The sequence below is a fragment of the Cellulomonas sp. genome (assembly GCF_035634735.1).
Classification (GTDB): Bacteria; Actinomycetota; Actinomycetes; order Actinomycetales; family Cellulomonadaceae; genus Cellulomonas.
Genome location: NZ_DASQCJ010000104.1, coordinates 1 through 52,942, shown reverse-complemented (window position 1 = coordinate 52,942; position 52,942 = coordinate 1). Strand labels below are relative to the sequence as shown.

52 protein-coding genes are annotated in these 52,942 nt (G+C 76.1%); 10 read left to right on the top strand and 42 right to left on the bottom strand.

All coding sequences use genetic code 11. The features are described 5' to 3' along the window. The 17 genes from VER05_RS09430 to VER05_RS09350 all read right to left on the bottom strand — a co-directional run. On the bottom strand, nucleotides 1-1,401 hold a 1,401-nt coding region (locus VER05_RS09430), incomplete at its 3' end, for a methyl-accepting chemotaxis protein (RefSeq protein ID WP_324845103.1). 206 nt (nucleotides 1,402-1,607) lie between these two features. After that, nucleotides 1,608-2,024 (bottom strand): chemotaxis protein CheW, encoded by a 417-nt coding sequence (locus VER05_RS09425; protein WP_147795556.1) that lies wholly within the window; start codon nucleotides 2,022-2,024, stop codon nucleotides 1,608-1,610. Then, nucleotides 2,021-4,411: a chemotaxis protein CheA gene (locus VER05_RS09420; RefSeq protein ID WP_324845108.1), complete on the bottom strand. Its 2,391-nt coding sequence runs from the start codon at nucleotides 4,409-4,411 to the stop codon at nucleotides 2,021-2,023. Before VER05_RS09420 ends, VER05_RS09425 begins: the two co-directional genes overlap by 4 nt. A gap of 419 nt (nucleotides 4,412-4,830) precedes the next feature. Beyond that, a complete protein-coding gene (csrA, locus tag VER05_RS09415; protein ID WP_324845102.1) occupies nucleotides 4,831-5,127 on the bottom strand; it encodes a carbon storage regulator CsrA in 297 nt (98 codons plus the stop codon). A 181-nt stretch (nucleotides 5,128-5,308) separates the two neighbouring features. Continuing rightward, complete coding sequence (locus VER05_RS09410; protein WP_324845101.1) at nucleotides 5,309-6,598, bottom strand: hypothetical protein; 1,290 nt, start codon at nucleotides 6,596-6,598, stop codon at nucleotides 5,309-5,311. Beyond that, nucleotides 6,576-8,639, bottom strand: a complete 2,064-nt coding sequence (flhA, locus tag VER05_RS09405; protein WP_324845100.1) for a flagellar biosynthesis protein FlhA — start codon at nucleotides 8,637-8,639, stop codon at nucleotides 6,576-6,578. Before flhA ends, VER05_RS09410 begins: the two co-directional genes overlap by 23 nt. 58 nt (nucleotides 8,640-8,697) lie before the next feature. Beyond that, nucleotides 8,698-9,855, bottom strand: a complete 1,158-nt coding sequence (locus VER05_RS09400; RefSeq protein ID WP_324845099.1) for an EscU/YscU/HrcU family type III secretion system export apparatus switch protein — start codon at nucleotides 9,853-9,855, stop codon at nucleotides 8,698-8,700. Next, a complete protein-coding gene (locus VER05_RS09395) occupies nucleotides 9,855-10,610 on the bottom strand; it encodes a flagellar biosynthetic protein FliR (protein ID WP_324845098.1) in 756 nt (251 codons plus the stop codon). Before VER05_RS09395 ends, VER05_RS09400 begins: the two co-directional genes overlap by 1 nt. Nucleotides 10,611-10,618: 8 nt before the next feature. Then, nucleotides 10,619-10,891 (bottom strand): flagellar biosynthesis protein FliQ, encoded by a 273-nt coding sequence (gene fliQ / locus VER05_RS09390; protein WP_147795549.1) that lies wholly within the window; start codon nucleotides 10,889-10,891, stop codon nucleotides 10,619-10,621. Next, nucleotides 10,891-11,685 carry a flagellar type III secretion system pore protein FliP gene (gene fliP, locus VER05_RS09385; RefSeq protein WP_324845107.1) on the bottom strand — a complete coding sequence of 265 codons (795 nt, stop codon included), beginning with the start codon at nucleotides 11,683-11,685 and terminating at the stop codon, nucleotides 10,891-10,893. The genes fliQ and fliP overlap by 1 nt, the downstream gene beginning before the upstream one ends. Nucleotides 11,686-11,837: 152 nt before the next feature. Further along, nucleotides 11,838-12,461 carry a flagellar biosynthetic protein FliO gene (gene fliO / locus VER05_RS09380; RefSeq protein ID WP_324845097.1) on the bottom strand — a complete coding sequence of 208 codons (624 nt, stop codon included), beginning with the start codon at nucleotides 12,459-12,461 and terminating at the stop codon, nucleotides 11,838-11,840. Continuing rightward, nucleotides 12,461-13,174, bottom strand: coding sequence for a flagellar motor switch protein FliN (gene fliN, locus VER05_RS09375; RefSeq protein ID WP_324845096.1), 714 nt, complete (start codon nucleotides 13,172-13,174; stop codon nucleotides 12,461-12,463). The genes fliO and fliN overlap by 1 nt, the downstream gene beginning before the upstream one ends. Beyond that, the gene (locus VER05_RS09370) at nucleotides 13,174-14,055 is read right to left on the bottom strand and encodes a FliM/FliN family flagellar motor switch protein (RefSeq protein WP_324845095.1); all 882 of its coding nucleotides are present in this window, start codon (nucleotides 14,053-14,055) and stop codon (nucleotides 13,174-13,176) included. The genes fliN and VER05_RS09370 overlap by 1 nt, the downstream gene beginning before the upstream one ends. Before the next feature lie 251 nt (nucleotides 14,056-14,306). Further along, nucleotides 14,307-14,828 (bottom strand): flagellar basal body-associated FliL family protein, encoded by a 522-nt coding sequence (locus VER05_RS09365; RefSeq protein ID WP_324845094.1) that lies wholly within the window; start codon nucleotides 14,826-14,828, stop codon nucleotides 14,307-14,309. 5 nt (nucleotides 14,829-14,833) lie between these two features. Further along, nucleotides 14,834-15,751, bottom strand: coding sequence for a flagellar motor protein MotB (locus tag VER05_RS09360; RefSeq protein WP_324845093.1), 918 nt, complete (start codon nucleotides 15,749-15,751; stop codon nucleotides 14,834-14,836). Continuing rightward, on the bottom strand, nucleotides 15,748-16,515 hold the full coding sequence (locus VER05_RS09355) for a motility protein A (RefSeq protein ID WP_324845092.1): 768 nt from the start codon (nucleotides 16,513-16,515) through the stop codon (nucleotides 15,748-15,750). The genes VER05_RS09360 and VER05_RS09355 overlap by 4 nt, the downstream gene beginning before the upstream one ends. Then, on the bottom strand, nucleotides 16,515-16,838 hold the full coding sequence (locus VER05_RS09350) for a flagellar FlbD family protein (RefSeq protein ID WP_324845091.1): 324 nt from the start codon (nucleotides 16,836-16,838) through the stop codon (nucleotides 16,515-16,517). Before VER05_RS09350 ends, VER05_RS09355 begins: the two co-directional genes overlap by 1 nt. Nucleotides 16,839-17,030: 192 nt before the next feature. Here VER05_RS09350 and VER05_RS09345 point away from each other — a divergent pair, with 192 nt between their 5' ends. Both VER05_RS09345 and VER05_RS09340 read left to right on the top strand, forming a co-directional pair. Beyond that, nucleotides 17,031-17,285 carry a type II toxin-antitoxin system prevent-host-death family antitoxin gene (locus tag VER05_RS09345; protein ID WP_324845090.1) on the top strand — a complete coding sequence of 85 codons (255 nt, stop codon included), beginning with the start codon at nucleotides 17,031-17,033 and terminating at the stop codon, nucleotides 17,283-17,285. Then, nucleotides 17,282-17,695, top strand: a complete 414-nt coding sequence (locus VER05_RS09340; RefSeq protein ID WP_324845089.1) for a type II toxin-antitoxin system VapC family toxin — start codon at nucleotides 17,282-17,284, stop codon at nucleotides 17,693-17,695. The genes VER05_RS09345 and VER05_RS09340 overlap by 4 nt, the downstream gene beginning before the upstream one ends. Nucleotides 17,696-17,740: 45 nt before the next feature. Here the strand turns inward: VER05_RS09340 and VER05_RS09335 are convergent, their stop codons facing one another. From VER05_RS09335 to VER05_RS09250, 18 genes are all read right to left on the bottom strand, one after another. After that, nucleotides 17,741-18,934 (bottom strand): flagellar hook protein FlgE, encoded by a 1,194-nt coding sequence (locus VER05_RS09335; RefSeq protein ID WP_324845088.1) that lies wholly within the window; start codon nucleotides 18,932-18,934, stop codon nucleotides 17,741-17,743. Between the two features lie 36 nt (nucleotides 18,935-18,970). After that, nucleotides 18,971-19,456: a flagellar hook assembly protein FlgD gene (locus tag VER05_RS09330; RefSeq protein ID WP_324845087.1), complete on the bottom strand. Its 486-nt coding sequence runs from the start codon at nucleotides 19,454-19,456 to the stop codon at nucleotides 18,971-18,973. Nucleotides 19,457-19,471: 15 nt separating this feature from the next. Then, nucleotides 19,472-20,854: a flagellar hook-length control protein FliK gene (locus VER05_RS09325; protein ID WP_324845086.1), complete on the bottom strand. Its 1,383-nt coding sequence runs from the start codon at nucleotides 20,852-20,854 to the stop codon at nucleotides 19,472-19,474. After that, nucleotides 20,851-21,672: a C40 family peptidase gene (locus VER05_RS09320; RefSeq protein WP_324845085.1), complete on the bottom strand. Its 822-nt coding sequence runs from the start codon at nucleotides 21,670-21,672 to the stop codon at nucleotides 20,851-20,853. The genes VER05_RS09325 and VER05_RS09320 overlap by 4 nt, the downstream gene beginning before the upstream one ends. Continuing rightward, entirely contained in the window at nucleotides 21,669-22,121 is a 453-nt protein-coding gene (locus tag VER05_RS09315; protein ID WP_324845084.1) for a flagellar FliJ family protein, read from the bottom strand. Before VER05_RS09315 ends, VER05_RS09320 begins: the two co-directional genes overlap by 4 nt. Continuing rightward, nucleotides 22,118-23,542: a FliI/YscN family ATPase gene (locus VER05_RS09310; protein ID WP_324845083.1), complete on the bottom strand. Its 1,425-nt coding sequence runs from the start codon at nucleotides 23,540-23,542 to the stop codon at nucleotides 22,118-22,120. Before VER05_RS09310 ends, VER05_RS09315 begins: the two co-directional genes overlap by 4 nt. After that, a complete protein-coding gene (locus tag VER05_RS09305) occupies nucleotides 23,539-24,210 on the bottom strand; it encodes a FliH/SctL family protein (RefSeq protein WP_324845082.1) in 672 nt (223 codons plus the stop codon). Before VER05_RS09305 ends, VER05_RS09310 begins: the two co-directional genes overlap by 4 nt. Continuing rightward, nucleotides 24,200-25,207: a flagellar motor switch protein FliG gene (gene fliG, locus VER05_RS09300; RefSeq protein ID WP_324845081.1), complete on the bottom strand. Its 1,008-nt coding sequence runs from the start codon at nucleotides 25,205-25,207 to the stop codon at nucleotides 24,200-24,202. The genes VER05_RS09305 and fliG overlap by 11 nt, the downstream gene beginning before the upstream one ends. After that, nucleotides 25,207-26,805, bottom strand: coding sequence for a flagellar basal-body MS-ring/collar protein FliF (fliF, locus tag VER05_RS09295; RefSeq protein WP_324845080.1), 1,599 nt, complete (start codon nucleotides 26,803-26,805; stop codon nucleotides 25,207-25,209). Before fliF ends, fliG begins: the two co-directional genes overlap by 1 nt. Continuing rightward, a complete protein-coding gene (locus VER05_RS09290) occupies nucleotides 26,805-27,146 on the bottom strand; it encodes a flagellar hook-basal body complex protein FliE (protein WP_414647596.1) in 342 nt (113 codons plus the stop codon). Before VER05_RS09290 ends, fliF begins: the two co-directional genes overlap by 1 nt. Beyond that, on the bottom strand, nucleotides 27,143-27,547 hold the full coding sequence (locus tag VER05_RS09285) for a flagellar basal body rod protein FlgC (protein ID WP_324845079.1): 405 nt from the start codon (nucleotides 27,545-27,547) through the stop codon (nucleotides 27,143-27,145). The genes VER05_RS09290 and VER05_RS09285 overlap by 4 nt, the downstream gene beginning before the upstream one ends. Continuing rightward, nucleotides 27,547-27,888, bottom strand: coding sequence for a flagellar basal body rod protein FlgB (locus VER05_RS09280; protein WP_324845105.1), 342 nt, complete (start codon nucleotides 27,886-27,888; stop codon nucleotides 27,547-27,549). Before VER05_RS09280 ends, VER05_RS09285 begins: the two co-directional genes overlap by 1 nt. A 241-nt stretch (nucleotides 27,889-28,129) precedes the next feature. Next, nucleotides 28,130-28,573: a hypothetical protein gene (locus tag VER05_RS09275; protein ID WP_324845078.1), complete on the bottom strand. Its 444-nt coding sequence runs from the start codon at nucleotides 28,571-28,573 to the stop codon at nucleotides 28,130-28,132. After that, nucleotides 28,563-29,006, bottom strand: a complete 444-nt coding sequence (locus VER05_RS09270; RefSeq protein ID WP_324845077.1) for a flagellar export chaperone FliS — start codon at nucleotides 29,004-29,006, stop codon at nucleotides 28,563-28,565. The genes VER05_RS09275 and VER05_RS09270 overlap by 11 nt, the downstream gene beginning before the upstream one ends. Before the next feature lie 25 nt (nucleotides 29,007-29,031). Next, nucleotides 29,032-30,387 carry a flagellar filament capping protein FliD gene (gene fliD / locus VER05_RS09265; protein ID WP_324845076.1) on the bottom strand — a complete coding sequence of 452 codons (1,356 nt, stop codon included), beginning with the start codon at nucleotides 30,385-30,387 and terminating at the stop codon, nucleotides 29,032-29,034. 194 nt (nucleotides 30,388-30,581) lie between these two features. Next, a complete protein-coding gene (locus VER05_RS09260; RefSeq protein ID WP_324845075.1) occupies nucleotides 30,582-31,751 on the bottom strand; it encodes a flagellin in 1,170 nt (389 codons plus the stop codon). 113 nt (nucleotides 31,752-31,864) lie between these two features. Continuing rightward, nucleotides 31,865-33,418: a glycosyltransferase gene (locus tag VER05_RS09255; protein WP_324845074.1), complete on the bottom strand. Its 1,554-nt coding sequence runs from the start codon at nucleotides 33,416-33,418 to the stop codon at nucleotides 31,865-31,867. Nucleotides 33,419-33,609: 191 nt separating this feature from the next. Next, the gene (locus VER05_RS09250; protein WP_324845073.1) at nucleotides 33,610-34,485 is read right to left on the bottom strand and encodes a sigma-70 family RNA polymerase sigma factor; all 876 of its coding nucleotides are present in this window, start codon (nucleotides 34,483-34,485) and stop codon (nucleotides 33,610-33,612) included. A gap of 377 nt (nucleotides 34,486-34,862) precedes the next feature. On the opposite strand from VER05_RS09250, the gene flgN reads away from it, so the two are divergent. The 6 genes from flgN (at nucleotide 34,863) to VER05_RS09220 (ending at nucleotide 39,921) form a co-directional block, all read left to right on the top strand. Further along, on the top strand, nucleotides 34,863-35,348 hold the full coding sequence (gene flgN / locus VER05_RS09245) for a flagellar export chaperone FlgN (RefSeq protein WP_324845072.1): 486 nt from the start codon (nucleotides 34,863-34,865) through the stop codon (nucleotides 35,346-35,348). A gap of 55 nt (nucleotides 35,349-35,403) precedes the next feature. Beyond that, nucleotides 35,404-36,840, top strand: a complete 1,437-nt coding sequence (gene flgK / locus VER05_RS09240) for a flagellar hook-associated protein FlgK (RefSeq protein WP_324845071.1) — start codon at nucleotides 35,404-35,406, stop codon at nucleotides 36,838-36,840. Further along, complete coding sequence (flgL, locus tag VER05_RS09235; protein WP_324845070.1) at nucleotides 36,837-37,754, top strand: flagellar hook-associated protein FlgL; 918 nt, start codon at nucleotides 36,837-36,839, stop codon at nucleotides 37,752-37,754. The genes flgK and flgL overlap by 4 nt, the downstream gene beginning before the upstream one ends. Continuing rightward, nucleotides 37,751-38,176, top strand: a complete 426-nt coding sequence (locus VER05_RS09230; protein ID WP_324845069.1) for a flagellar assembly protein FliW — start codon at nucleotides 37,751-37,753, stop codon at nucleotides 38,174-38,176. Before flgL ends, VER05_RS09230 begins: the two co-directional genes overlap by 4 nt. A 37-nt stretch (nucleotides 38,177-38,213) precedes the next feature. Beyond that, the gene (locus VER05_RS09225) at nucleotides 38,214-39,464 is read left to right on the top strand and encodes an EAL and HDOD domain-containing protein (RefSeq protein WP_324845068.1); all 1,251 of its coding nucleotides are present in this window, start codon (nucleotides 38,214-38,216) and stop codon (nucleotides 39,462-39,464) included. A 214-nt stretch (nucleotides 39,465-39,678) separates the two neighbouring features. After that, on the top strand, nucleotides 39,679-39,921 hold the full coding sequence (locus VER05_RS09220; protein WP_324845067.1) for a DUF2530 domain-containing protein: 243 nt from the start codon (nucleotides 39,679-39,681) through the stop codon (nucleotides 39,919-39,921). Nucleotides 39,922-39,977: 56 nt separating this feature from the next. Here VER05_RS09220 and VER05_RS09215 read toward each other — a convergent pair whose 3' ends face one another. The 7 genes from VER05_RS09215 to VER05_RS09185 all read right to left on the bottom strand — a co-directional run bounded on the left by VER05_RS09215 (nucleotide 39,978) and on the right by VER05_RS09185 (nucleotide 50,169). Further along, nucleotides 39,978-41,204 carry an MFS transporter gene (locus tag VER05_RS09215; RefSeq protein ID WP_324845066.1) on the bottom strand — a complete coding sequence of 409 codons (1,227 nt, stop codon included), beginning with the start codon at nucleotides 41,202-41,204 and terminating at the stop codon, nucleotides 39,978-39,980. Continuing rightward, on the bottom strand, nucleotides 41,201-44,659 hold the full coding sequence (locus tag VER05_RS09210) for an ATP-binding protein (protein WP_324845065.1): 3,459 nt from the start codon (nucleotides 44,657-44,659) through the stop codon (nucleotides 41,201-41,203). Before VER05_RS09210 ends, VER05_RS09215 begins: the two co-directional genes overlap by 4 nt. After that, nucleotides 44,656-45,681: a DUF3027 domain-containing protein gene (locus VER05_RS09205; RefSeq protein ID WP_324845064.1), complete on the bottom strand. Its 1,026-nt coding sequence runs from the start codon at nucleotides 45,679-45,681 to the stop codon at nucleotides 44,656-44,658. The genes VER05_RS09210 and VER05_RS09205 overlap by 4 nt, the downstream gene beginning before the upstream one ends. 2 nt (nucleotides 45,682-45,683) lie before the next feature. Next, nucleotides 45,684-46,067, bottom strand: coding sequence for a cold-shock protein (locus VER05_RS09200; RefSeq protein ID WP_147795518.1), 384 nt, complete (start codon nucleotides 46,065-46,067; stop codon nucleotides 45,684-45,686). A 138-nt stretch (nucleotides 46,068-46,205) separates the two neighbouring features. Continuing rightward, nucleotides 46,206-47,483 carry an EAL and HDOD domain-containing protein gene (locus tag VER05_RS09195; protein ID WP_324845063.1) on the bottom strand — a complete coding sequence of 426 codons (1,278 nt, stop codon included), beginning with the start codon at nucleotides 47,481-47,483 and terminating at the stop codon, nucleotides 46,206-46,208. Between the two features lie 156 nt (nucleotides 47,484-47,639). Beyond that, complete coding sequence (locus VER05_RS09190) at nucleotides 47,640-48,857, bottom strand: M20 family metallopeptidase (protein ID WP_324845062.1); 1,218 nt, start codon at nucleotides 48,855-48,857, stop codon at nucleotides 47,640-47,642. A gap of 1 nt (nucleotide 48,858) precedes the next feature. Beyond that, nucleotides 48,859-50,169, bottom strand: coding sequence for an MFS transporter (locus VER05_RS09185; RefSeq protein ID WP_324845061.1), 1,311 nt, complete (start codon nucleotides 50,167-50,169; stop codon nucleotides 48,859-48,861). 99 nt (nucleotides 50,170-50,268) lie between these two features. Here VER05_RS09185 and VER05_RS09180 point away from each other — a divergent pair, with 99 nt between their 5' ends. After that, nucleotides 50,269-52,773: a helicase-associated domain-containing protein gene (locus VER05_RS09180; protein ID WP_324845060.1), complete on the top strand. Its 2,505-nt coding sequence runs from the start codon at nucleotides 50,269-50,271 to the stop codon at nucleotides 52,771-52,773. After that, the coding region (locus VER05_RS09175; protein WP_324845104.1) for a helicase-associated domain-containing protein at nucleotides 52,770-52,942 on the top strand (173 nt) is incomplete at its 3' end. The genes VER05_RS09180 and VER05_RS09175, both read left to right, overlap by 4 nt.

Below are 52,942 nucleotides of genomic sequence, written 5' to 3'. Positions count from 1 at the left end.
CTCCTCCACCGCCGAGGCGATGGTCAGCTGGTAGTCGTTGATGCTCGCGATGATGTGCGAGATCTCGCCGATCGCCCCCACCGCACCGCTGGTGTCGGCCTGGATCGCCTCGACCCGGCGCGCGATGTCCTCGGTCGCCTTGGCCGTCTCCTGGGCGAGCTCCTTGACCTCCCCGGCGACGACGGCGAAGCCCTTGCCGGCCTCGCCCGCGCGGGCCGCCTCGATCGTGGCGTTCAGCGCCAGCAGGTTCGTCTGCTCTGCGATCGAGGTGATCACCTTGACCACGTTCCCGATCTCCTGCGACGACGTCCCCAGGCGGGAGACCTGCTCGTTGGTGACCGCCGCCGCGTCCGTGGCCTGCCCGGCGACCTTGGCCGCCTGGGACGCGTTCTGCGCGATCTCCCGGATCGAGGCACCCATCTGCTCCGCGCCCGCCGCCACGGTCTGCACGTTGCGGGACACCTGCTCGGCCGCCGCCGCGACCACGCCCGCCTGCGCGCTGGTCTCGTCCGAGCCCGCGACCACCTGGGTCGACGCAGCCGACAGCTCCTCGGCCGCCGCGGCGACCGTCTGGGCCGTCTCGACGACGCCCGACACCACGCCGCGCAGGCTGCCCTGGGCGGTGGCGAGCGAGCGGGCCATGTCGCCGAGCTCGTCGGCGGTGCGCACGTCGGCGCGGACGGTGAGGTCGCCCTCGGCCATCGCCTCGAGCGCGTGCCGGACCTGGCCGGCGCCCTGCGCGAGCCGCCGCGACGCGACGAAGCCGATCGCCAGCACCAGCGCCAGGCCCACGACCAGCAGCACGACCACCGTGACGAGGGTGCGGGTCACCAGGGCCGACGCCTCGTCGGTGCTCGCGTCGGCGACCTCGGCCACCGACGCGTTCTCCAGCGCGATCGCGTCCGCCGCGACCGTCGTCTGCGGCAGGATCTGCGCGCGGTAGAACGCCGCGGCGCCGGCCACGTCGCCGTCGTCGGCCATCGGGAACAGCTCGTCCTGCGCCAGGCGGACCATCTCGTTCCAGCCCGAGTCGAAGTCGGACCACGCCTGCTCGTTCACCGCGAGGTCGTCGTACGCGGCCTGCTGCTCCTGGATCTTCGTCACGTACTCCGCCAGCTGGTCGCGCAGGTCGGCGCGCACGTCCGTCGAGGCCGCCGGGTACTCCACCATCCGCGCGCGGCCCGCCTGCAGCGCCCGCTGCAGGTCGCTGACCTGGCCGAGCTGGGCGACGTACGCGCCCTCCTTCGCGACCTCGTCGCGCAGCTGCACGAGGCTGGTCGCCGCGGCGACCACGACGAGCACGGCCACGAGGCCGGAGGCGGCGAGCAGGCCGAGCACCTTGCCGGCGATGGACAGCCGCAGCCCGCGGGAGCGGGACGGGGCGGTGGCGGTTCGGGACATGGACGCTCCAGGCGCGTGCGGGGCGACGCGACCCGCGCGGCTGCGCGCGGGCCGGGCGCGTCGCCGGGTCGCCCACCCCATCGGCAGGCCGCTGACCTGCATGACCATCGTCCCGGGTGAAGTGAAGCGCTTGCCCCCGGCGCGACGCGGACGGGCCCGCGCCCTCCCCTCGTGGGGGACGGCGCGGGCCCGTCGGGTGCGCGGGGTCAGGCCGCGGTGGCCTGGTCCACGTCCAGGACCAGCAGCAGCCGGCCGTCCAGCTTGTGCGCGCCGAGGATCAGCGGGCGCAGCGCGGCGTCGAGCGTCTCCGGCGGGGCCTCGAACGTCTCGGGGCCGACCTCCATGACGTCGCCGATCTCGTCGACCAGCAGACTGACGGGCTCCCCCGCCACCTGGACGACGACCATCATCGGCTCCGCGTCCTCGCCGAGCGGCTCCAGGCCGAGGCGGGGCCGCAGGTCGACCGTGAGGACGACCTGCCCGCGCAGGTTCACCAGGCCGGCGACGGCCGGCGGGGACAGCGGCACGCGGGTGCGGACGTGCGAGCGCAGCGCCTCCTGCACCCGGGTGACGTCGACCCCGTACAGGCTGCCGCCGAGGCTGAACGTGACGTACTGGCTCATCGGGTGGCTCCCACCAGCTCGGACCCGCCGACCTGCGTCGGGAGGTCGTCGTACGTGGAGCGGTGCTCGGGCCGCTCGTCGTAGAACGCCGCGTCCGCGGCGAGGATCGCGCGGCGCACGTCGAGCAGCTCCGTGACCTTGTCCCCGAGCACCGTGGAGCCGACCAGGCCGGCGTCCTCGATGTCGGAGTGCCGGGCCGAGTCGTCGTCGACGATGTCCACGATCTCCTTGACCACCAGGCCGACGCTGCGGCCCGCGCGGCTGTAGACCACCAGCAGCAGCTCGGACGACTCCTCCGAGCCGTACGCGCCGAGGATCCGGTCGAGGCGGGCCAGCGGCAGGATCGTCCCGCGGTACTGGACGACCTCCCGGCCGCCGACGTACTCGACCTGGTCGGCCTGCACGTGCTCCAGGCGGGCGACCGACGCGAGCGGCATCGCGACCTGGCGGCCGCCGCCGATCCCGACGACCAGGACCTGCTGGGTGTCGCGGATCGCGTTGGCCGCGGCCTTGTCGTGCGCGTCCCGGGCGGCGACGTCGAGCTCGCCGGCCAGGGCGCGGCGGGCGATGGCCTGCACGTCCAGGATCAGCGCGACGTGGCCGTCGCCCAGGACGGTCGCGCCGGAGTACGCGCCGATCGCCTTCAGGCGGGCGGACAGCGGCTTGACCACGATCTCCTCGGTGTTCAGCACCCGGTCGACCAGCAGGCCGAACCGCTGCTGGTCCGACTGGACCACGGCGATGACCGCGTTCTCCGGGCGCTCGCCGCCGACCTCGAGGACCTCCGAGAGCGACACGAGCGGCAGCAGCTCCCCGCGCAGCCGGTACACGGCCGCCTCGTGGATGTGCTCGATGCCGGACTCCGAGCGCTGCGAGTCGAGCGCCACGAGCTCCAGCAGGTTGACCTGCGGGATCGCGTACAGGTCGCCGCTGCACTCCACCGTCAGCGCCGGCATGATCGCCAGCGTCAGCGGGATGCGCAGCCGCCACGTGGTGCCGCGGCCCACGACCGAGTCGACCTCGACGGCGCCGCCGATGGCCTCGATCTTCGTGCGGACGACGTCCATGCCGACGCCGCGGCCGGACACGTTCGAGACGACCTCGGCCGTCGAGAAGCCCGGCAGGAACAGCAGCTGGAGCAGGTCGGCCTGGCCCATCGACGCGACCTGGTCGGCCGTGCGCAGGCCCTTCTGGACCGCCTTGGCGCCGATCTTCTCCGGGTCGATGCCCCGGCCGTCGTCGGCGACCTCCACGACCACCTGGCCGGACGCGTGGTACGCGCGCAGCCCCAGGACGCCCTTGGGCGCCTTGCCGGCGGCGACGCGGTCCGCCGACGCCTCGATGCCGTGGTCGACCGCGTTGCGCACCAGGTGCGTCAGCGGGTCCTTCACGGCCTCCAGCAGGCTGCGGTCGAGCTCGGTGTCGCCGCCGGACAGCTCCAGCTGCACCTCGCGGTGGCACGCGGCCGCGACGTCGCGCACCATGCGCGGCATCTTCGACCACAGGTGCTCGATCGGCTGCATGCGGGTCTTCATGACCCCCTCCTGCAGCTCGCCGGCGATCAGGTTCAGGCGCTGCGCGGAGCGGGCGAGGTCGACGTCGTCGGTCCCCGTCGCGAGCCGGCTGATCTGGTTGCGGGCCAGGACCAGCTCGCCGACCTGGCGCATGAGGGCGTCGAGCAGGTCGACGTCCACGCGGATCGACGCGTCCGCGGCGCCGCCTCGCAGGGAGCCGAGCTCCTCGGTGGGGGCGGCGGTCGCGGCGGGGGCCGGGGCGGGCGCGGGGGCCGGGGCCGGGGCGGGCGCGGGTGCCGGGGCGGGCGCGGCCGCGGCGGCGGCCGGCGCGGGGGCCACGGCCTCGACGGCGGGGGCCGGCGCGGGCGCCGGGACCACGGCCGGGGCCGCCGGCGCGGCGGCCACGGGGGCGGCCGGGGCGGGCGCGGGCTCGGGCTCGGCGGCGGCGGGCGGGGCGGCGGGCGCGGCTGCCTCGGCGGCCGGCTCGGCGCCGGGCTCGATCGCCTGGATCGCCTCGATCGCGGCGATGACCGCGTCGATCTCGACCCCGCCCTCGCCGCCCTCGACCTCGATCGCGCGCAGGATCTCGCGGATCGTGTCCACCAGCCGCAGCAGCACGTCGGTGGTCGCCTGGTCCATCGACCGGCGGCCGTCGCGCAGCTCGACCAGCAGGTTCTCCCCCGCGTGGGCCACGCGCTCCAGGCGCGAGAACGCGAGGAACCCGCTGGTCCCCTTGATCGTGTGGATCGTCCGGAACACGCTCGCGATGAGCGAGCGCGACCCCGGTTCGCTCTCCAGGGCCACCAGGTCCTGGTCGAGCTGGTCGAGGTTCTCGTGGCTCTCCACGAGGAACTCGCGGACGATCTCGTCCATGTCCTCCACTGCTGCCTCCTACCGGGTGCGGACCCGTCTGACGTGAGGATCGGCGGGTCCGGGGGCCGCGTGAGGCTTTTGGCGGGCGACGGGGCCCGCACGCCGGGTGAAGGCGCGGGAGTCACCCGTCCGGGTGGCCGCGGGGCGCGCGCCCTCCCCCGCCGTCGAGGCACGGGCTGGCCGGGAGTGGAGCGTTCCGCCGGACACGCGCCGGCGTGCCGGGCAGGACGCTCCACCCCGTTCCGCTCGACGCGCCCCGGCGACCCGGGGCGGGCAGGAGTGGAGCGTTCCGCCGGACACGCGCCGGCGTGTCGGGCAGGACGCTCCACCCCGGGGGGCGCGCGGGCGAAGCCGGGGGCGGGCCGCGACCTGCCGAGCCGGGTGGGGTCGCCCGGGAGCGCGCCGCGGCGCGCCGGCCGTCAGCGGCGGGGGCGGTCCTCGTCGGCGCCCGGGTCGGCCGCCGGCGCCGGGGCGGGCTGGCCCGCGACCAGGCCGCGCAGCGACTCGACGGCGTCGTCGCCGGCGTCGGTCGCCGCGTCGGTGGCGGCGAGGTTGGCCGCGGTGACGGCCTCCAGGACCTCGGCGCGGTGCACGGCGACGGAGCGCGGCGCGTCGATGCCGAGCCGGACGCCGTCGCTCCGCACCTCGATCACGGTCACGACGATGTCGTCCCCGATCACGAGACGCTCGCCCACGCGCCTGCTCAGCACCAGCATGGCGCCGACCCTACCTTCCGCGCGCAAGCGGCCGGTGCACCGCCCACGCCCGCGGGGCCTCCGGGCGGGTGGATGCACCGCCCGCCACCGACGGTGGAACGTGGTGACGGACACGCCGTCGGCGTGTCCGTCACGACGTTCCACTGTCGGACGGGCCACCCCCGGGAGCCGGCCACCGGGGTCAGCCCCAGACGGTGCCCTCGGGGAGGTGCTCGCCCAGGGCCGCGGCCCACGCGACGCGCGAGGCCGGCACGCCGTCGATCCACGCCACCGGGACGCCGAGGCCCAGGACGGTGCCGGGCTCGCTGGTGTCGAACAGCCCGCCCACGGCGAGCGCGTCCAGCGGCCGGCGCGCACCGACCCCCGCGATCCACCGGGCGCAGTCCCGGGTCTTGCTGCGCGCGTCCACGACGCCCCAGGCCTGGTCGGGGGCGAGGGCGGCCAGCAGCTCGGCGGCCGCGTCCTCCCGCGCGCGGCCCGGGCGGACGCCCAGCGCCACGACCGTCACGCCGTCGCCGCCGGACAGCTCGGCGCGCCACCGGGCCGCGGCCGCCGCGGTGGTCAGCCGGCGCGCGGCGACCCCCGCCCCGGCGCCCGCCGCACCCGGGCCCGCCTCGGCGTCGCCCGCCAGCACGACCGGGCCCGAGCCCCCGCGCAGCGCCAGCAGCTCCGCGACCCGCGCGGCGTCCTCGGGCGGGCCGGCCACGACCAGCACCGTCCCCGGGTCCCGCGGGACCGGCGGCGCCGCGGGCACGGCGGCCAGCAGCCGCGCGAGCTCGACCGGCCCGTCCCCGACCGCCGCGAGCAGCGCCGCGGGCACGCCGAGCTCGGCCAGCGCGTCGCGCGGCACCCCGCCCGACGCGGCGCCGGCGGCCGGCAGCACGCGCTCGACGGCCGGCGCGGGCGCGGGCGCGGGCAGCACCGGCGGGGCGGCGGGCTCGAACGTCCGCCCGGCGGCGTCCGCCCGGCCCGCGGCGCGGGGGGCGGGGACGGCGGCGTCGGCGGCCGGCGGGACCTCCAGGTGGTGGTCCGGCGCCACCGCGCCCGTCATCGCCCGCATCTGCTCCAGCACGGAGGCGAACGCCTCCTCGCCCGTCGACACCCGCGGGGGCGCCTCGGGCACCGCGCCCGCGCGCGCCGGCGCGAGCACGTCGGGCCCGGGCGGCCCGAAGCCGTCCAGCCCGGCGTCCGCCGCGTCGGCGGCCGCGAGCAGCGCGTCGATCCCGCCGGCGCCGGCCCCCGCGGCCGCCACCGACACGCCGCGGCGCCGCAGCAGCCCGGTCGTGGGCGCGGCCGGCGCGTCCGGCACGTCGATGGTCAGCTCGTACCGCTCGCGCGCGAAGAACCCGGCGAGCCCGCCGGTGCGCACCCGCTCGGCCCGCACGATCCGCGCGGTCGGCCCGAACTCGGCGCGCACGTGCACCATGAGCTCGGCCAGGTCGGCGCCCTCAAGCAGCAATCGCGTGGGCACCGCTCACCACCCCGACGGTCTCGATCCGGACGCCGCCGCCGGTGACCTCGGCGTAGGACAGCACGGGCAGCCGGTCGAGCGCCAGGATGACGACCTTGCGCAGCGCGGGCCGCAGGGCCGGGGCGCACACCAGCACGACGGACCGGCCGGTGGCCTCGGCGTCGGCGACCTGCGCGCGCAGCCGCTCGAGCATCGCCTCCAGGCGGGTGGGGTCGGTGACGATCTGGGTGCCCTGCTCGGACGGGCGCAGCGCCTCGACCAGCGACTGCTCGAACACGGGGTCGAGCGTGAGCACCCGCAGCGCGCCGTCCTGCACGTACTGCGCCGACAGCGCCGGGCCGAGCGCGCCGCGGGCGGCCTCGACCAGGCCCTCGGGGTCGGTGCTGACCTTCGCGCGCAGCGTGAGCGCCTCGTAGATCCGGCCCAGGTCGCGGATCGGCACCTCCTCGGCGAGCAGGCCCTGCAGCACCCGCTGCACCTCGCCGAGCGTGAGCAGCCCGGGCACGAGCTCCTCGACCACGGACGGGTTGACCTGCTTGACGCCCTCCGTGAGCACGCGGACGTCCTCGCGGCCGAGCAGCCGCGGCGCGTTCCGCGTGATGATCGAGCCGAGGTGCGTGATCAGCACGGACACCCGGTCGACGACGGTGGCGCCGGCCATCTCGGCGGCGTGCCGGAGCTCGGCGGCGACCCACTTGCCCGGCAGGCCGAACACCGGCTCGACGGTGGACTGCCCGGGCAGCGCGGCCAGGTCGTCGCCGAGCGCCAGGATGCGCCCCGGCGGCACCTCGCCGCGGCCGACCTCGACGCCCGCGATCCGCACCACGTAGGTGGACCGGGGCAGGTCGACGGAGTCGCGGGTGCGGACCGGCGGCACCACGATGCCGAGCTCCATCGCGATCTTGCGGCGCAGGCCGCGCACGCGGTGCAGCAGGTCCTGGTCCGGGCCGTTGCCGACCATGTCGACCAGGTCGGGCGCCAGCAGGATCTCCAGGGTGTGCACCCGCATCTGCTCGATGAGCGCCTCGGGGGTGTCGTTGCTGGTGGGCGCGACGGTGGCGCTGGACGCGGCGGCGAGCTCGGCGGCGGCGGCCTCCCTGGCCTGCGACGCCTTGATCCGCTGCGCGACGATCAGCAGCGAGGCGCCGACCAGCACGAACGGCAGCTTCGGCATGCCCGGGAGCAGGGCCAGGGCGAGCGCGCCGCAGCCGGCGATCAGCAGGGCCGTGCGCGACTGGGAGAGCTGCTTGGACGCCGCGGTGCCCATGTCGCCCTCGGCCGTGGCCCGGGTGACGACGATGCCGGTGGACACCGAGAGCAGCAGCGCGGGGATCTGGGTGACCAGGCCGTCGCCGATGGTCAGCAGGCTGAACCGCTCGAGCGACTCGGTGACCGACAGGCCCATCTGCACCATGCCGATGACGAACCCGCCGATGAGGTTGATCAGCGTGATGATGATGCCGGCGATGGCGTCGCCCTTGACGAACTTCGAGCCACCGTCCATCGCGCCGTAGAAGTCGGCCTCCGCGGTGACCTCGGCCCGGCGCTTGCGCGCGGTGTCCTCGTCGATCAGGCCGGAGTTCAGGTCGGCGTCGATGGCCATCTGCTTGCCGGGCATCGCGTCGAGGGTGAACCGCGCGCCGACCTCGGCCACGCGGCCCGCGCCGTTCGTGATGACGACGAACTGGATGACGACCAGGATCAGGAAGATCACCAGGCCGATGACCAGCGACCCGCCGACCACGAAGTGCCCGAACGCGTCGATCACGGCCCCGGCGTACCCGTCGCGCAGCACCAGCCGGGTGGACGCGACGTTCAGCCCGAGCCGGAACAGGGTGAACACCAGGATCAGCGACGGGAACACGCTGAAGTCCAGCGGCTTCTGGACGTACATGCTGGTGAGCAGGATGACGAGCGCGGCCGTGATGTTCACGGCGATCAGCACGTCGAGCAGCGCCGCGGGCAGCGGCACCACCAGGAGCAGCACGATGCCCACGACGCCCACCGGGACGGCGAGCTGGGAGATCTGCCGGTTCTTCATCGGAGGTCCTCGTCAGTCGTGTGCGGTACTGCTCTGGTCATCGGCAGGCGCGGCGCGTTCATGCGACCTTCTCCTGCCGGGCTCGCCGCCGGGCGGCGGCCACGGTGGTCGGTGCGTCGTCCGGGGCGACCGAACCGCCCGGCATCGTGTGCTTCCCCATCGCCGCGCCGCGGCGCTTGAGCTGCATGACGAAGGCGAGCACCCGGGCGACGGCGGTGAACAGGTAGGCGGGGATCTCCTGGTCCACGGCGCACGCGGCGTGCAGCGACCGGGCCAGCGGGATGTCCTCGACCATCGGGACGCGGTGCTCGGCCGCCTGCTCGCGGATCTTGGCGGCGACGGCCCCCGCACCCTTGGCGACCAGCCGCGGGGCGCCGGTGCCCGCGACGTACTTCAGCGCGACGGCGACGTGCGTCGGGTTCACGATCACCACGTCCGCGTCGGCGACCGCGGCCATCATCCGGTTGCGGCTCATCGCCATCTGCTTGGACCGGATGTGGCCCTTGACGAGCGGGTCGCCCTCGGTGCGCTTGTTCTCCTCCTTGATCTCCTGCTTCGACATGCGCGTCTGCTTGCGGTTGCGGCGCATGACGACGAGCAGGTCGATCGCGGCGAGCAGCACGCCCGCCCCGATGCCCCAGATGATCAGCTGCTTCACGCCGCCGGCGGCGACGCCGAGCATGTGCTCCAGCGGGATGCGGCCGGTGCCCATGAGCTGCGGCACCAGGGCCTGCACGGCGGCGTAGAGGACGACCCCGACCACGGCGGTCTTGAGCAGCGTCTTGGCGCCCTCCCACCAGGCGTTCGCGCCGAACAGCCGCTTGACCCCGGACACCGGGTTGAACTGCTTCACGTTCGGCTTGAACTTCTTGACGTGCACGCCGCCCTGGGCGACGGCCACCGCGATGACCACGAACGCCACGACGGCCATCAGCGGGCCGAGCGTCGCGACGATCGACCACAGCCCGTCGCCGAGCAGGTCGACGACCGTGCCGGCGTCCGGCGCGGCGATCGCCTCCCGGACGGCGGCGAGCTGGTCGCGGGCGGCGTCGGCGGCGCGGGACGCGGTGCTCGGCAGCATGACGGCGGCGGCGGCCAGGCCGATCCACGCGGTGAGGTCCTGGGACCGGGAGAGCTTCCCGTCCTTGTGGACCTCCTTCATCCGCTGGGCTGTGGCCTTCTCGGTCTTCTCCCCGCCGTCCCCTCCCCCGGCCATCAGGCGACCCCGAGGACGGCCTCGACGGCGCGGCGCGCGAGGTCGTTCACGACGCCCGGCAGCGCCAGGTACGCGAAGCCGGCGAACGTCACGCTCATCAAGATCTTCAGCGGGAAGCCCATGGCGAACGCGTTCAGCGCCGGGGACACCCGGGTCAGCAGGCCGAGGCCCACGTCGGTGAGGAACAGCACGACCAGCAGCGGGCCGCCGATCTGCAGCGCCGCGAGGAACATGTCGGACAGGCCGGTGGTGACCGTCTGGGCCAGGGCCGCGAGGTCCAGCCCGGTGCCGGGCGGCACGGCGTCGAACGACCGGGCGAGCCCGCCGATCAGCAGCTGGTAGGCGCCCGACACGAACAGCAGCACCAGGCAGGTCATGTTGTAGAGCCGGGCGAACTGCGCGCCGGACGTCATGTTCTGCGGGTCGAACGCCTGCGAGAGCTGGAAGCCGCCGAACAGGTCGATCAGGTTGCCCGCGGCCTGCACGGCCGAGAACACCAGCGACACGAGGAAGCCCAGCGCGGCGCCGACGACGGCCTCCAGCACCAGGTCCCCGACGAACTCGCCCGTGGACTCCGTCGCGACCAGGTCGAGGCGGGGCAGCACGGCGATCGCCAGCCCGACCGACAGCATCGCCTTCACGGCGCCCGGGATCCCGCGGTGCGCGAACGGCGGCGCGATCATCAGGAACGCGGCGAACCGGACGCCCGCGAGCATCGCGGTCTGCACGGCGGCCAGGGAGAGGGTCACGTCCATCGCGCGCCTCAGCCCCCGAGCAGCGCCGGGATGCGCTCGAACAGCTGGTGCGTGAACGTCACCAGCTCCGCGATCATCCAGTGCCCGCAGACCAGCAGCGCCACGGCGGCGGCGATGGCCTTCGGCACGAAGGACAGCGTCACCTCCTGGATCTGGGTGACGGACTGCACCAGGGAGACGGAGAACCCGACGACCAGGGCGGTGATGAGCACCGGCGCGGACAGCTTCGCGGCGATGATGAGGGCGTCCAGCCCGATGTCGAGGACGGCCGAGGTGTCCATCAGCCACCCCCGCCCGACGCGGCGCCGACCAGGGCGGTGACGATCAGGCCCCACCCGTCGACCAGCACGAACAGCAGCAGCTTGAACGGCAGGGAGACCATGACGGGCGGCAGCATCATCATGCCCATGCTCATCAGGACCGAGGACACGACCAGGTCGATGACGAGGAACGGGATGAAGATGACGAACCCGATGATGAACGCCGACCGCAGCTCCGAGAGCATGAACGCGGGGATGAGCGTGAGCATCGGGACCGAGGCCGGGTCCTCCGGGTTCGGCTGGTCCGCCGCCCGGGTGATCAGCGCCAGGTCGGCCTCGCGGGTGTGCCCGAGCATGTACTCGCGCAGCGGGACCGAGCCGGCGTCCAGCGCCGTGGTGAAGTCCATGCTGCCGTCGAGGTAGGGCTGCACCGCGTCGGTGTTCACCTCGGACAGCACCGGGGCCATCACGAACAGGCTGAGGAACAGCGCGAGGCCGGCGATCACCTGGTTGGGCGGCACGGTCGTGAGGCCGAGCGCGTTCCGGGTGAGGGACAGCACCACGAAGATCTTGGTGAAGCCGGTCATCATCAGCAGCAGCGACGGCGCCACCGACAGCAGCGTGATGCCGATGAGCACCACGATCGAGCTGCTGGGGGTGCCGTTCACGCCGTTGATCGCGACGGACACCTCGCCGGCGGCGGGGTCGGCGGGACCGGTCGGGGCGGCGGGGCCCTCGGGCGGGACCGGGGCGGCGTGCGCCATCCCGGAGCCGAGCACGACCAGCGCGACGGCCAGGGCCAGGACGGCCAGCACGACGAGCGGCCAGCGGCGGCGGTCCGCGCGGTCGGCGGCCGCGAGGGCCTCGGCGCGGGCGCCGGACAGGACGAGGTCCACGTCGGCGGTCTCGGGGGCGGGGCGGGCGGGGCGGGCGGCGGCGCCGGCGGGGCGCGCGGCCAGGTCGGCGGTCACCGGCGCACCGTCCGCTCCCGCAGCACCGCGACGGCCTGCTTCCAGGTGGACGGCGCCAGCACGGAGCCGTGCAGCGCGCCGTGCGCGGCGGCGGCCGGGGCCTCACCCGCGGCCGGCGCGGTGAGGCGCTCGATGCGGGCGGCGTCCACGTCCGCGACCTCCAGGCCCACCAGGCCCGGCACCGGGGCCGCGGCGGCCTCGGCGAGGGCGTCCTCGAACGCGGGCGCCGGCGCGGCGGGGGCGACCGCCGGCTCGGCGGCCCGGGTCCGCCGCGGCGTCGGCAGCACGGCGGCGGCCAGCGCGCCGAGCGTGAGCGGAACGGCCGCGGGCGCGGCGGCGGCCTCCTCCTCGGGGGCCTCCTCCTCGGCGACCGCGTCGAGCTCGGTCAGCATCGTGACGTTCTGCTCGCCGTAGCCGAGCAGCAGCCGGCGGTCGCCGACCGCGACCACCACGACGCCGGCGTGGCGGCCGAGCGCCTGGCGCCCGACGACCTCGACGGCCGGGCCCGCGGGCCGGCGACGGCCCTTGCCCCACCCGGCGCGGCGCGCGAGGACCCAGATCAGGCCGATCACGCACGCGAGCGCCAGGAGGACGCGCAGGCCCAGGACGAGGGTGTCCATCAGATGGTGCCGTCCTCGCGCGCGATCTCGGTGATGCGGATGCCGAACTCCTCGTCGATCACGACGACCTCGCCGCGGGCGATGAGCCGGCCGTTGACCATGACGTCGGCGGGGCTGCCGGCGGCGCGGTCGAGCTCCAGGACGGCGCCCGGGGTCAGCTCGAGGACCTGGCGGACCGGCAGCTTGGTGCGGCCGAGCTCGGCGGTCAGCGTCATCTCGACGTCGTAGAGCACGTTGAGGCTGGCGCGCTGGGTCGGGACGCCGGGGGCCTTGGCGCTCGGCTCGGTGCGCAGCCGCAGGCCGAACCAGGCCTGGACGCCGTCCTCGGTGCCGAGGGCGACCAGGTGCGCGTCGGCGGGCAGCGCGGTGCCGACCGGCTCGGTCCGGGCGGTCTCGAGCACGCCGGCGCCGAGCTCGGCGACCGCGGCCTCGAGGGCCGGGCGCAGCGCGGCGGCGAGGTCGAGCGGGCTGCCGTCGGGGGCGCCGGCGGCGAGCGCGTCGCGCACGGCCTCGTCGGCGACCAGCACCACGTCGGCGCTGTTCGGGCCGACGAACGAGGCGACGACGGCGAGCGCGTCGGCGTCCGGGCGCGCACCGGCGGGGGCAGGGGCCGGCACCAGCGGGGCGGCGGCCGGCAGCAGGCGCGCGGCGGCGGTGGCGGCGGCGAGGGCGACCGCGGCGTCCGTGGTCTCGGCGGTGGGGACGGCGTTCATCAGGGCTTCTCCTCGACGGTGACGACCATGCAGGCGAGGCGGGAACCGTTGTTCCCCGCGGCGGCTCGCGCGAGCACGACCCCGTCCACCACCACGTCGAGCGGCTGGGACGACGGGTGGGACAGGGGGACGACGTCGCCGACGGCCAGGCCGACGACGTCGCGGGGGCGGACGACGACCGGCGCGAACCGGACGGCGACCTCGACGGGCACGTCCTCGACGGCGGCCTCCAGGTCGAGCACCGCGAGCTCGTGGGCCCGCTGGTCCTCGACGGAGCGGCTGCCGGCGCCGTCGGCCTGGCGGACGGCCGCCAGCAGCACCTCGGCGGGGAACATCACGGTGGCGACGTCCTCGCGCTCGCCGACCCGCATGAGGAACGTGGCGACCAGCACCGCGTCGGAGGCCGGGACGGCCTGCACGAACTGCGGGTTGTACTGGACGGAGCGCAGCGTGACGTCGAGCGGCGTCAGCGAGGAGAACGCGTAGCCGAGGTCGCCCAGCGCGGCGCCCATGACGCCGCGCAGCAGGGTGAGCTCGATCTCGGTGAGCTCGCGGTCCTCGCGGGCGTCGCCCGAGCCGGGGCCGCCGAGCATGTAGTCGATCCAGACCATCGTGGCGCTGACCGGGACCTGCACGACGGCGGTCTGCCGGGTCTGCTCGATGGTGCACAGCATCATCGCCGTGGTGCCGGGCAGGCCGCGCACGTACTCGTCGTACGTCTGCAGGCTCAGCCCGTCGAGCGTCACCTGGGCCATCGCGCGGAGGCGGGCGGTGAGCTGGTTCCCCCACTGGCGGGCGAACGTCTCGAACGCCATCTCGAGCACGCGGGCGTGCTCGCGCGCCATCGTCATGGGGCGGCGGAAGTCGTAGGGCTCGGGCACGTGCGTGCGCCGCCTGGAGCGCGCGGGGGCCTGACCCGTGGTGTGGACCGTCACGCCCACCCTGATCGGCGCGCGACCGGGTGATGTGAGGGGTCGCGGCCGGACTTTCTCCGCCCTCGGCCCGTCGTGGGCCGGCGTGCTGCGGAGCGATGTGGCGCCCTCCGTGGCGCCGTGGTTCACCGGATCGGGTGACGCCCCTGGTCAGGGGCGCGGGACGTCCGGCCGGACGGGAAGCGCGTCGCCGCGCGCCGTCACTGGGTGACGTAGTTCGTCAGGAAGACGTCGTAGACCTCCCCGTGGTAGAGCTCGTCGAGCTGGGTCTTGAACTCGGCCTTGAGCGCCTCCCGCTGGGCGGGGTCGCTGACCTCGGACACGCTCCGGCCGGAGAACAGGGCGATCGCCGCGTCCACGGCGGGGCCGGTCTCCGGGTCGCCGTGGCCGGCGGCCTCGACGGTGAACTGCAGCTCGAAGCCGAGCCGCAGGTAGTGGCCGTCGGCCAGGTTCAGGCTCACGGGCTCGACCGCGACGACCGCGCCCGGCTCGGGCTCGGGCTCCGCCGCCGGCTCGCCGCTGCCGCGGCCCAGCAGCAGGTACGCCGCCGCCCCGGCCGCCACCAGGACGACCGCCCCGATGATGAGGAGCAGCTTCTTCTTGCCGCCCTTCTTCTTCTCCGGCTCCGCGGCGGGCGCCGGAGCCGGTGTGCTCCCGCCGCCGATCTTCTGGCCACCGCCGATCTTCTGACCGCCGCCGACCACACGCTGCTCGATGGGCATCGCCCCTACCCTCCCGTCGTGCTTCCGGCTGCCACTGCGGGCAGCAGGGCGCGCACCGCCTCGGGTGCCGCGCTGAGAATGACCATGTCGACCCGCCGGTTGGCGGTCATCGCGTCCTCACCCGTCCCCTGGACCAGGGGCCGGGTGTCGCCGTAGCCCACCGCCTGGATGCGGGTGCCCGGCATGCCGTCGCGCTCCACCAGGTAGCGCAGCACCTGGGTCGCGCGGTCGGACGAGAGCTCCCAGTTGGTCGCGTACCGCCCCGAGATCGGGATGGTGTTCGCGTGGCCCTCGACCGAGATCTGCTCCTGGAGGCCCACGAGCGTGGGCGCCGCCAGGTCGAGCACCTGCCCCGCGGTCGCGGTCAGCGTCGCCGACCCCTGCGCGAAGAAGACGTCGTCCGCGACCAGCCCGAGCACCAGCCCGCGCTCGTCCACCCGGAACCGGACCTGGTCCTGCAGACCCTGGCCGGTGAGCGCGGCGAGGATGTGCTCGCGCACCTCCTCGAGGTGCGCCGCCTCGGCCTGCGCCGCGGCGAGCACGCTCGCGTCCACCTGCGTCGGGTCCGCGGAGGTCTGCGGGGACGGGTCGGACGCCTGCAGGCCGAGGCCCTCGTCGGCGTCCACGATCCCGGAGGTGCCGGCGTCCGGCTGGTCCTCGGTGATCGCGAGCCCGTCCAGGGCGCCGTCCGTGCCGTCGAGGATCGACTGGTTCACGGACCCGTCGCCGAACCCGGCCGCGAGCGACGCCTTGAGGGCGACGTACTTCTCCTGGTCGACCTGGCTGATGGCGAACAGGACGATGAACAGCGCCATGAGCACGGTGATCATGTCCGAGTAGGACACGAGCCAGCGCTCGTGGTTGACGTGCTCCTCCTCGTGCCCCCCGCCGCGGCGGCCGCGGCCGCCGTGACCGGAGCTCACGCGGCTTCCTTGGCCGCGGGCTCGTCGGGCAGCAGGCTGCGCAGCCGCTCGCCGACCAGGCGCGGGTTGGCGCCGGCCTGGACGGCCAGCAGGCCCTCCAGCGTCACCTCCATCTGCGCGCACTCCAGGTCGGAGAACCGCTTGATGCGGGTGCCGATCGGCAGCCACACCACGTTGGCGGAGAGGATGCCCCAGAGGGTGGCGACGAACGCCGCGGCGATCGAGTGGCCGAGCGAGGCCGGGTCGGACAGGTTCTCCAGGACGTGCACGAGCGAGATGACCGTGCCGATGATGCCGACGGTCGGCGCGTAGCCGCCCATGTCCTGGAAGTACTTCGACCAGACCTTCTCCTTGGTCCGCTTGGTCGCGATCTTGTCCTCGAGGATCATCCGCAGGTCGTCGGGGTCCGTGCCGTCGATCGCGGCCTGCAGGCCGCCGCGCAGGAACGGGTCGTCGATGTCCTTGGCCGCGTCCTCGAGCGCCAGCAGGCCCTCGCGCCGGGCGCGGTCCGCCAGGTCGACGAGGGTGTCGACGGTCTTGGTCGGGTCGGGCACCTTGTTCAGGAACGCCCGGGGCACGGCCTTGTAGGACTCGATGACGTCCTTGATCGTGTGGCCGGCGATGCCGACGCCGATCGTGCCGACCCACACCAGCAGCAGCGGCGCGGGCAGGAAGATGGACATCGGGTCGGCGCCCTCCATGAGGAGGGCCCCGAAGATCGCACCGAAGGCGACGACCAGCCCGATGAAGCCGGCGGGATCCATCAGCGGCTCCTCGGTCGGAGGGGAACGGGGTCGGCGAGGGGCGCGTCGCCGTCGTCCTCGGCGGGGCCCGGCGCGCCGCCTGCGGCGGTGTCGCGGACCAGCTCGACCGTGGGCGTCGGCGCGGCCTGGATCTCCTGGGCGCGGGCCAGGAGCTGCGCGCGGTGCTCGTTGACCCGCGCGATGACCTCGGCCATCGACTCGCGGACGATGTACTTCGTCCCGTCGATGAGGGTCAGGATGGTGTCGGGCGCGCTGTCGACGCGCTGGAGCAGGTCGGGGTTGACCCCGAACTGGGCCCCGTTGAGGCGCGTCACGATGATCACAGCGGTGTCCCGTCCCTGGTGGTGCGTGTGCGGCGTGGCGCCGCCGCGGCCCGTCCGTGTGCCGCTCCCCCTGCCCATCGGACGCGGGGCCCGGTCGCTGAGGGGTTTGCGGCGGTCGGAGAGTGGTTTCCGCCCTGCCGCGCAGAGCGATGGCGTCGTACGATGTAGGTACGTACCTACAAGGGGGTCGAGATGGCCGAGACCGCGATGACGTCCCGCGAGTTCAACCACGACGTGTCGGCGGCGAAACGGGCGGCGGCCGACGGTCCGGTGGTGATCACCGACCGCGGACGCCCGTCCCACGTGCTGCTGACGGTGGAGGCCTGGCGCGCCCTCACGGGTGCACGGACCGGGCTCTCCGAGGCGTTGCGCATGCGGCCCGACGCCGAGGACATCGAGTTCGACCCGCCGCGCGTCCCACTGGCCGACCGCGAGGTCGACCTGTGACGTTCCTCCTCGACACGAACGTCGTCTCCGAGCTCCGCAAGCGTTCGGCCGACCCCGGCGTGGTCGCGTGGGTCGACGCGCGACCCACGGCGGATCTGTTCGTCTCGGCCATGACGCTGTACGAGCTGGAGCGGGGCATCCTCGGTCGCGAGCGCAAGGACCCGGTCCAGGGAGCGCTGCTCCGCGCGTGGTTCACCGGGCAGGTGCTGCCGCAGTTCGACGGCCGCGTGCTGGCCGTCGACGGCGACGTGGCCCGTCGCGCCGCTGCCCTCTCGGTGCCCGACGCCCGCCCGTTCTCGGACGGGCTCATCGCGGCCACCGCGCTGGTGCACGCCAAGACGGTCGTCACCCGCAACGTGCAGGACTTCGTCGGCACCGGCGTCGCCGTCGTCGACCCGTGGCACGCCTGACGCCCGCCGCCCCCGCCCGGTCGAGGGCGGGGGCGGCGGTGCGCGTCAGCGCTTGAGGTTGACGAGCTCCTGGAGCACCTCGTCCGAGGTGGTGATGACGCGGGAGTTCGCCTGGAAGCCGCGCTGCGCGATGATCAGCTGCGTGAACTCCGTGGACAGGTCCACGTTGCTCATCTCGAGCGTGCCGGACGACATGGTGCCGCGGCCGCCGGTGCCGGCGGAGCCGATCTGCGGGTCGCCCGAGTTCACCGTGGTGGTGAACAGCGAGCCGCCCGCCTTCGACAGGCCGGAGGGGTTGGTGAACGAGGCCATCGCGATCTTGCCCAGCGCCTGCTTGAGGCCGTTGCTGAACGAGCCGGTGATCGTGCCGTCCGAGCCGAGGGTGAACGACTCGAGGATGCCCGCGGCGTAGCCGTCCTGCTTGTCGGCCGCGATGGTGTCCACGCCGGCCATGCCGGTGACGCCGGTCAGGTCGACCGTCACGCCGCCGAGCGCGAACGTGGTGTCGGCGAACGTCGGGTTGCCCGCGGCGTCGAACGTGAGCGCCACGGAGCCGGTCGCCGGGTAGGACGCGGTGCCGTCGGTGGCGGTCATCGTCCAGCCGGTGGCGCCCTTGACGAACTCGAGCTCGACCTCGCGGGCGTTGCCCAGCGCGTCGTAGGCCTTGACCGAGACGGTCTTGGTCTTGCCCGTCTCGGCGTCCGCCTGCAGGTTGCCGGAGAACGGCGTGGTGGTGGTCGCCTTGGCCGGCATCACCGTGCCGACGCCGACCTTGATGTCGCCGACCGCGCGCGAGGTGTCGATGACGCCGGTGGCGTCCGCGGCCCAGCCCTGGACCATCGCGCCGTCGCCCGGCAGCACCATCTGGCCGGTCGAGTCGAAGTCGAACGACCCGGCGCGCGTGTAGTACTGCTGGGTCCCCTGGCGGACGACGAAGAAGCCGTCGCCGGAGATCATCATGTCGGTGCTGCGGCCGGTGAGCTGCGAGGCGCCCTGCGTGAAGTTGGTGGTGATGCCGGCGACCTGGACGCCCAGGCCGACCTGCGCCGGGTTCTGGCCGCCGACGCCGTCCTGCGGGCCCGAGGCCGCGTTGAGCATCTGGCTCAGGGTGTCCTGGAACTGGATCTGGGACGCCTTGAAGCCGGTGGTGTTGACGTTGGCGATGTTGTTGCCGGTGACGTCGAGCATCGTCTGGTGGCTGCGCAGACCGCTGATGCCGGAGAAGAGGGAGCGGAGCATGGTGGTTCCCTTCGGGTGGGGTGGGCCGGACCGCGGTCAGGCGGTGGTCGTGGAGTCGGTGGGGGTGGTCGCGTCGTCGTCCTCGGCGGCGGGCGGGGTGCTCCCGGCCGGGGTGACGGTCGCGACGGCGTCGAGCGGGATCTGGGTCTTCCCGACGGTCAGGGTCGGGACGCTGGCGGAGTAGTCGACGCCGGAGACGACGCCGGTCTGGGTCTTCCCGTCGGCGTCCGTCCAGGTGACCTGCTGGCCGACCAGGTCGGCGGCGGCCATCCGCATCTGGAGCCCGAACTGCTCGCGGGACGACGCCTGGATCTCCGAGAGGGACTCCATCATCGACAGCTGCGTGGTCTGCGCCATCATGTCGCTGGTGTCCATCGGGCTGCTCGGGTCCTGGTTGGACAGCTGGGCGACCAGGAGCTTGAGGAACGTGTCCTTGTCGAGCGACTTGCTCGGGGTGCTGGTCGTCGCCGCGGTCGCGTCGGCGGTCGAGCCACCGATGTACGAGACGGGGATGGCGGTCACGGGGGTTCCCTCCGGTCAGACGAGCAGGTCGAGGCCGCCGGCGTGCGCCGACGTGCGGGTGGGTGCGGGGGCGTCGGCCGCGGCGGGGCCGGCGCCGGTGCGGGCGCCGTCCGGCCGGCCCGCCTCGCGGCGGCCGGCGGCGTCCGCGCCGGCGCGGTCGCCGGTGCCGGAGCCGTCGGCGCCGAGCCGGACGTCCGAGGACAGGCCGGTGGCGGCGAGGTCGCGGCGCAGGTCGGGCAGCGACTGCTTGAGCGCGTCGCGGGCCGCGTCGGTCGCGCCGACGAGTTCGACGCGCACGGCGTCGGCCGAGATGTGCGCGACGACCTTGACCGGCCCGAAGTGCTCCGGGTCGACGTGCAGCGTGAGCACGTGCTGGCCGCTGCCGGCCGAGCGGAGCGCGGGCAGCTGCTCGCCGATCTTGGTGGTCAGCTGGTCGGACAGCGGCGCGGGCGGGGCGGCGGCCGCGGCCACCCGGTGCTGGACGGTGCCGACCTGCAGCGCCGCGGGTGCGGCGGCGGGCGCGGTGGGTGCCGGGGCGGGGGCCGCGTCGTCGGCCGGGGCGGCGGCCCGGGCGGGCTCGGCGGCCGGGGCCGCCGCCTCCGCTGCGGGGGCCGTCGTCGCGGCCGTCGCCGGGGTGGGCGTGGCGGCCGCGGCGTCGGCGCGGGCGGCGGGGGTCGCGGGGGTGCCGGCCGGCGCGGGGACCGGGGCGCCCTGGGGGGCGGCCGGGGTCGCCGGTGCGGCGTCGGCCGCGGCCGGGGCGGGCGCGGTCGGCGTCGCGGGCGCGGCGTCGGCGGGGGCGGCGGGCGCCGGCGCGGCGGCCGGGCCGGCCGGGGTCGCGGCGGCGGGCGCGGTCGCGGCGGCGACGGCGAGGGCCGGCTCCACGGCGGCGTCCGCCGGGGCGGTGGCGACCGGGGCCTGCGCCGCGAGCGCGGCGGCGACCTCGGGGGCGACCGCCGGCGCCGGGGCGGCGGCCGCGGGCAGGGCGACCGGCTGCGCGACGACGGTGGCGAGGTCGGCGCCGCCGTCGGCCGCGGGGGCGTCGGTGGCGGTGCCCGTGGCGGCGCCCGCGGTGCCGTCGGCGGCCGGCCGGTCGGCGGCACCGGGACGGTCGGTCGCGGCGCGGTCGGCGCCCCGCGGGCGGTCCGGGCGGGCGGCGCGGTCGGTGCGGTCCGCGCGGTCGGTGCCGCGCGAGCGGTCCGCCCCGGCGCGGTCGGCACCCGGCCGGTCGGCCGCGGTGCGGTCGGAGCGGTCCGGCTGCGCGGCCCGGTCCTGCGGGCCCGCGGCGAGCGCGCCCTGCAGGACCGCGTCGAACCCGGTCGACGCGGTGCGCGCGGCGGCGCCGGCCGCCGCGGCGGTCGCGGCGCGCGCCGGGGCGGCGGGAAGCGTGCTGATGGTCACGAGGCGGCCCCCCAGAGGGACGTGAGCAGGGACGAGGTCGAGGCGCCGGCCGAGCCGGAGCCGAGGGCGCCGAGCGCCGAGGTGAACGAGGTCGAGCCGGTCGCGCCCGCCGCGCCGGCGGCGCCCGAGGTGCCGGTCAGCAGCGCGAGCGCGTTCTGCCCGGCCGCGGTGCTCGCGAGCGCCGAGGACAGCGACGACGAGGCGGTCGACGCGCCCGACGCGGCCTGCTGCGGCAGCACCCGCCGGATGGTCGTGGGCTCCGCGTACACGTCGCGGATCGTCACCGACTTCCCGGGCTTCGGGGCGTCGATCATCTGGCCGTCGCCGACGTAGATGCCGATGTGCTTGCCGCCGTTCAGCACGATCAGGTCGCCGGGCAGCGCCTGGTCGAGGGACGGGACCTCCTGGCCGAGCGTGGCCTGGTCGCGGGCGACCCGCGGCACCCCCGAGGTGATGCCGAGGTCGGCGAGCGACCGGAGCACCAGCCCGGAGCAGTCCAGGCCGCCCTCCGCCAGCGACTCCCCGCCCCACACGTAGGGCGTGCCGAGGTACTTCTTCGCGGCCTCGACCAGGTCCTGGCCGGTGACGGTCGTGGACAGCGCGTTCTCCGGCACGGTGCCGAGGTCGGCGCCGGCGGCGCCGGTGAGCTGCGCGAGCGCGGCGGCGAAGTCGGTGCCGGCGGCGGGCGCGGACGCGGCCACCGACGACGTCCCGGCGGACGACGACGCGGACGCGGCCGCCACGGACACCGTCGCCGGCTCGACGTACGCGCGGATCTCCGCGATCCGGGCCTGCACGGCCGCCACTCCCCCGGTCACCGGTCCGCCTCCCCGGCGTCGGCCCCGGCGGGCACCGCTGCGCGGCGCCGCCCGGCGACCTCGTCCAGCACGACCTGCTCGGCCCGCTGCTCCTCGGCGCGGACGACGGCCTCGTGCTTCTCCTGCAGCCTCTCGAGCGTGCGGGTCTGCGTGCGCGCGGCGGACCACGCCGCGTCGGCGGCGTCGACCTCGTCCTGCGCCACCAGCACCTGGGCGCGCCGGTCGACCAGCAGCGCGGACAGCGCGAGCCGGCTGGCGACGACGGCCTGCACGCCGCGGGGGTCGGCCCCGGGCGGGAAGACGGCGGAGCCGAGCGCGGCCTCGGTCGCGGCGGCGCGCGCCACGGCGGCGTCGCGGCCGCGGGCGCTGGTCGCCCGCTGGGCGGCGGCCTGCTCCTCGGCGAGCGCCCGGAGGCGCAGCAGCCCGGCGAGGCGGAACGCGCGGCTCACGGCAGGTCCCCCATCGCGGCGACGAGCGCGGCGAGCCGCGCCCAGGAGTCGGCGGACGGGGCGCGCTCGTCCATGCCCTGGCGGAGGAAGGCGTCGATGGCCGCGCCGTGCGCGACCGCGGCGTCCACCAGCGGGTTCGACCCCGCGACGTAGGCGCCGACGTCCAGCAGGTCCTGGGCCTGGCGGCGGGCGGCCATCACGCGGCGCAGCCGGGTGGCGGCGGCCTTCTGGTCCGGGCCGGTCACGCGGGACGCGACGCGGGAGATCGAGGCGAGCGCGTCGACGGACGGGAAGTGCCCGGCGACCGCGAGCGACCGCTCCAGCACCACGTGGCCGTCGAGGATCGAGCGGGCGGCGTCGGCGATCGGCTCGTTGTGGTCGTCACCGTCCACCAGCACGGTGTACAGGCCGGTGACGGAGCCGGTGGCGCCGGTGCCCGCGCGCTCCAGCAGCTGGGCGAGCAACGCGAACGTGCTCGGCGGGTACCCGCGGGTGGCCGGGGGCTCGCCGACGGACAGGCCGATCTCGCGCTGCGCCATGGCGACGCGGGTGAGCGAGTCCATCATCAGCACGACGTCGTCGCCGCGGTCGCGGAACCACTCCGCGATCCGGGTCGCGACGAACGCCGAGCGCAGCCGGACCAGCGGCGGCTCGTCGGAGGTCGCCACGACGACGACCGAGCGCGCCAGGCCCTCGGGGCCGAGGTCGTCCTCGAGGAACTCGCGCACCTCGCGCCCGCGCTCACCGACCAGGGCGATCACGGAGACCTGCGCGTCGGTGCCGCGGGCGATCATCGACAGCAGGGACGACTTGCCGACGCCGGAGCCCGCGAACAGGCCGAGGCGCTGGCCGCGGCCGGCGGTGACCAGGGTGTCGAGGACGCGCACGCCGAGGTCGAGCGGCTGGGCGACGCGGGCGCGGGCCAGCGGGTGCGGGGCGTGCCCGGTCACCTCGGCGGCGCCCACCCCGAGCAGCGGGCCCTTGCCGTCGATCGGCCGGCCGAGCCCGTCGAGCACGCGGCCGAGCAGGCCGGGGCCGACGGGGGCGGTCAGCGCGGTGCCGCGCGGGCGCACCGGCATCCCGGCGCGCAGGCCGTGGGTGGGGCCGAGCGGCATCGCCTGCGCGGAGCCGCGGCCGGTGGCGACCACCTCGGCGGGCACCTCGGTGCCGTCGCCCGGGTCGATGGACACGAGCTCGCCCACGGCCGCGCCGGTGCCCGCGACCTCGACGGTCAGGCCGACGACGCCGCGCACCGTGCCGACGCGCTCGGGCCGGGCCGCGTCGAGCGCCGCGCCCCACGCGGGGGTGCGCAGCAGCGCGGCGTCGGGCTGGGCGGGCGCGGGAGCGGGCACGGCGGGCGCGGCGCCGGCGGCCCCGGCGCGCGGCGTCGGCAGCACGGCGGCGGTGGTGGGCGTGCTCATGCGGCGCCGGCCTCTCCCGCGCCGGCGGCGAGGGCCGCGCGGGCGCGGTCGAGCGCGGCGCCGAGGCGCGCGTCGAGGTGGCCGTCGGGGAACTCGCCGACGGCGTCGCCGGGCGCGAGCGCCGGGTCGGCCGCGAGCTCCACGCCGGTGAGGTCGGGCAGGCCGGCCAGGACGTCGCCGGCGGCCGGGGCCCCGCCGGCCAGCGCGGCGCGCACGACCGCGAGGTCCCGCGGGTGCAGCCGGACGGTGTGCACCTCGCGGGCCGGGTCCAGCGCGCGGACGCGGGCCAGCGCCGCGGCGGCGGACGTCGGGCCGTCCGCGAGCTCGGCGCCGAGCACGGCGGCGGCCAGGTCGAGCGCCGCCGCGTGCAGGGTGTGCTCCGCGGACGCGAGCACCGGGACGCTCCGGTCGGCCGCGGCGCGGGCGCTCCGCGCCAGCACGGCGAGGGCGTCGGCGTGCTCGGCGGCGCGCCGGGCGTCCGCCTCGGCGCGCTCGCGCTGCACGCGAGCGGCCTCGGCCTCGGCGGCCCGGGCGGCCTCGCGGGCGCCCGCGGCGTAGCCGGCCGCGTACCCGGCGGCGTAGCCCTCGGCGCGCGACGGCTCGGCCGTGGCGGCCCCGGCCGCGGAGCCCCCGAACGCCTGGGTGAAGGTGCGGGGCTCAGGAGACATACTCGTCCTCGCCCTCGCGCCGGATCACGATCTGGCCCGACTCCTCGAGGCGGCGGATCGCCTGGACGATGCCGGCGCGCGCCTCCTCGACCTGCGACAGGCGGACCGGGCCGAGCAGCTCGATCTCCTCCTCGAGGTTCTCGCGGGCGCGCTCGGACAGGTTGCGCAGGATCTTGTCCCGGACCTCGGGCGTCGCGCCCTTGAGGGCGACCGACAGCTCGTTGGTCTCGACCTGGCGCAGCACCAGCTGCATCGCGCGGTCCTCGAGCAGCACGATGTCGCCGAAGACGAACATCCGGCTGCGCACCTCGTCGGCCAGCGCCTCGTCGCGGCTCTGCAGCCCCTCGAGGATGAGCTTCTCGGTGGTCGGGTCGGCCCGGTTGATGATCTCGACCAGCGGCTGCACGCCGCCCACGGCGGACAGCTCGTTCGGGGTCAGCACCGTGGACGCCTTGCGCTGCATCGACTCCGCGATGACCGCGACGACGTCCGGGGACGCGCGCTCCATCAGGGCGATGCGGTGCGCGACCTCGGACTGCTGGTCGGACGGCAGCCCCGCCAGGATCGCGGAGGCGTGCTCGGGCCGCAGGTGCGCGAGCACCAGGGCCACGGCCTGGGGGTGCTCGCCGTTCAGCAGCGACAGCACCTGGCGGGCGTCGGCGTGCTGCAGGAACTCGAACGGCTGACCGGCCATCGAGGTCTGCAGGCGCTCGATCATGCCCGCGGCCTCGTCGCGGCCGAGCGCGCCCTCCAGGAGCTGGGTGGCGTAGCCGAGGCCGCCGTTGACGCTCGGGCCGATGGCCGACGCGGCGTAGAACTCCTCGACCACCTCGTCCGCGATCGTCGCGTCGACGCGCTCCAGCCGCATGATCTCGGCGGTGAGCTCCTCGATCTCGGCGGTCTCGAGCTTGGCCATGACCTTGGCGGCGCGCTCCCGGCCGAGCTGCAGCAGCAGCATGGCGGCCTTCTGGGTGCCGGTCAGCGTGGCGGTGGACATCAGCGCCGCCCGGCGGGGGTCAGCCAGCCGCGCAGGAGGTCCGCGACCTCCTCGGGCTGCTCGTCGGCGAGCGCGGCGATCTCGGCGCGCTTGACGGCGAGGGACTCCTGCACCGGGTCCAGCTCGGCGGGGCCGGGCAGGGCGGGCGGGATCTCCGGCAGCTCGTCGAGCTCGGCGGCCGGGTCGGGGCCGTCCATCAGCGGGAGCTCGCCGATGTCCAGCGCCTCGCGCTTGCTGCGCCGCGAGCGGCGGGCCAGCACGATCGCGACCACGATCACGATCAGCAGCAGGGCGCCGGCGATCACCGCCTGCCGCAGCAGGTCGGCGCGGCGGTCGGCCTCGGCCTGGGCGTCGGCGGCCGCGAGGGCCTCCGCCGCGGCGTCGGCACCGGTGGTGTCGAAGGCCATGGCCTGCACGGCGATGGTGTCGCCGCGCGCCGGGTCGATGCCCGCGGCCGCGGTCAGGGTCGCGGTGAGCTGGTTCAGGTCGATGCCGGCCGCGGCGTTCTGGTCGACGAGGACGGCGAGCGACTGCTTCTGCACGGTGCCCGGGGCCACGGTGGTGACCTCGGTGACCTTGTTGACCGCGTTGCTGACGTCCTCGGTCGTGTTCGTGTACGAGCCGGTGCCGTCGCCGTCGCCCGTGGGGACCGCGATGTTGTCCGGGCCCAGCACGCCGGTGGCGGTGCCGGAGCCCGAGCCGGTGTACTCCTCGGTCGTCGTCGAGGACACGAGCGGCGGGGTGCCCTCGGTCGCCGAGAACTCCTCGGAGGTGCGCTGCGTCTGGTCCTGGTTCAGCGACGCGGTGACGGTCACGGCGGACCTGCCCGCGCCGACGACCTGGTCGAGCAGGGCCTGCACGGCGGAGGTGACCCGCTGCTCGTAGGCCGAGGTGGCCTCGTCGCCGGTCCCGCCGGTGAGCCCGGTGCCGACCTCGGACAGCACCTTGCCGGTGGAGTCGACGACGGCCACGTCGGTGGCCTTCATGCCCTCGATGCCCGCGGACACCAGGTGCACGATCGCCTCGACCTGGTCGTTGCTGAGCTGGGTGCCCGTCTTGGTGCGCACGAACACCGACGCCGTCGGGTCCTGCTGCTGCGAGACGAACACCGAGTCCTCCGGCAGCGCGAGCTTCACCGTGGCGGCCTCGACGCCGGACATGGCGCCGACCGTCTTGGCGAGCTCGCCCTCCAGGGCGCGGGTGTAGGTGGTCTGCTGCTGGAACTCGCTGGACGTCATGGACATCCCGTCGAGCAGCGAGTAGCCGTCGCCGTCCGCGTTGGCGGGCAGCCCCGCGGCGGCCAGCTTGAGCCGCATCGAGTAGAGCTTGTCCTGCGGCACCATCACCGTGCTGCCGCCGTCCGTGAGCTCGTAGGACACGCCCTCGGCCGACAGCTGGTCGACCACGGCCGACGCGTCGGTCGCGGACAGGCCGGAGAACAGCGGGGCGAGCGTGGGCTTCGAGGCCCAGGAGTAGATCGCGAACCCGCCGAGCAGGATCGCGGCGACCGCGATGATCGCGAAGGTCTTCTGCGGGAGCGAGAACTGCTTCACCGCGCCGCTCATGCGGCCGAACAGGGACTTCACCTGGGCGGGCATCAGGCCTGCATCCTCATGATCTCGGTGAACGCGTCGACGGCCTTGTTGCGCACGGCGGCGGTGAGCTCGAGCGCGAGCTTCGCCTCGGACGACGCGATCGTGTAGTCGTGCACGTCGTCGAGGTCGCCGGTGACGGCCTGGACCGCGAGCGCGTTGCTCGTGGACTGGAGCTGCTGGACGTGGTCGACGGCGCCGAGCGCCGCGGCGAACCCGCCGTCGGCGCCGGCGGTGCCGGTCGCGCCGGTCGCGCCGAGGCCGGACAGGCCGGCGACGTCCGACAGCTCGGACAGGGAGGAGGGGCCGGTCACGCCGGACACCCCGCTGACGGGCTGGATGCTCACGAGTTCCGTCCGATCTGCAGCGCCGCCTCGTAGGAGGTCTTCGCGCGGTCCACGACCGCCGCGTTCGCCTGGTAGCCGCGCTGCGCCATGATCAGCTGCGTCATCTGGGAGGCCATGTCGACCTCGGGGTACCGCACGTAGCCGTCCTCGTCCGCGAGCGGGTTGGTGGGCTCGTAGACCACGCGACCCTCGGCCGGGCCGAGCGCGATGCCGGACACCTGCGCGCCGCCGCCGTTCGCCGACGAGATCTCCGACGCCACGACGTACTTGGCCTGGTAGGCGGCCTCCGACGTGGCGGTCGCGTTGTTCATGTTCGCGAGGTTGTCGCTGACCGCGTCGATCCACTTGCGGTACACGGTCATGCCGGTGCTGGCGATGCCGATCGCCCCGAACGTCGTCATCAGGAAGTCCTCATCGCGGTGCGGACGCCGGAGAAGGTGCCGTCGACCGCCTGGGTCGCCAGCTGGTAGCGCAGCTGCGTGTCGACGTTGAGCAGCGTCTCCTCGTCGAGGTTGACGTTGTTGCCGTCCAGGCGGGTGGGCTCGAGGGAGCGGGCCGTGGTGGCCGACGCGGCGCCGGTGCCGGCGGAGACCGCGCGGGCGAGGGCGTCCTCGAACTGGACCTTCTTGGCGTGGTAGCCGGGGGTCTGGATGTTCGCCACGTTCTCGGCGATGACGCGCTGGCGCGCGGCCAGGCCGTCGAGCGCGCTGTTGATCGCGACGTAGCTGACGGAGTCGAACATGCCCATGCAGGGTCACCCTCACCCGAGGTTGGTCCTGGTCGGCCTAGTCCGTGGCCTGCTGCGCGAGCGATCCGTGCTCACGCGTCCCATCGGCGGGGGGCGGGTCGTGCTGAGGCGTGCGCCCGAGAAATGTCGAAGATCACTCGCGCGGCGGACGCGATTCGAACGGGTTGTCCGAATTTGCCGGAGAATGTCCGGCGACCTTTCTGGGTGCTGCCACCCAGGCGGGCACGGGCGGGTCTCAGCCCTCGACGTCGAGGTACGCCGGGGCCGGGGCCGGGCGGGTGCGCAGGCCGTCGGCGGTCCGCATCCGGCGGCGGTGCTCGGCGAGCTGGTCGGCGGTGCGGCGCGCGAGGTCGCGCTGGCGCTCGACCAGCGCGGCGGCGCGCGGGGCGAGCGAGACGGGCAGCGGGCCGAGCCCGCGGGGGGTGCGCCAGGGCGCGGTGAGGGCGACGTCGACGACCTCCGGGGCGCCGGCGCGCTGCGCGCCGGCGAGCAGCTCCTCGGCGCGCTCGGCGCCGAGCTCCATCGCGGCGAGCGCGGCCAGCCACGCGGCCTCCCGGCCGGCGCGGCCGTGGTCCGGTCCCCCGTGCTCCGGGGCGTGCCTCCCGGGTCCGGCGTCCGCGTCGAGCGCGGTCCCGGCCGTGCTGCGCTCGACCGGCGGGAGCGCCGTGTCAGCCGACACCGAGCACCCCGGTGCCGGTCTCGGCCTCGTCGAACGCCGGCGCGCGGCGCTGCGTCGGGACGTCGTTCGCGACGGTCTGCGCGGCCTCGCGCCAGGCCTCGGCCAGCGGGGCGACGAGCCCGCGGCACGCGGCGGCGCGGTCGGCGTCGCCCGCCATGCTCGCGCCGATCATCTCGGACAGCAGGTACGTGTACACCGACAGCAGGCGGTCGCCGCCGTCCCACTCGCCCACGTTCAGGTTCGCGATGAACTCCGCGACGATCTCCTGCGCGTGGGCCAGCTGCTGGGTCCCGGTGGCGCGGTCGCCCGCGCGCAGCGCGACCTCGGCCCGCTCCAGGTCGAGCAGCAGCCGGTCGTACAGCATGGTGAGGAGCTTCGCCGGCCCCGCGGTCGCGACCGCGTCGGCGAGGAACCGGGTCCGGGCGTCGTACACGGCGGTCCTTTCGGCAGGGCTCGGGTCAGTCGGAGGAGCCCGAGAGCTGCTTGAGCTGGGTGGTGAGGTAGTCGGACTGGGAGTTGAGGTTGGACAGCTGGACCTCCATCGCCGCGTACATCTGGGTGAGCGAGGCGCGGCGCGCCTCGAGCCGGATGTCCCAGTCGGCGATGCGGTCGGTCAGGTCCTTGACCTCGCTGTCGTAGCTCTGGACCTGCAGGGTCAGCGTGCCCTTGGCGGAGTCGGACGCGACCTCGCCGATCTTCTGCAGCGAGCCGGCGACGCCCTGGACGGCCTTGCTCACCGCGTCGGGGTCGTTCGTGAGCGCGGTCTGGAACGCCGTCGCGTCGAACGCGAAGGTGCCGTCCTTGCCGAGCGAGATGCCGATGCCGGCCAGCGAGGTGTTGTTCGCGGAGTTCGACCCGGCCGCGAGCAGCGACTGCTGCAGGCCGCGGATCGTGGCGTTCCCGGAGAACAGGCCGGCGGTGACGATCGCGGTGCCCTCGTCGTTGGTGCCGGTCTTGCTCGTCGAGTAGGACGTGATGTCGCCCAGCACCGCGTTGAGGTTGTTGACCAGCGCCTGCGCCAGCGCGGCGAGCTTGGAGTCGTCCCGGGTCACGTCGACGGTCACCGGGTCGGTGGTCTTGGCGGTCACCGTGACGTTGACGCCGGTGACCAGGTTCTCGAAGACGTTCTTGGACGACGTCACCTTCTGCTCGGCACCGGTGCCGGGCCACAGGACGATCTCGGCGTCGGACGCCTCGCGGATCGCCTTGGACTCCAGCGTCGCGCCGTCGGCCGCGTTGTCGACGGCGACGCTGAACGTGTTCGCCTTGCCCGTCTCGGTCCCGGTGAGCTGCAGCCGGTACTCCGGCGCGGCGGCGGTGCCGACGTTGAGGGCGGAGGCCTTGACGCCCGTGCCCTCCGCGTTGAAGGCGGCGACGATGTCGCCGATGTTGCTGCTCAGCGCCTTCACCGAGACGGTCTCGCCGTCGGCGCCGGTCAGGGTGAAGGTCGGGGTGTCCGAGGAGTAGGCCGTCGGCAGCGTGTAGAGCGTCGACTGCGAGGCCGCGACCGAGTCGACCCGGAACGAGACGCTCGACGGGCGGGCGTCGGAGGTGGTCGTCGCGGTGACCGACTCGGCGGAGGACTTCGCCTTGACGGCCTCCCAGGACGACGAGGTGGCCGCGGCCTTGGCGGCCGCGGTCAGGGAGGCGACCTTGGTGTTGAGGGCCTGCAGCGCGGTGGACTGCGACGACAGCGTGCTCTTCTTCTTCGCGAGCAGCGTCTGCTGGTTGGCCTCCAGCGCGATGGTGGAGTCGATCAGGTCTGCCGTGGGGAAGTTGCTGATCAGCCCGGTGCTGAAGGTGATGCCGGCCATCGGGGGGTGTCCTCCTGGTGCGGGGTCCTGCGGGTGCCCCGGGGATCGGGGCCGAGATGCGGCGCGGGCGGCGGTGGACGGTGCGTCCACCACCGCCCGCGTCGGTCGTGCTGGTCCTGCTTCACGTGCGTCCTCGGCGGGACGCCGGCCCCGGCCCGCTCACCGCGAGGGTGTGCGGGCCGGCGCCGGACGGCTCACTGGAGGAGCTGGAGCACGCTCTGCGGGATCGACTTGGCCTGCGCGAGCATCGCCGTGCCGGCCTGCGAGAGGATCTGCGCCCGGGTGAACGAGACCATCTCGGACGCCATGTCGGTGTCGCGGATCCGGCTCTCCGAGGAGGTCAGGTTCTCGACCGCCACGTTGAGGTTGTTGATGGTGTGGTCGAAGCGGTTCTGGACCGCACCGAGCTGCGAACGCACCTTCGAGACGTCGGTGATGGCCGCGTCGATCTTGTCGATCGCCTCGGTCGCACCGGACTTCTGGGTGAAGGTCGGCGACGCGGCGGCGACCTCGGAGGCCGAGGCCGTGGCGGCCGGGGTCGCACCCGTGAAGGTGATACCGGTGGCCGACGTGGTGACCACGCCGGCGCCCAGGGCCTTCTCGGCCGCCGCGGTGAACGCCGCGAGGGCGCCGGCCGCGTCGGTCACGGCGGAGTAGTCCACCGAGGCCAGGTCGAAGGACTTCGAGCCCAGGGTGACCGTGCCGTTCAGGGCCTGCAGGTCGGACAGCGCGGTGGTGGTCACGGCCACGTCGACCGTACCGGCGGTGCCCGCGGTGGCGTTCGTGACCGCAGCCGTGGTGGCGTCGGTCGCGATCTTGGTCACGTCGATGCCGGCGACGCCCAGGCCCTGGGAGGACAGCCCACCCGTGCGCTTGAGGTCGACGGTGATCTTGTCCTGGTCGGACGTGTTGGCGCCGACCTGGAACGTGCCCGAGTAGTTGCCGTCCAGCAGCTTGGTGCCGTTGAACTGCGTGGTGTCGGAGATGCGGGTCAGCTCGGTCTTGAGCTGGTCCATCTCGTCCTGGATGTTGCCCTTGGCGGTCTCGGAGAGGCCACCGTCGTTCGCCGCCTGCACGGACAGGGTCCGCATGCGCTGCAGGATCGAGTGCGTCTCGGTGAGCGCGCCCTCAGCGGTCTGGACGACGGAGATGCCGTCCTGGGCGTTGCGCACGGCCTGCTTGGTGCCGCCGATCTGGGCACGCAGGCCCTCGGAGATCGCCAGACCAGCAGCGTCGTCCGCCGCGCGGTTGATGCGCAGGCCGCTCGACAGCTTCTCGAGCGACTTGCTCAGGTCGTTCTGCGTGTTGGACAGGTTGCGGTACGAGTTCAGCGCCGCGATGTTCTGGTTGATCGAGAGAGCCATGATGGTTCTTCCTCCGTGAGTGGGCTCAGGGGTGGCCCGTCCGTGGGCACACCCTGGTCATCGGATGCCCGCCGGGACCTCTGAGAGGTTTTCCGCGACGGATCCGAAGTTCGTCAGGCGGCGGCGCCGACCAGGCCGGGGGCCACGATCTGCAGCTCGGCGAGCAGCTCCGCCTCGTCCTCGGCGCGCACGTGCGCCAGGGCGTCCTCGAGGCCCGCGAGGCCCCGCTCGTCGCCGTACGCGCTGTACGCCAGGGCGCCGGCCAGCGCGCGCTGGCGCGGGTCCGCCTGCGGGTCCGCCGCGATCAGCACCAGCGGGCACTGCGCGGCGGCCCCGCTCGTCCGGATGCGGGCCGACCACTCGGCCGCCTCCTCCAGCGACAGCGTCGGGGCGAGCAGCGCGGCCCCCGCGAGCACCGCCGGGTCCCCGGGCCGGACGTCGTGCATCCAGCCCAGGAACGTCCGGGCCTCCGCGGTGGTGTCCATGGCGCACCAGGTCACGTACTGCCGCCACAGGTCGTCCGGCATCGCCGCGAGCAGCCGCCGGCAGCCGTCCGCGCCCAGCAGCCGCACCAGCCCCGCCGTGGCGCCGGGCGCCACGCCCTGCCGGATCGCCTCCAGCCCGGCGAGCACCGCCCGGCGGTGGTCGCCGGTCCGGGCGTGGGCCCACAGCTCGGTCGTGATGACGCTCGACCGGTCCAGCCGCTCCCCGAAGGAGTTGACCGTGGTCGTGGGGATGCGCTCCACGGCGGCGAGCGCGCCGGCCGCGTCGCCCCGGGCCGCGAGCACCTGGGCCCGGGTCGCGAGCGCGAACGCCGGGTTGTCGTCGTGCTCCTCCCACAGGTCCAGCCAGCGGTCGGTCGCCTCGTCGTCGCCGGCGGCGCGCGTGGCGGCGTAGATCGCCCGCGCCAGCAGCACGACGTGCCGGCTCCAGCCGAAGCCCTCCGCGAGCAGCTCCTCCGCCTCCGCGATCGCCGCGTCGTTCTGGCCGTTCAGCATCAGCGAGCGGGCGAGGTCGACGCGGTGCAGCTCCAGCTCGCGGGCGTCGCCCTTCGCGCGGGCGGCCTCGACCTGGGCCCGCGCGATCTCGACGTTCCGGCGGCCCTTGTCCTTCGCGGTGACGACCGCGTGCAGGTAGCCGCTGTGCCGGATCTCGATGCCCGAGGCGGGTCGCTGCGGGACGGCGGCGACGCCGGTCTCGATCAGCACCGGCTGCTCGTGGAGCATGCCGATCCAGGTGTGCAGCTCCCGGCGGAACACCCGGGTGCCCGCGACCCCCGTCTCGTTCGGCGCGAGGCCGAGCGGGAGGTCCGGCGCGTCGGTGAGGTTCCGGACGACCATCGTGTGCGCCACGACGCCGTCGCGCCCCAGGTTCGCGCGGAACTGCTCGGGGTCGCCGACCACGACCTCGTCGGCGTCGAGCACGAGCACCCAGTCGCCGGTCGCGTGCGCCATCGCCCGGTTGCGGGCCCCGCCGAAGTCGTCGTCCCAGTACCCCTCGACCACCACGTGGGTGTGCCGGCGGGCGATCTCCACGGTCGCGTCGGTGGAGCCGGTGTCGTAGACGACGACCTCGTCGGCCCAGGCGACGGACGCGAGGCAGTCGTCGAGCACGGCCTCCTCGTTCTTGACGATGAGGACGGCGGAGACGGTGGGGCGTGCGGACATGACGTTCCTCCGGTCGGGTGACTGCCCTGCCGATCGGCGCGATCGCGCGGCTCCTGAGCGTTCGGGCGGCGACGTCGGGGCCCGACGCCCGCCCGGACGCGGCGAGGGCGCCGTCCGCGTGCTGCGGACGGCGCCCTCGGTCGTGCGTGAACGTGCTGCTGCGTGCCGGCGCGTGCGCCGGCGCCGTGGTCTCAGACCGCGGCGGTGGTGATGCGGTCGGCGCCCTCGAACGGCGTCGGGACGGACCGGGCCTCCTCGGCGCGGTGGCCGGCGGCGGTCATCGCGGCGCGCGAGGCGACCGCGGCGAAGTAGGTGCGGCGACGGCGCTCGGCCACGCCGTCCGGGCGCTCCGCGACCGGCACCATCTCCGGGTCGAGGCTCGCGTTCAGCCCGTCGCGCATGAGGGCCAGGCCCTCGGTGCGCAGCTGGCTGATCCGGGACTGGGTGACGCCCAGCTCGTCGGCCAGCTCGGCGACCGACCGGTCCTGCAGGAACAGGCCCTCGATGACGGTGCGCAGCCGGTCGGGCAGCGTGTCGACCGCGGCGCGCAGGTAGCGCAGCCGCTCGCCGATCAGGACGTTGTCCTCGGGGCCGGGCGCCTCGTCGCGGACCAGGTCGGCGACCGGGTGCACGGTGGCGTCCATCGACAGCACGCGGCGCTCGGCGTCCTGGCGCGCCTGGTCGACCGCGGCGAGGTCGGTGCCGAGGTGGCTCGCCAGCTCCTCGCGGGTGGGCGTGCGGCCCAGGGTCGCGGTGAGGCGGTCGCTCGCGGCGGACAGCTCGCGGGCGCGGTGCCGGGCGCCGCGGGACGCCCAGTCCATCGAGCGCAGCTCGTCGATCAGCGCGCCGCGGATGCGGAGCGCGGCGTACCGCGGGAAGGGGACGCCCGTCTCCGGGTCGTACGCGCGGGCGGCGAGCACCAGCGCGAGGTGGCCGGCGGACACGAGGTCCTCGCGGCTGACGGTGGCGGGGACCCGGGAGAGGACCTCGCTCACGTGGTACCCCACGATCGGCATGTGCGCGACGACGAGGTCGTCGGCGGCGGGGGTGGCTGCAGAGCTGTTCACGGACCGGTTGTCGGCGGGGGTGAAACCGGCCTTGAGCCTTTGTTCTGAAGTTCCTGAGGAACCGATCTATGCGACTTCCGCGGCCATTTCGGACGTACCGGAAAGACAAAACGGACATCCGCCGACATAGCTCCGGCCGGAGTTGAGGAGTTGTGACGCACGTCACATCCGGGACATCGCTGTCCCGTCAGGGATGGGCACTGACCAGTCAGTTCAACGGAGGCCCCCCGCCGCCCGACGCGCGGGTGACCACGAGGTGTCCGGTTTCGCTCAGGACCCCCCGCGCCGTCCCGATAGGAGAGGCATCACGCCGCGGCCGGCACCCCGCGCCGGGCGTCCCGACCGCACCACCGCCGCATCGAAGGGGGGCAGGCCCGATGGCCCTGAGCCAGCTGTCCGACGTCCTGTGGACCGAGCGCCGACTGCTCGAGCTGCTGCTGTTCAAGCTCGAGGAGGAGCAGCTCGTGCTCACCAGCGGGCGCACGCGGTGGCTGGCCCACGCCACGCGGGAGGTCGAGACCGTGCTGGAGCAGATCCGCGACGCCGAGCTCGGCCGCTCCGCCGAGGCCGACGCCGTCGCCCTCGAGCTCGGCCTCGAGCCGGGCGCCACGCTGCGCACCCTCGCCGAGCACGCCCCGAGCCCGTGGGACGACCTGCTGCAGGCGCACCGCGACGCCTTCGTCCAGCTGACCACCGAGATCGGCCAGCTGGCCGACGGGAACCGCGAGCTGCTCGCCATGTCGCACCGCGCCACGCAGGAGACGCTCATGTCCCTGCAGGAGTCGGTGCAGACGTACGACCCGCAGGGTCACACCACCGCCGAGGCCGACCGCAGCGCGCAGCTGCTCGACCGGTCCTTCTGACCCGGCCGACCCGGCCCACCGACACGACCCGAGACACCCCGAGGAAGAGGACCCGTTGAGCACCTTCTCCGGACTGGGCACCGCCCTCAGCTCCCTGATCGCGCAGCGCCAGGCGCTCGAGGTCTCGGGGCAGAACATCGCGAACGCGAACACCGTCGGGTACACCCGGCAGCGCGCCGCGATGGCCTCCCTGCCCGCCGCCACCGTGCCGTCGATGTTCTCCACCAGCAACGGCGTGGGCATCGGCACCGCCGTGACCGGCATCGACCGGCTCGGGGACGCGTTCCTCGACGCCCGCGTGCGCAACGAGACCTCCGGCGCCTCCCGGCTCGCCGCGGTGGCCACCGAGTACAAGACGCTCGAGACCACGATCGGCGAGCCGACGGCCACCGGCTTCTCCAAGGACCTGTCGTCCTTCTGGAGCTCCTGGTCCGACGTCGTGAACGACCCGACCTCCGACTCCGCGCGGTCGGTGCTGCTCCAGCGCGGCAAGGCCGTGGCCGACCGGCTGTCGACGATGCACCAGGACGTCGGCACCCAGTGGCAGCAGGCGCTCACCACCACGTCGGCGCTGGTGACCCAGGTCAACACCACCGCGGCCAACGTCGCGGACCTCAACACCCGGATCCTCGCGATCACCAACGCGGGCGGCTCCGCGAACGAGCTGATGGACCAGCGCGACCTGCTCGTCACGCAGCTGTCCGGCCTGGTCGGCGCCTCCGCCCGCACCCGCGACGACGGCACCGTCGACGTCATGGTGGCCGGCAACGCCCTGGTCTCCGGCAGCAGCGCGAACCAGCTGGCCGTGTCGTCCGACAGCCCGGCCTCGCTCGGCGACGCGATGCAGGCCGGCGCGCCGGCCGTGTCGATCGTCTGGGCCCGCAACGACAACCCCGCCGGCATCGAGGGCGGGCGGGTCGCCGGCCTGCTGACGACGCTCGCCCCGCAGAGCGAGGGCGGCGTGCTCACCAGCGCCGCGGCCCAGATCGACGCGGTCGCGAAGACCCTCGCCGACTCGGTCAACGCCGTGCACACCACCGGCTACACGATCGACGGGTACGAGACCGGCACCCCGGGCGGGGCCTTCTTCACGTACGACCCGGCGAACCCGGCGCGCAGCCTCGCCGTCGCGATCACCGACCCGGCCGGCGTCGCCGTCGCCGGGGCCGGCAAGGGCGCGCACGACAGCAGCGTCGGCCGGGAGCTCGCCGCGCTGGCGAAGTCCACCTCCGGCGCCGACGCGACCTGGGCCGCCTTCGTCGTCGACCTCGGCGTGCAGTCGGCCAGCGCCTCGTCGCGGGCCACCGTCGCCGAGGCCGCGCGGTCCACCGCGTCCGCCGCCCAGCTCGCCCAGACCTCCGTCGACACCGACGAGGAGACCGTGAACATGCTCGCGTTCCAGCGGGCCTACGAGGGGGCGGCCCGGGTGCTCACGGCCGTCGACGAGATGCTCGACACGCTGATCAACCGGACGGGGGTGGTGGGCCGATGACCACGATCGGCCGCGTCACGCACTTCACGGTGCGGAACTCGACGCTCAACAACGTGCAGGCCAACCTGCAGAAGATGGCGGACCTGCAGGCGCAGATGTCCTCCGGCAAGAAGATCAACGCCGCGTCCGACGACCCGTCCGGCACCGCCGACGTCCTCCGCCTGCAGGGCGAGCAGCGCCAGCTGGCGCAGTACGGCCGGAACGCCTCGGACGGCGAGGCCTGGCTCACCACGATCAACGACGCGCTCACCACGTCGCTGTCGACGCTCCGCAAGGCCCGCGACCTCACCGTCCAGGGCGGCAACGGCGCGCTCGGCATCAACTCGCGGATCGCGCTGGCCCAGGAGATCGAGGGCCTGCGGGACAACCTGCTGGCCCAGGCGAACACCACGTACCTCGGGCGCTCGGTGTTCGCGGGCACCACCGCGGGCGCGGCGTTCACGGACGGCACCACGCCGGTCGGCGCGCCGGACCCCGCCTACACGTTCTCCGGCTCCGGGGTCGACGGCACCGTCACCCGCACGGTCGCGAGCGGCACGAACATCCGGGTCGACTCCTCCGGCGCGGCCGTGTTCGGCGAGGGCGCGGACTCCGTGTTCGCCCTGCTGGACTCCATCGCCGCCACGCTGCGCGCCGGCGGCGACCCGTCGGACCAGCTCGACGCGATCGACGGCCACCTCGACGCGATGACGACCGAGGTCGCCTCGGTGGGCGCCCGGCAGAACCAGATCGACGCCGCGCAGGACCTCATCTCGCAGAACTCGCTGACCGCGACCACGCGGCTCAGCGCGGTGCAGGACATCGACCTCGCCCAGATCATCCTGGACCTCGGTGCGCAGGAGGTCGCCTACAAGGGCGCCCTCGCCGCCGGCGCCAAGGTCCTCCAGCCGACCCTCCTGGACTTCCTCCGATGACCGCTGAGCTCGCCGACGCCCCGCGTCGCACCCACCTGCCCGAGCACCTGCACCTGCGCGCGCCCATGCCGGGCCTCGCCGGGTACGAGGACTTCACGCTCACCCCGCTGGACGACGCCGGCGTGCTGTACGCGCTGCGCGCCGAGCCCGCGGGCGCGCGCCCGGTCCGGCTGTTCGTCGTCGACCCCGACGCGTTCTTCCCGGACTACGCCCCGGCGATCGCCGGCGACGTGCTCGCCGCGATCGGCGCGGACGCCGCCCACGTCGTGCGGCTGGTGGTCGTGCGCCCCGCCGGCGGCGGCGAGCCGCCGACCGCGAACTTGCTGGCCCCGCTGGTTGTCGACCCGGCGAGCGGCGCCGCCGTGCAGACCGTCCTCGCCGAGGACTGGCCGCTGCGGGCCCCGCTCGCGCCGGCCGCCTGACGCCTCCCCCGCCGACCGACCCGACCTGGAGATCGCGATGACCTCGACCCTCGGTGCCGACGCCGGGTCCCCGCGCGCCGCGAGCGGCAGCCCGATCCCCATCGGCGGCGGCGAGACCACCGTCCTGCGGCAGCCCGTGGTGCACCACGACCGGTCCGTCTACGGCTACGCCGTGCGGGTCCTGGTCAGCGGCCCCACCGGCGCGTCCCTGCCCGACGAGAGCACCGAGGCCGCCGTCGAGACGGCCTACCGGCGCCTCGACCTGGCGGGGCTCGCCGGCGACAAGCCGGTGCTGATCCGGGCGACCGCCGGGCTGCTCGCCGGCACCGCGGCCGTCTGGTACGACGCCGACCGGCTGATGCTCGAGATCACCCCGTCGCTCGCGCGGCGCCCCGACGTCGACGAGCTGCTCGCCGCCGCCACCGGGCGCGGCAGCCGGCTCGCGCTCGCCGACTACGACGGCTCGCTCGCCCAGGACCGGCTGCTGGACCGCGTGCAGATCGTCAAGGTCGACCTGCAGCGCGGCGCCGACCACTGCGCCGAGCTCGTGGCCCGCGCGCACGCCGCCGGCGCGACCGTCGTCGCCGAGCACACCGACACCACCGAGCGGCTCGAGACCGCCCAGGCCATCGGCGCCGACCTGCTCCAGGGCCCGATGTTCCACCGCGACCCCCCGGTCACCCGCCGGTCGTTCTCGGCCGGCGAGCTGCAGTGCCTCGAGCTGCTGCGGGTGCTGTCCGAGGACCAGGTCGACCAGCAGACCGTCGTGCGGACCGTGGCCTCCGACCCCGAGCTGTCCATGCGGGTGCTGCACCTGGTGAACTCCTCGGCGTTCGGGCTGCGGCGCGAGATCGACTCGGTGCTGCAGGCCGTCGTGCTGGTCGGCCCGCGGCAGCTGCACGCGCTGGCGATCGCGTCGCTCATCGACGCCAAGCCCGCCTCGGTCGGCACGCTGTGGTCGATCCTCACCCGGGCCATGACCTGCCACACGATCGCCGGGGACGACGCCGGGTACACCGTCGGGCTGCTGTCCGCGGTCGCCGCCCAGCAGGGCATCGACCTCACGGAGCTCGTGAGCCGCACGGGCGTGTCCGACGCGCTGGGCTCGGCGCTGCTGCGGCGCGAGGGCCGGCTGGGCCAGGTGCTCGCCGCCGTGCTCGCGCACGAGGAGAACGACACCGCGGCGGTCGCGGCCACCGGCTTCGAGCCGTGGGACGTGGCGCACGCCTACCTCGCGGCGGTCCCGAGCGCCCTGGCGACCGCCACGGCCCTCGCCTTCGGCGAGTAGCCCCCGGGCCCCACGCCCCTCGGGCCTCGGGCCTCGGCCCGGCTCGTACCTCTGCCCGGCTCGCACCTCTGACAGTGGAAGGTTGTGCCGGACACGCCGACGGCGTGTCCGGCACAACCTTCCACTGTCGCGGGGCCGCGGGGCCGCGGGGTCCGGGGGTCGCGCGGTGGCGCGGGTGGCCGGGCCGCGGGCCCGCACCGCCTAGGCTGTGGCCGTGCCGTCGTTCATCCACCTCGCCCTGCGCCCGGAGAGCCGCAAGCCCGCCCCGGAGCCGGTCCCGGTGAGCATGCGACCCGTGTTCCTGGTCGGCATCGGCGCGTGGCTCGTGGCCCTGGTCGTGGCCTTCGTGCTGTGGCTGACCGACGCCGCCGGCCCGCACGGCGTCTGGGCGTGCGCCACGGGCGTCCTGCTGGGCGTGCTGGGCCTGGCCTGGACCCGCCGCCGCCCGGGCCGCTAGCCCCCACCCCGCCGAGAGGGCAGCCGATGTCCCCTCCCGGCCCCTGGTAGGGACGTCTACTGCCCGCTCGGCGACCCCGCCGCGGCGCGGGCCGCGGCCGCGCGGGCGCGGGTGCCCGCGGTCGCGTGCTCGGACCAGCGCGGGACGAAGGCCGCGAGGGCGCCGGCGGCCAGCAGGCCCGCGGCGCCCATCGTGACGATCCCGGCCGCGAGGCTGCCCGCCGCGGCGACCGCCGAGACCACCAGCGGGCCGGCCGCGGCGCCGGAGTCCTGGAACACCCGCCACACGCCGAGGAACTGCGCGCGGGCGTCCGGCGGGGCCACGTCGGCGCCCAGGGTCATGAGGATGCCGGAGCCGATGCCGTTGCCGAACCCCATGACCATCGCCACCACGGTCAGCCCGGCGAGCGTCGACGTCAGCGGCAGCACCGCGATCGCGCCGCCGAGGACCAGCATCGACGGCACCGCCACCCACAGCCGGCCGCGCCGGTCCATCACCTTCCCGGCCGGGTAGAACAGCAGCATGTCGACGGCGCCCGAGATGCCGAACACCAGGCTGGTCGTCGCCGGGGCGAAGCCCAGGTGCTCGGACCACAGCGGCAGCACGACCTGGCGGGTGGCCCGCACGGCGCCGACCAGCACCACCGCCAGCCCGAGCGTCGCGAGCAGCCGCCGGTGCCGCCGGACGAGCCCCGCGGTCGACACCCGGGGCCGGCCCCGCGCGGCGGTGCGCCGGTCGTCGACGTCGCGGGCGAACCCCACGACCGCCGCCGCCGCGACGGTGGTGCCGACCGCGAGCCAGAACACCGCCCGCAGGTCCGCGACGTGCAGCACGGCCGCGCCGAGGAACGGCCCGAGGAACACCCCGATCCGCGACACCCCGCCCAGCGTGGACAGCGCCCGCGCCCGGTTCACCACCGGCACGACCTCGGTCAGGTACGCCTGCCGGGCCAGGTGGAACACCGCGGACGCCGCCCCGGTCAGCAGGACGCCGACGGCGAGCACCGGCAGCGTCGGCGCCAGCGCGCCGATGGTCAGCGCGACGCACGCGACCAGGGCCGCGACCAGCATCGCGCGGCGGTCGCCGACCCGGGCGGCGAGCGCGCCCGCGGGCACGTCGCCGAGGATCTGCCCGACGCCGACCAGCGCCACGACCAGCGCGGCCTGGTCGAGCCGAGCGCCCATCCCCGCGGCGACGAGCGCCACGACCGGGGTGACGGCGCCGAGCCCCGTCTCGTAGAGCAGGGCGGGCAGGTAGGCCGAGGTCAGCAGGCTGCGGGTCATCGGCCGTCCATCATGCCCCCGTCGTCGGCGACCTGCTCCACGGCGAGCTCGGCGGCGCGCGCCGGCTCCACGAGGGCGAGCTCGACCGCGTGCCGCAGCCGCCACGCCCCGCACGCCTGCGCCAGCCCGCGCGCGAGCCCGGCCAGGTGGGTGGCGTGCACGATCGCGTCCGCCCCCTCGCCGTCCACCCACCAGTCGACGGGCACCCCGTCCACCCGCAGCTGCTCGTGCTCGATCCAGGTGTCCGGCGCGCCGGGCAGCAGGGCCCGCACCGCGTCCGGCGTGGCGGACAGCGCGCCCGCGTCGTCGCCGTCCCGCTCGTCGACCACGCCGTCCGCGAGGTCGCCGGCCAGCGGGACGCCGAGCACCTCGGCCAGGTCCTCGGGGTCGGCCCGCCCGGACAGGGGCACCATCGCGGCGACGTCGGCCCGCTGCCACCACATCGGCGCCGGGGCGACGGCCGCGTCCCCGGCGTGCACCAGGGCGACCCGGTCGGGCGCGACCAGCGCCGGCAGCACGTCGAGGTCCGGCAGCGGGTCCGCGCCCGCGTCGGCGGCCCCCGCGGCCGCGGCGAGCCCGGCCCAGGCCGCCCAGACCGCGGCGGCGAGGCCGAGGTCGACCCGGCCGCCGACCGGCGCGGCGGCGCGCAGCAGCGGGTCCCACGCGCGGGGCGGGACCGCGGCCAGCGAGGCGACGCCGCCGAGCGCCGCCTGCGCCACCGGGTCGAGCGCGGCGACCTCGGCCGGCGCGGGCGGCAGCAGCCGGGCGACGGCGGGCTCGGCGCCGGCGACGGCGAACGGCGCGGCCAGGGGCAGCCCGGACCGGTGCCGCAGCCACCACGCGGTGTAGCCGGGGGCCGACCGGCCGCCCGGGACCCGCACCTCGTCCAGCAGCGCGCGGCGCAGCGGACCCGGCTCCGCGAGGCGGGCGAGCACCGCCGGCCACGCGCCCGGGTCCGCGGCGTCGAGATCGGCGACCACCAGCACCTCGGGCAGGGTCTCCCCCTCGCCCACGGCGGCGGCGACCTCGGCGATCCAGCCGTCCCAGCCGTCGAGGGCGTCGGTGACGAGGTCGGCGTCGTCCTCGCCCAGCCCCGGGTCGTCCGCCGACGCCACGACGTCGGTCAGCAGGAGCGGCACCAGGTCGGCCCGGACGCCCGCGGCGGCGAGCGCGGCGGCGCCCCACCGCTCGACGGCGTCCGCGGCGACCGGCGCCAGCACCCGCGGGTCGAGCAGCCGCGCGGCGGGCGAGCCGGGCAGCACGAGGCCGTGCGCGGGCGTGGGCTCGTCGTCGTCGGCGCGCAGGGTGAGCAGCCCGAGGACGGCCCGCGCGGCCGGCACCGGCTCGCCCTCCGGCGCGACGGCCCCGTCCGCCACCGCGGCCCGCACGAGGGCGAGCACGGCGTCGCTGACCTGCTCGGCGGCGTCGAGGTCGTCCTCGTCGGCCTGGTCGAGCACCGCCTGCCGCACCCCGGGGTGCGCGAGCAGGGCCGCGGGGTCCGCGGGCGCGGCGCCGAGCCGCTCCAGGACCTCGTGCGCGGCGGCCGGGTGCACCAGGCGCACTCCCCACCGGCCGAGCACCGCGAGCGCGCCGGCGACCGGGCCGGCCGGGTCGAGCGCGCCGGCGACCGGCAGCAGCAGGCCGCGCGCGCCCCGCACCACCCGGCCGTCGGCGAGCGGGACCGGCAGCGCGGCCAGCGCCTCCCGGACGAGCGGGTCGCCCGCGGCGGGCGCGAGCGCGGCGTACAGCGCGCGCCACCGCGCGGGCGGCAGGCCGGACGCGGCGGGCAGCTCCTCCACGCACTCGGCGGCCTCGCGGACCTCGACGCCCAGCGCGCGGGCCGCGGTGAGGCCGCCCTCGGGCAGCACGACGAGGCCGGCGAACCACGGGGCGAGGGCGCGGGTGAGCTCGGGGGCGTGCGGCCCGGCGAGCGCGACGGCGCGCTGGGGCTCGACGAGGGCGTCGGGGCCGGGGGCACCGGCGGGGTCGTCGGGGGCCGGGTCGTCGCGGTCCGGGTCGTCGCGGTCGGCGACCGCGTCCGGAGCCGGGTCCCCGGCCGGCTCACCGTCCGCCGCGGGCGCGCCCCGGGCGGGACGCAGCAGCGGCGTGCGGGACAGCGCCTCGACCAGCCGGCCGCGCAGCGCCGCGTCCAGGTCGCCCGCGGGCAGCCCGCGCGGCACCAGCCGGAGCGGGTCCTCGCCGTCGGCGGCGCACGCGGCGGCGAGCCGGGCGTACGCCTCCGCGGCGACGTCGAGCAGGGCGTCGGTCGCGCGGCCGCGGGCGGCGCGCCGCCGGGTCGGGTCGAGCGGCACGGTCGCGACGAGCAGCGCGGGCAGGTCGAGCGGGTCGTCGGTGGGCGTCGGCGCGTGCAGCACCCGCTCCCACGGCGCCGCGGCGCCCGCCGGCCCGCCCTCGGCCCGGCCGGAGAGCGCGGCGAACAGGTCGCCGGGCGACCCCTCGACGACCTCGCGGGCCGGCAGCGCCCAGGTCACCCGCCACCGGCGTCGGGACCGCTCCTCGACGGGGCGGTCCGCGAGCAGCGCGGGGTCGAGCTCGCCCTCGGCGGTGAGCCGCCGCCACCGGCGGTCGACGTCCGCGACCCGGCGCCGGCGCCCGGCCAGGTCGTCCTCGACGACGACCTCCGTCAGCCCCGGCAGCGCCAGCAGCAGCGCGTCGCCGACCTCGGCGAGCATCGCCCGGACGTCGGCCACCGCCGCGTCGTCGCGCAGCGCGAGCAGCACGGCGGTGTCGTAGCCGCCGGGCGGGCGGCCGGCGTCCTCGCGGGGCAGCCGGAGCGCGGGCAGCGCCCCCTCGCGGCGGGCGACCTCCTCGGCGAGCCGGGGCTCGTCGGCCGCGGCCAGCGCCAGGTCGCGTCGGGTGCCGTCGAGCGAGAACCGGACCGCGCCCGACGTGGACAGCACCCGGACCTCGTCGGCGACCGCCCGCACGGCGGCGAAGCCCACGCCGAACCGGCCGACCAGGCCCGGCCCGGGTGCGGCGCCGTCGCGCCCCGGCCAGTCCCGGGTGGCGGACGCGCGCATGGCCGCCATCGAGTGCACGCCCGCGGCGTCGAGCGGGGCGCCCGTGTTGGCGGCGACCAGCACCACCCCGCCGGGGGCGGGGGCGCGCTCGCCGGGCTCGCCCGCGCCGTCGTCGGGCCCGCCCGCGCCGTCGCCGGGCCCGCCCGCGCCGTCGTCGGGCCGCGCGTCGCCGCCTGCGTCGCCGTCGTCCGCGCCCGCCGTCGTCAGCCGCAGCAGCAGCCGCCCCGGCGTCCCCGCGCGCACCGCCGCGTCGGCGGCGTTCTGCGCGAGCTCGACCACCACCCGGTCGCGGTAGTACCCGCGGGCGTGGTCCTCCTCGGTGTTCGCGTCCTCGCGCAGGCGCGCCGGGTCGGCGCGCCACGTCCCCAGCACCCGCTCGCGCAGCGCGCGCGTGCCGAAGACGTCGGCGGTCACGACCGGGGCTCGTCCTCCGCCGGCGCGTCCACGGCCGCGTCCGCGACCACGGCGTCCTCGGTCCCCGCGTCCTGGGCCCCGGCGTCCTCGGCCGCCCCGGCGTCCCCGGCCGCCCCGGCGTCGTCCTGCCCGGCGAGCACCTCGACCTCGACCGTGACCTGCTCGACGGTCGCCTCGACGACCACGGCCGGCTCGGCCGCGTCGCCCCCGGCCGCCGCACCGCCGACGCCCGCCGGCGCCACGTCCGCCGCCGCACCGCCCGCCGCGCCCCCGACGACCTCCGCCGTCGGCAGCACGTCCAGCTCGCGCGCGACCGGCACGTCCGGCCACTCGGACGGCCGCGGCTCGACGTCGGTCTCGGAGTGCGCGCCGCAGCCGTGCTCCAGCGCGACGACCTTCCCGTCGTCCGGCGACCACGCGTTCACGCACACGCCGAACACGGTGCCCAGCGCGCCCTGCAGCGGCACCAGGAACCCGCAGGTCATGCACGGCTCGGCGGACGCCACGGAGCCCGCGGACGCGGGGCCCTGCTTGGACCGGTACCAGCGCTCGGCGGCCTCGGCGATCCCCACGGGCGACAGCACCCGGTTGCGGGCGAGCGCGAGCTCGCCGATCGCGACGTCGTCGACCTCGGGGTCGCCGGTCGGGGTGAAGCCGGGCTCCAGGCGCGGGTCGTCCGCGCGGAACGGCAGCACGTCGCCGGCGCCGACGTCGCCGGGGCGCAGCCGCTCGTCCCACGGCACCCACGCGGGCGCGAGGACCGCGTCGTCGCCGGGCAGCAGCACGGCCTCGCAGACCGTCGCCCTGCGGGCGCGCGGCACCCGGGACAGCGTCACGGTCCACACCCAGCCGCGGTAGCCCTTGGCCGTGCAGGCGAACCGGTGCGAGACGAGCCGGTCGGCGTCCACGGTGTAGCCGAGGTGCTCGCCGACGTCCTGGGGGTGCTCGGCGAGCTCGAGCGCGGCCTCGCGGGCGAGGTCGACGGCGCCGCCGAGCACGGCGTCCTGGGTCGCGGTCGCCATGCTCAGGCCTCGAGGTCGTCGGCGACGGCGCGCAGCAGGGTGGCGACCTGCTCGGCGCGGGACTTCTCCGGGCGGCGGCCGCGGCGCAGGTCGTTGCCGACCCGGTCGAGCACCTTGATGAGGTCCTCGACGATGACGGCCATGTCGTCGGCGGGCTTGCGCTGGACGGCGGCGACCGAGGGCACCGGGTCGAGCAGCTTGACCGCGAGCGCCTGCGGGCCGCGGCGGCCGTCGGCCACGCCGAAGTCCACCCGGGTGCCGGGCTTGGGCGTGCCGATCCCCGCGGGCAGCGCGGACGCGTGCAGGAACACCTCGGTGCCGTCGTCGGCGGCGATGAAGCCGAAGCCGCGATCGGTGTCGAACCACTTGACCTTGCCGGTGGGCACTGCGATCCCCTGTGCTCGTCGGAACTCGCGCGGCGTCGCGCCGCACGTCACCAGGCTACCGGTCGCACCGCCCGCGCAGCGCGCCGCTCCGCCGCCGGCGAACCCCCCACGGACGCGCGGCGCCGCGCGCGACCCGGCTCAGCCGTACGCGACGTCCTGGACCCCGCCCGGCACCGCCTGCAGCCGCGGCACGGGCTGGTAGACGGTCGCGAGCAGGGCCCGTGCCTCGCGGAGCGCGGTCAGGTAGACGAGCGAGACGTGCAGCGCGGAGTAGGGCGACCGGATCGACGGCACCGCCTCCTCCGCGATGGCGTCCAGGTACGCGTCGAGCACGTCGCACGCCGCGACCACCCGGGCGCTCGGCTGCGACCGGTGCAGCTCCGGGTCCAGCTCGGCCACGGGCACGTCGAGCAGCTCGGACACGATGCGGACCAGCGCCTCGGTGGACGCCTCCAGCGGGTCCTGCGGCGCGAGGATCTCGGCGGCGCGGGTGCGGGCGAGCGCCATGAGCGGGATCTCGTCGTCGTGGTGGCCCGCGGTCGCGAGCACCTCCAGCACGAGCATCGCGCGGAACCGCTCCCGCCCGAGCAGCACGAGCGCCTGGTGCAGGTTGCGCACGGTGCGCCCGGCGCCGGACACCGAGTTCACGACCCGGAACACCTTGAGCGCGATCGCGGGGTCGGCGGCGGTGAGCCGGGCCAGCCGGCGGTAGGACACCTGCGGGTCGCCGAGCTGCACGAGCAGCCGGCCGGCGACCATCGCGTGGTGCGCGAGCGCCGGCCGGGTCAGGACCGTCGGCCGGCGGAAGTGGTAGCCCTGGAACAGGTCGAAGCCCGCGTCCTGGGCGGCGAGGAAGTCGGCCTCGTCCTCGACGTGCTCCGCCACCAGCGCGGCGTGCGGGGCGACCGCGCGGAGCTCGTCCGCGAAGTCGGCGAGCCGGTCGCCCACGTCGGACATGTCGACCTTGACGTAGTCGCACAGCGGGAGCAGGTCCCAGCGCTGGTCGCCGGGCACGAAGTCGTCCAGCGCGATGCCGAACCCGAGCCGGCGCAGCCGCTCGACGCCCGCGACCACCTCCTCGTCGGCGGGGACGTTCTCGAGCACCTCCAGCACGACGCGGTGCGGGTCGAGCGCGACCGGCAGCTCGTCGACGATGAACGACCGGGGGACGTTGACGAACAGGTCGCCGTTGCCCGCCAGGTCCTCGACGCCGAACTCCGTGAGCGTCGCGACGATGACGGTCGCGGTGGCGCGGTTGTCGTCGACGCCGGGACGGACGCCGGACTCGAGGGCGTCCGGGCTGGCCCGGAACAGCAGCTCGTGCCCGATGGGCCGGCTCAGCACGTCGTAGATGCCCTGGCGCGCCACGCACACCTCGCGCGTGGCCGGGGGCAGGTGCCCCGCCGTGATCGACATGCGTGTCCCTTCCGCTCGAGCGCGCAGCACGTCCGTCGGCGGGCGCGTCGACACCTGTCATCGGCACAGGTGAGGCGGACCTGAGCGCTCGCGCGGGTGGAGCCGCAGATCAGGCGGGGACCGTCCCCCGCCCGGGTGCCTGCGCGGGCCCGCGCCTCACCCCTCCGCGAGCCGGTCCAGCGCCAGCGCCGCGAGCACCGCGGGCCCGACCGCGAGCGCGCCGTCCTCGAACCGCGCCTGCGCGGAGTGGTTGTACGGCGCGGTGCGCGGGTCGGCGTCGGCCGGCGTCGCCCCGACCCCGAGGTAGGTCCCGGGCACCTCCTGCAGGACGTAGGAGAAGTCCTCCGAGCCGGCCAGCGGCTGCGGCGCCGTGACGTAGGACCGCTCGCCGAACAGGCCGGCGGCGAGCCGCGCGAGCCGGTCGACCTCCCCCGGCGTGTTCGACGTGACCGGGTAGCCGCGCTGGTAGTCGACGGTCACGGACAGCCCGTGCGCGGCGGCGACGCCCTCGCAGACCCGGGTGACCCGCTCGGGCACGACGCCGTGCACCGCCTCGGAGAACGTCCGGACGGTGGCCTCGATCCGGGCGTCCGCCGGGATGACGTTGTCCGTGGTCCCGGCCTCGATCCGCCCGACGGTCACCACGACCGGGTCGAAGACGTCGAACTGCCGGGTGACCATCGCCTGCAGCGCGAGCACGATCTCGGCGGCGACCGGCACCGGGTCCTGCGCGAGGTGCGGCATGGAGCCGTGCCCGCCCCGCCCGTGCACCGTGACGTGCACGGTGTCCGCGGCGGCGAGCAGCGTGCCCGGCCGGCTCGTGATCGCGCCGGTGGGCAGGATCGACGACAGCAAGTGCAGGCCGTACGCGGCGACCACCCGCTCCCCCGCGGCGTCCAGCACGCCCTCGTCGAGCATCAGCCGGGCGCCGTGGTCGCCCTCCTCGCCGGGCTGGAACATCAGGACGACGGAGCCCGCGATCTCGTCGCGCCGGGCGGCCAGCAGCCGGGCGGCGGCGACCAGCCCGGCGACGTGCAGGTCGTGGCCGCACGCGTGCATGGCGCCGGGCACCTCGCTCGCGAACGGCTCGCCGGTCTCCTCGGTCACCGGCAGCGCGTCCATGTCGGCCCGCAGCAGCACCGCGGGGCCGGGGCGCGCGCCGCGGAGCACGGCGACGACCGACGACAGCCCGGCGCCGGTGCGCACCTCCAGCCCGAGCGGCTCCAGCGCCCCGAGCACGAGCGCCTGGGTGCGCGGCAGGTCCAGCCCGATCTCGGGCGTGCGGTGCAGCGCGTGCCGGAGCGCGGCGGTCTCGGGCAGCAGCGCCCGCGCGTCGGCGCGCAGGGCGTCCAGGGCGGAGCGGTCGAGCGGCATGTCAGACCTCCGAGGTGTGCGGTGCGGCGGCGGGCGTCCCGGCGGGGCCGGGTGCCGCGGACGGCTCGGCCCGGGTCCCCGCGAGCGTCTCGACGGGGTAGAGCAGCCGCTCGCTCACCAGCCACGAGCCGACGGCGGACACCGTCAGCCCCGCCGCGGCCCACACCGGGACCAGGCGCAGCGCGTCGCGGGAGATCAGCCACTCGGCCACGAACAGGAACGTACCGCCGAACAGGGCGATGGCGGCGCCCGCGGGGACGCCCAGCGCGACCGCCCGGATCGGCACCGGGAACAGCCGCGCGCCGGCGACGGGCGTGACGCCGAGCTGCAGGCCGACGCAGATCGTGAACAGCGGCGCGGCCACCAGGTACGGCACCGCGCCGGCTGCCAGCCCGAGCATCAGCGGCACCACCAGCACCGCCGCCGCGGTGAACCCGGTGCGGATGAGCACCAGCGGCCCGAACCGGTCGGCGAGGAACCCGGAGGCGATCATCGCGACCAGCAGGCAGATCAGCGCCACGGTGTGCTGCGACGCGGCCTGGGTCTCGGTGTACCGCCCGGTGTGCCCGGCGAACTCGGGCAGGTACACCGACCCGAAGTACACGCCCATGGTCGACCCGATGGTCAGCATGAACGCGAGCGCCATCCGCCCCGCGTGCCGGCGCAGCAGGGGTCCCGCCGGCTCGACGCCGGCGTCCCGCGCCCGCTCGAACACCTCCGACTCCGGCACCCCGCGCCGGATCCACAGCGCCAGCAGCCCGCACAGCGCCGCGATCACGAACGCGATCCGCCAGCCGCCGTCGCGCAGCCCGTCGGGCCCGAGGACGCCGAGCAGCACCGCGAGCACGACGGTGCCGCCGAGCGTGCCGAGCGCGTCGCCGGAGTAGGCGAACGCGCCGTACCGGTGCCGGCGCTCGGGCGGCGCGACCTCGACGACGTAGGTCGCGGCGGTCGCGACCTCCCCGCCCATCGCGATGCCCTGCAGCATCCGGGCCAGCACGACCACGACCGCGGCCCACCAGCCGGCGACGGCGTAGGTCGGGGCGGCCGCGATGACCGCGGCGCCGACGGCGATGAGCGACACCGACGCCAGCAGGCCGGTGCGCCGCCCGCGGGTGTCGGTGATCCGGCCCATCACGTACGACCCGAGCGGCCGGACCACGAAGCCGACCGCGAACACGACGTACGCGCCCAGCACCCGCGTCACCGGGTCGCCGCCCGGGAACACCTGCCCGGCGAAGTACGGCGCGAGCAGCGCGTACATCGTCCAGTCGAGCGACTCGACGAAGATCCCCGCGGTGCTCGCCACCACGACCCGTGTCCTGCGCACCCGTGCCATCGCTGCCTCCCGGCGGCTCGCCCCGGCGGACCCGGCCCCGCGCCGGACCCGCCGGAACGTATCGTGGTGCGGATGGCCACGTTCAGCGAGCACCTGCGCGGCAGGTCGGACGACGAGCTGGTGCGCCTGCTGCTGCGGCGCCCCGACCTGGCGCACCCGTCGCCCGCCACGCTCGCCTCCCTCGCCGCCCGCGCCACCAGCCGGCCGAGCCTCGAGCGCGCGCTCGCGGGCGTGGACGCCGCGGTGCTCCAGGCGGTCGAGGCCGTCGTCGCGCTGCTGGCGGGGTCCACCGACCCGGCGACCGGGGTGCGCGCGAAGGACGTCGTGGCCGCGGTCGGCGCCGGGCGCGCGGACGCCCCCGCGGTCCGCGCCGCGCTGGCCACCGCCGCCGACCTGGCCCTGGTGCACCCCGCGGGCGGGCGGGCCGTCGACCCCGTGCTGCGCCCCGCGCCGGGCGTCGCCGAGCTCCTCGGCCCGGCGACCGCCGGCCTGGCCGCCCCCGCGCCGCACGACCCCGACCCCGCCGCCGTCCCCGGCCTGCTGGCCGACGCGCCCGCCGCCGGCCGCGCCGTGCTCGACGCGCTGACCTGGGGGCCGCCGGTGGGCGTGCGCCCCGCGGCCGGGCCCGCCGCCGAGGCCGTCACGGAGCTGGTCCGCGCCGGCCTGCTGGTGCGGGCCGACGAGCGGCACGTGGTCCTCCCCCGCACGGTCGCGCTCGCGCTGCGCGACGGCCGCACGCACCGCGCCCCGGCGACGCCGCCCGCGCCGGAGGACCTGCCGCGCCGGGACGCGTCGCTGGTCGAGGCCGAGCACGCGAGCGCCGCCGAGCGCGCCGTCCGGCTGGTCGCCGGGCTGCTGCGGCTGTGGGGCCAGGCCCCGCCCCCGGTGCTGCGCGCCGGCGGGCTCGGCGTGCGCGACCTGCGCCGCACCGCGAGCGCCCTGGAGGTCACCGAGCAGGAGGCGGCGTTCGTCGTCGAGCTCGCCGGCGTCGGCAGCCTGGTCCGCGACGACGGCGAGGAGTCGCCGCACCACGTGCCGACCACCCTCGCCGACGAGTGGCTCGCGCTCGACCTCGCCGACCGGTGGGCCCGGCTCGCGGCGTGGTGGGCCGCGACCCCCCGGTGGCCCGCCCTGGTGGGCACGCGCGACGAGCGCGGCTCGGTCCGCCCCGCGCTGGGCCCGGAGCTCGGCCGGCCGTGGGCGCCCCGGCTGCGGCACGCGGTGCTCGGGCTGCTCGCCGACGCCGGGCCGGGCGCGGCCCCCGACGCCGCCGCGGTGCGCGCGGGCCTGGCCTGGCGGACGCCGCGGTCCGTGCCGCCGCTGGACGCGGTCGCCACGGTGCTGCGCGAGGCGGGCTGGCTCGGCGTGCTCGGCGCGGGCGCGCTACCCGTCGCGGGCCGCGCGCTGCTCGACCCGGACGCCGACCCGCGACCCGCGCTGGCCGCGGGCCTCGGCGCCGCGCTGCCGCCCGCCGTCGACGACCTGCTGCTCCAGGCCGACCTCACCGGCATCGTCCCGGGGCGGCCGAGCCAGGAGCTCGAGGCGCTGCTCGACGCCTCCGCGCGGGTGGAGTCCCGCGGCGGCGCGGTGACCGTCCGGTTCACGCCGGAGTCGGTCCGGGACGCGCTGGACGCCGGGTCCACCGCGGACGACCTGCTCGCCGACCTCGCCGCGCACGCCCGGGGCGGGGTGCCCCAGCCGCTGGAGTACCTGGTGCGGGACGCCGCGCGCCGGCACGGGCGGCTGCGCACCGGCGCGGCGTCCTCCTACGTGCGCACCGAGGACCCGGCGCTGCTCGCCGGGCTCGCCGAGGACCCCCGGCACGCCGACCTCGGGCTGGTCCGGCTCGCGCCCACGGTGCTCGCCGCCCAGGCGCCGCTGCACGAGCTGCTCGCCGCGCTGCGGGCGCACGGGCTGGCGCCGGTCGCCGAGACGCCGGACGGGCAGGTGCTGCACGCCGCCCCCACGGTGCGGCGGGTGGCCGCCGCACGGCCGCGGTTCGCCCCGGAGGACGGCGCACGCGGGGCGCAGCCCCCGGCCGAGCGGGCGGCGGCCCTGGTGGGCGTGCTGCGCCGCGCCGAGGAGGCCCGGGCCGCGGGCGGGTCGACCGGCGGTGCGGGCGCGGTGGTGCGGGGCGCGGCGGCGGAGGCCGCCGGGGCCGCTGCGCCGGCGCGCGCCGACGGCTCCCCCACGCTGCGCGACCGCGCCTCGGGCGTGGCCGCCGCCACCGCGGCCGCGCGCGCCGGCCGCCCGGGCGCGACCCGGAACGGCCCGCGCCCGTCCGCGGGAACAGCCGACCCCGCCGAGGCGTTGGGGCTGCTGCGCGAGGCGGCCGCCGGGCACACCGAGGTGTGGCTGGACGTGGTCGGCTCGCGCGGCGCCCTGGAGCGGCGGCGAGTCGTGCCGGTCCGGGTCGACGGCGGACGGGTGCGCGTGGTGGACACCGCCCGGGACGCCGAGATCGTGGTCGCGGCCCACCGCGTCGCCGCGGTCACCCCGGTCGACGCGGCGGGCACCGAGCCGCCCGCCGACGACGACCCAGCAACCGACGACCCCCGGGAGGCGGGCACCGCATGACCGACGGACCCCTGATCGTCCAGAGCGACAAGACCCTCCTGCTCGAGGTCGACCACGACCAGGCCGAGGCCTGCCGCCGCGCGATCGCCCCGTTCGCGGAGCTGGAGCGCGCGCCCGAGCACGTGCACACCTACCGGCTGACCCCGCTGGGCCTGTGGAACGCCCGGGC

Bases quoted from the DNA above. Each gene is read 5' to 3' on its own strand.
- VER05_RS09280 (WP_324845105.1), bottom strand. From the start codon at position 27,888: ATGTTCGACTCCGTCAGCTACGTCGCGATCAACAGCGCGCTCGACGGC.
- fliO (WP_324845097.1), bottom strand. From the start codon at position 12,461: ATGGACACCCTCGTCCTGGGCCTGCGCGTCCTCCTGGCGCTCGCGTGC.
- VER05_RS09310 (WP_324845083.1), bottom strand. From the start codon at position 23,542: ATGAGCACGCCCACCACCGCCGCCGTGCTGCCGACGCCGCGCGCCGGG.
- fliG (WP_324845081.1), bottom strand. From the start codon at position 25,207: ATGTCCACCGCCACGCTGACCGGCACCCAGAAGGCCGCCATGCTGCTG.
- fliF (WP_324845080.1), bottom strand. From the start codon at position 26,805: ATGCCCGCCCAGGTGAAGTCCCTGTTCGGCCGCATGAGCGGCGCGGTG.
- VER05_RS09255 (WP_324845074.1), bottom strand. From the start codon at position 33,418: ATGTCCGCACGCCCCACCGTCTCCGCCGTCCTCATCGTCAAGAACGAG.
- VER05_RS09215 (WP_324845066.1), bottom strand. From the start codon at position 41,204: ATGACCCGCAGCCTGCTGACCTCGGCCTACCTGCCCGCCCTGCTCTAC.
- VER05_RS09205 (WP_324845064.1), bottom strand. From the start codon at position 45,681: ATGGCGACCGCGACCCAGGACGCCGTGCTCGGCGGCGCCGTCGACCTC.
- VER05_RS09285 (WP_324845079.1), bottom strand. From the start codon at position 27,547: ATGACGACGTTCGGGGCGATCGGCATCGCCAGCACCGGCATGACCGTG.
- VER05_RS09260 (WP_324845075.1), bottom strand. From the start codon at position 31,751: ATGGCTCTCTCGATCAACCAGAACATCGCGGCGCTGAACTCGTACCGC.
- VER05_RS09420 (WP_324845108.1), bottom strand. From the start codon at position 4,411: ATGGACGAGATCGTCCGCGAGTTCCTCGTGGAGAGCCACGAGAACCTC.
- VER05_RS09400 (WP_324845099.1), bottom strand. From the start codon at position 9,855: ATGGCCGGGGGAGGGGACGGCGGGGAGAAGACCGAGAAGGCCACAGCC.
- VER05_RS09345 (WP_324845090.1), top strand. From the start codon at position 17,031: ATGGCCGAGACCGCGATGACGTCCCGCGAGTTCAACCACGACGTGTCG.
- VER05_RS09180 (WP_324845060.1), top strand. From the start codon at position 50,269: ATGGCCACGTTCAGCGAGCACCTGCGCGGCAGGTCGGACGACGAGCTG.
- VER05_RS09355 (WP_324845092.1), bottom strand. From the start codon at position 16,515: ATGGATCCCGCCGGCTTCATCGGGCTGGTCGTCGCCTTCGGTGCGATC.
- fliQ (WP_147795549.1), bottom strand. From the start codon at position 10,891: ATGGACACCTCGGCCGTCCTCGACATCGGGCTGGACGCCCTCATCATC.
- flgL (WP_324845070.1), top strand. From the start codon at position 36,837: ATGACCACGATCGGCCGCGTCACGCACTTCACGGTGCGGAACTCGACG.
- VER05_RS09395 (WP_324845098.1), bottom strand. From the start codon at position 10,610: ATGGACGTGACCCTCTCCCTGGCCGCCGTGCAGACCGCGATGCTCGCG.
- VER05_RS09195 (WP_324845063.1), bottom strand. From the start codon at position 47,483: ATGTCGATCACGGCGGGGCACCTGCCCCCGGCCACGCGCGAGGTGTGC.
- flgN (WP_324845072.1), top strand. From the start codon at position 34,863: ATGGCCCTGAGCCAGCTGTCCGACGTCCTGTGGACCGAGCGCCGACTG.
- VER05_RS09335 (WP_324845088.1), bottom strand. From the start codon at position 18,934: ATGCTCCGCTCCCTCTTCTCCGGCATCAGCGGTCTGCGCAGCCACCAG.
- VER05_RS09425 (WP_147795556.1), bottom strand. From the start codon at position 2,024: ATGAGCCAGTACGTCACGTTCAGCCTCGGCGGCAGCCTGTACGGGGTC.
- fliD (WP_324845076.1), bottom strand. From the start codon at position 30,387: ATGGCCGGCATCACCTTCAGCACCGGGCTGATCAGCAACTTCCCCACG.
- VER05_RS09365 (WP_324845094.1), bottom strand. From the start codon at position 14,828: ATGCCCATCGAGCAGCGTGTGGTCGGCGGCGGTCAGAAGATCGGCGGT.
- flhA (WP_324845100.1), bottom strand. From the start codon at position 8,639: ATGAAGAACCGGCAGATCTCCCAGCTCGCCGTCCCGGTGGGCGTCGTG.
- csrA (WP_324845102.1), bottom strand. From the start codon at position 5,127: ATGCTGGTGCTGAGCAGGCGCGTGGGCGAGCGTCTCGTGATCGGGGAC.
- VER05_RS09225 (WP_324845068.1), top strand. From the start codon at position 38,214: ATGACCTCGACCCTCGGTGCCGACGCCGGGTCCCCGCGCGCCGCGAGC.
- VER05_RS09190 (WP_324845062.1), bottom strand. From the start codon at position 48,857: ATGCCGCTCGACCGCTCCGCCCTGGACGCCCTGCGCGCCGACGCGCGG.
- fliN (WP_324845096.1), bottom strand. From the start codon at position 13,174: ATGAACGCCGTCCCCACCGCCGAGACCACGGACGCCGCGGTCGCCCTC.
- VER05_RS09230 (WP_324845069.1), top strand. From the start codon at position 37,751: ATGACCGCTGAGCTCGCCGACGCCCCGCGTCGCACCCACCTGCCCGAG.
- VER05_RS09305 (WP_324845082.1), bottom strand. From the start codon at position 24,210: ATGTCTCCTGAGCCCCGCACCTTCACCCAGGCGTTCGGGGGCTCCGCG.